We start from the raw sequence: 57,671 nt of genomic DNA on the forward strand, positions 1-57,671 counted from the left end.
GCGGGCCCCGGGGGGGGGGGGGTGGTGCGCGCTTTCGTTCGGGCTCTCCCGTTCGCCGGGGGGGGGGGGGGGGGGGGCGCCCCCCCGGCCGGGGCGGCGGCCGGCCGGCCGCCGCCGGTCACGCTAACCCGCGACGGTTCGGGCGAGGAAGGCCCTTCGACCGAAGAACTCCACCGCGCCCGAGCGGCCGTGCCGGGCGGCCGTGTCGGGCGCGGGGCGTCAGACGCGGAAGGCCGCGACGTAGCGGCGGGGGTCGCGGCGGAGGTCGGTTTCCCAGCGGGCCGTGCACTGCTCCGCGAAGGTCTGCCCGGTGCGCAGCACCTCGTCGAGCGGGTCGAGGTAGTCCAGCACCTTCGGCTGTTCCAGGCCGGCGCGGACCCGGGCCCGCAGGCCCGCCCGGGCGAGCCGGACGAGTTCCGCCGCGAGTTCGCGGACCCGCTCGCCGCCGAGCATGGTGTCCAGGCCGTCGGCGGGGAGCGCGGCCTTCGCCGCGCGGTGCTCCGCCACGCCGTGGTGGCGCAGCAGTTCCCAGGCCGCCGTCCGCGACGGGGGGTGGTAGGCGAGCCCCGCCCACAGCGCCGGCACGGCCGGGATGTGCGGGTACGGCGGGCCGTCCCCGGCCCGAAGTTCCAGGGTCCGGCGGACCCTGACGTCCGTCCAGATCTGCGACATGTGGGAGACCCAGTGGTCGAAGGTCGGCATGCTGCAGTCGTCGAAGCCCTGCCGGAGGATCTCGGCGAACGGCCGGTCGGGGGCGAGCCGGTACCGTCCGTCCGGGCCGCGGTAGTAGATCATCGGGATCCCCAGCGCCCAGTCGATGACGTCGTCGGCGTTCACGTCGGGCCGCAGCGCGGGCGGCAGGACGCCGCAGCGGCGCGGGTCCATCCGCAGCCAGTTCTGCGACCTGTGCGAGAGCAGCCCGTTCGACCGGCCGCCCTGCAGCGGCGAGTTGACGAGGAGTGCGGCGACCACCGGGGACGCGGCGGTCAGCATCCGCAGCTTCTGGGTGAAGTCCTCGTCGGACAGGTAGTCCAGGTGCACCTGGGTGGACAGCGACATCGACATGATCTTCGGGGCCCCGCTGCCGGCCTCGCCGATCCGGTCGAAGAAGTCGCGCATGACGGCGCCGCGGAGCATCGGCACCCAGGAGACGGTGTCGAGCCGGTCGAAGGGGAGGTTGCCGCCGGGCAGGAGGGCCAGGCCGAAGCGCCCGACGAGTTCCGCGAGGCGCTCCATCGTGGCCCGCATGTCGTCCACGGCCGTGGCCAGGTCGGCGGCCGGGGCGGAGGAGTACTCGACCTGGCCGCCGTGTTCGAGCGTGATCTGGGCGGTGTCCGCCAGGCCCACGCCGGTCAGTCGGCCGTTGTCGCGCCGGTCCGTGCCGCCCCATTCGGCGAGGACGGCCTCCAGGACGGCCCGGACGCCGTTCCTTCCCTCGTAGGGGGCGGCCCGCCCGGTCTCCGGGTCGACGATGCCGTTCTCGATCTCCAGCCCGATCCGCTCGGTCGCGGCCGCCGCCGGGGCGAGCAGCGGTCCGAGGTCGTCGCGGTGCAGCGCCGCCCCCGTCGCCGGGCCGCCGCTCTCCTCGCCGGTTCGGCGCCGGGGCGCCGGTGCCGCGCTCACCCGGTCCGCAGCCGGGCGGTGTCGTCGGCGTGCCGCCCCCGGTCGATCAGCCGGCCGACCACGGCCAGGGCCGACTGGGCGGCGCCCTGCATCCAGGCGTGCGCTCCGGACAGGTGCTCCCCGGCGAAGAAGATCCTCGGGTCGTCGGTCGGGTGCGGGGCGCCGAGCCCGGTCAGGTACCGGGTGTGCTCGCCGGGCGCGAGGTGGGCGAAGGCGCCGCCGCCCATGCCGACCTGGTCGTCCCAGTTCCAGTGCACGATGTCGTCCGCGTCGCGGAGGATGCCGGGGTGCAGCCGTTCCAGGCACTTCAGGACCAGCAGGTCGCGGTCGGCCGGCGGCAGGGTGGTGAGGCGGCGGGCGTTGGCCCCCCACAGGTAGGCGCCGACGAGCACCGCGGGCTCGTGGGAGCGCTGCGGGTCCCGGGCGGCCCAGCGCCGCCGGCCGACGGTGCTCCCGTTGGTCCGGCCGTCGACGGGCCGGGCGTTGTCCGACGGGTACCAGCACTGCTGGATCGGCATGTCGGTGAAGCTGCCGCCGCCGAAGATCCGGTCGTCCAGTTCCCAGCCGCGCCGCTTGGTGTGGACGAGCGTCTTCGTGCTGCTGGCGTAGCTGATGCCGCGGATCGCGTGGCGCTGGTGGTGGGGCAGGCCGGGCCGGAAGCTGATCTGGTCGAGGGCGGGGACGGGGACGCAGCAGACGACGAAGTCGACGTCCTCGGTGATCGTGCCGCCGAGGCGCCGCCCGTGCACCCGGACGCCCCGGCGGGTCAGCGAGAGTTCGTCGATCTGGGTGGACAGCTGGAGGGTCCTCGGCCGCAGCCGGCGCACGAACGCGTGCACCAGGCGGTCGGTGCCGTCGACCAGTTCCACCTGGCCCGCGTGGAACAGGCCGAAGTAGTCGACGAGGACCTCCAGCAGGGAGGACTGCTCGTAGTGGACCAGGCCGCTGGCGTGGCCGAGGAGGTCCCAGGCGTCCTGCGACAGGTGCTCGTGGACGTACTGCCACAGCGACACCGAGACGAGCCGGTCGAGCGCCGGGTCGTCCCAGTGGCCGTCCAGCACCCGCCGACGCTGGTCGGGGGTGAGCGTCTCCCAGGCGGCCGTCAGCAGCCGGTCCAGGATCCGTACCGGGTCCTGCTTCTCGGCGGCGCGCAGCGCGTACGCCGGGTGCAGCGCGTGCACCTCCTGGACGCGGGCGCGACGGCCGCGCAGGTGGTAGTAGGCGTCCGGGTTGAAGTTGACGAACGGCCTGGTCCGCAGGCCGAACTGGGACACGTAGTGGAGGACGCAGTGGTGGTTCCCGGGGATGCGCATGGCGCCCAGGTCGGCGTGCGTGCCGTCCCAGAAGCGGTGCGTGCGCACCCGTCCGCCGGGTTGGTTGGACCGCTCGTACAGGACGATGCCGAAGCCCCGGCGCTGGAGCTCGTAGGCGGCGACGAGGCCCGCCACCCCGGCCCCGATCACCGCGACGCGTCCGGTGGCACCGGTCACCGGGCGCAGCAGGCTGCTGGGAAAGGCGAAGCTCTCGTCGAACATGGGCACCTCGCGTCGTCGTAGCACTCAGCCTGGGGCAGCCCGCCGTCGCGAGCCACCAGACCGCGCCCATCCGAAGGCGGGTCCGCGGCTCCCGCGGGCTCCGGTGATCCGCTGCCCGCCGTCGGCCGTTCGGCGTAGCCTTCGTGCATGGCAGAGAGCAAGGTCCGGGCGGCGGCACCGAAGGCGAAGGCCGTGCCGGGGGTGAAGCCGGGGAAGCCGGAGTCGCACCTGGCGATGGTGCGGCGGGCGCGGCGGATCAACCGCGAGTTGACGGAGCTGTACCCGTACGCGCATCCGGAGTTGGACTTCGAGAACCCGTTCCAGCTGCTGGTGGCGACCGTGCTGTCGGCGCAGACGACGGACCTGCGGGTGAACCAGACGACGCCGGCGCTGTTCGCGAAGTACCCGACGCCGGAGGACATGGCGGCCGCGAACCCGGAGGAGCTGGAGGAGGTCATCCGCCCGACCGGGTTCTTCCGGAACAAGGCGAAGTCGCTGATCGGCCTCTCGATCGCCCTGCGCGACGACTTCGGCGGCGAGGTCCCGGGCCGCCTGGACGACCTGGTGACGCTGCCGGGCGTGGGCCGGAAGACCGCCAACGTGGTCCTCGGCAACGCCTTCGGGGTGCCCGGGATCACCGTGGACACGCATTTCGGGCGGCTGGCCCGGCGGTTCGGCTGGACGGCCGAGGAGGACCCGGTGAAGGTCGAGGCGGCCGTCGCCGAGATCTTCCCGAAGTCGGAGTGGACGATGCTGTCGCACCGGGTGGTCTTCCACGGCCGCCGGATCTGCCACTCCCGCAAGCCCGCCTGCGGCGCCTGCCCGGTCGCGCCGCTCTGCCCGTCGTACGGGGAGGGCGAGACCGACCCGGAGAAGGCGCGCAAGCTGCTCAAGTACGAGCTGGGCGGGCAGCCCGGGCAGCGGCTGAGGCCGCCGGGGGACTTCCCCGGGGAGGCCGCCGCCCGGGCCGACGCCGCCGAGCACCAGGGGCGGATCGCGGACCTGGCGGTGGGCGAGTGACCCGCGAGGCACGGCGGACGCCGGAGCCGTCGGCGGTGCGGGTGGTCGAGGCGGACGGCCTGCCGGCCTGGCTGGAGCCGGTGCGGGAGGCGGCCGAGCGGGTGCTGCCGGAGCAGCTGAGCCGCTTCCTGCCGCCGGTGGAGGGCGGCCGGGCGGCGGCGGTGCTGATGCTGTTCGGCGAGGGCCCGGACGGGCCGGACCTGCTGCTGATCGAGCGGGCCCGTTCGCTGCGCTCGCACGCCGGGCAGCCGTCCTTCCCGGGCGGCGCGCTGGATCCGGAGGACGGTGACCCGGACGGCCCGGGCCCGGTCGCGGCGGCGCTGCGCGAGGCCTGGGAGGAGACCGGGCTGGACCCGGCCGGGGTGCAGGTGTTCGCGGTGCTGCCGGCGCTGTACATCCCGGTCAGCCGGTTCGTGGTGACGCCGGTGCTGGGCTGGTGGCGCGAGGAGTCGCCGGTGCGGCCGGTGGACCAGGGCGAGACCGGCGCGGTGTTCCGGGTGCCGGTCGCCGATCTGGCCGACCCGGCGAACCGGGTGCGGCTGCGCCACCCGTCCGGGCACGTGGGGCCGGCCTTCGCGGTGGCCGGGCGGCTGGTCTGGGGGTTCACGGCCGGGGTGATCGACCGGGTGCTGCACCACGGCGGGCTGGAGCTGCCCTGGGACCCGTCCCGGATCGTCGACCTCTCGGACGAGGCGCTGGCCCTGGTGCAGGGCGATCTCGACCACTCCCGGACGCTGCCCGGCGGCGACGCCGGTCCCACGTGAGGGGCCGTCTGCACGGCCGGGCCGCGGGCCGTGGGAGGGTGTCCGGGTGAACGTCCTGGATGTGCTGCTGATCGCCGCTGCCGTGGCATTCGCCGTGTCGGGCTACCGGCAGGGCTTCGTCGTGGGTGTCCTGTCCCTGGTCGGCTTCCTGGGCGGCGGCCTGCTGGCCGTCCAACTGCTGCCGCTGCTGCTCGACCACCTCAGCCCGGGCACCACGGCCTCGGTGGTGGCCGTGGTGGTGGTGATCGTGTGCGCCGCGATCGGCCAGGCGGTCACCGCGCACTTCGGCTGGAAGCTCCGGGGCCACATCGGCCGCCGTCCGGCGCGGGTGCTGGACGCGACCGGCGGCGCGGCCGTGAACGTGGTCTCGATGCTGCTGGTGGCCTGGCTGATCGGCTCGGCGCTGGCCGGGGCGTCGCTGCCGACGGTGTCCAAGCAGGTCCGTTCCTCGGCGATCCTCGGCGGCGTGCAGAACGCGCTGCCCGACGACGCGCCGAACTGGTTCTCGGACTTCTCCAAGGTGCTGGCCCGCAACGGCTTCCCGCAGGTCTTCAACCCCTTCGAGCACGAGCCGATCACCCAGGTCGACACCCCCGACCCGGCGCTGGCCGGCAGCCCGGCGGTGGCGCGGGCCAAGCAGAGCCTGGTCAAGGTGGTCGGCACCGCCACCTCCTGCAGCAAGACCCTGGAGGGCAGCGGTTTCGTCTTCGCCCCGCACCGGGTGATGACCAACGCCCACGTGGTCGGCGGGGTCGACGAGCCGACCGTGCAGATCGGCGGGGTCGGCCAGCTGTACGACGCGACGGTGGTCCGCTACGACTGGCAGCGCGACATCGCCGTCCTGGACGTCCCCAAGCTGAACGCGCCCCCGTTGTCGTTCGCGGGCGAGGCGAGGACCAACGACAGCGCGATCGTGGCGGGCTTCCCGGAGAACGGGGCCTTCAACGTCCAGCCGGCCCGTATCCGCGGCCGGATCCAGGCCAACGGCCCGGACATCTACCACCGCGGCCAGGTGGTCCGCGACGTCTACTCGGTCCGCTCGCTGGTCCGCCAGGGCAACAGCGGCGGCCCGCTGCTCACCCCGGACGGCCAGGTCTACGGCGTGGTGTTCGCCAAGTCGCTGGACAGCGCCGACACCGGGTACGTGCTGACCGCGGCCGAGGTGCGGGAGGACGCGGAGAAGGGCGGCAGCGCGAGTGCCCGGGTGGACACCCAGGGCTGCGCGCTCTGACCGGGCCCCGGGGCGGTCCGACGCGCCGGATCCGACGATCCGATATCCGTCGCACCGTCAGTCCGCCCTGGTAGCCTCTGCCGCGCTCACCCGTTCGGCTCAACCGGGCGCCGTCCCGGAGTGAGTCTTACGGGAGGTCGTGGTAGTCCGATGATGGGTCACTCGCACGCGGTCAGTGGGGCGATGCTGTACGCCGCCTCCGCACCGTTCCTGCCCCCGCTGCTGCTGCACACCACGCTGCAGCCGGCGGACATACTGATGGGCACGGTGCTGTGCGCGGGGGCGGCCCTGCTGCCGGACCTCGACCACCACGACGGCTCGATCGCCAACTTCCTGGGGCCGATCTCCAAGGCGCTCTGCCGCTTCGTGGCCTGGGCCTCCGGCGGGCACCGGCACGCCACCCACTCGCTGCTGTTCGTCGCGCTGATGGGCGCCGGCACCTGGGCGGGCGTCACCTACCTGGGCCGCAACTTCACCCTGGTGCTGACGTTCTTCCTGATCGCGCTCGCGATCCGGGCGCTGCGGCTCTGCCCGCCGGGGGACGGCCCGGAGAGCTGGATCACCATCATCGGGCTGTCCGCGCTCGGCACCTTCGGGATGAACACCTGGATGCCGAACTCGCCGGGCTGGCTGCCGTACGCGGTGGCGCTGGGCACCCTGGCGCACCTGCTGGGCGACTGCCTGACCAAGAAGGGCGCGCCGCTGCTCTGGCCGCACAAGGAGCGCTACGAGGTGGTGCTGATCAAGCGCAGCGGCAACAACGTCGAGACCAAGGTGCTGGTGCCGATCATGTCGGTGGCGACCTTCGTCCTGCTCTGGTTCACCGCGGTGTCGCCGACACTCGTGAACTGACCGGCCGAACCGGCGCTCGTGAACTGACCGGCCGAACCGGCGGCCGGGGCCGGCCCGCCGGACCGGCCCGATGACGCGGCGCGAGGCCTCAGGTCTCGCGCCGCAGCCGTGCGCCGACCCAGCGGGCGCGCCGGCCGAGGATGCGGGGGATGCCGAGCTGCCGCTGCGCCGGGCGTGGACGGCGGTCGGGGCCGTCGTAGCCGAGGTCGTCCGCCCAGTCGGGGCGGTGGGCGGAGCGTTGGGAGCTGTTGTGGCGTCGGGCGCGCGGGGCGCCGCCGCGATCGGGCATCCAGGTCATACCGGAATGGATGCCCCTGGGCCGGTGGGGGTAACCACCGGGCACGCGTCGAAATTGGCCTATGCGGTTGTCATATGTGCGTCAGATCAAGGGAGTTGGGACCAAGGGCCCTTCCCGCCCGGCCCCTTCGCCGCTCCTGCGCCGTCACTCCTTGTGACGGCCGACCCAGTCCAGCAGCTCCGCGGTGAACTGCTCCGGGGCCTCCTCGTGCGGGAAGTGCCCGACCCCCGGCATCAGCCGCCAGCGGTACGGCGCCGCCACGTATTCGCCGCCGCCCAGCGCGGTGTGCGACAGCAGCACCGGGTCCGCCGCGCCCTGGACGTGCAGGGTCGGCGCCGTGATCGGCTTCTTCATCCGCCGGGCGAACTGGATGCCGTCCGGGCGCGCCATCGAGCGCAGCAGCCAGCGGTACGGCTCGATCGAGCAGTGCGCCGTGCTGGGGATCTGGATGGCCTGCCGGTACGCGTGCACCGCCTCCTCGTCCAGCCGGTTCGGACCGGCCCAGGCGTCCAGGTAGCGGCCGACCAGCGCGGCGTCGTCGGCCACCAGACGGCGTTCCGGTATCCACGGCCGCTGGAAGCCCAGCACGTGCTCGAAGGCGGCCGCCTGGCGGCGGTCGGTCAGCAGGGCCCGGCGCAGGTCCCGGGGGTGTGCGGCGGAGACCACGGTGAGGCTCTGGATCACCGACGGACGCATCACCGCCGCCACCCAGGCCAGCGTGCCGCCGGCGGCGTGCCCGACCAGGTGCGCCCGGCGTTCGCCAAGCGAGCGGATCACGCCGGTGATGTCCAGGGCGAGGTTGCCCGGGTCGTACCCGCGCGGGGTGCGGTCGCTGCCGCCGATGCCCCGCAGGTCGAGCGCCACCGCCCGGTAGCCGGCCTCGGCGAGCGCGGTCAGCTGGTGGCGCCAGGCCCACCAGTACTCGGGCCAGCCGTGCACCAGCAGCACCAGCGGGCCCGAGCCCAGCTCGGCGATGTGGAACCGGGCGCCGTTGGCCGCGAGGTCGCGGTGCGTCCACGGGCCGCTCTGCCGGACGCTCCAGGCCTCGGCGCCGCCGTCGGGGGCGGTGCCGGGGGTCTCCTCGGCGGGCTCCCCCCCGGGTGCCAGGTCGGGTCCGGAGTCGGCGGACGGCTGCGCGGGCACGGGCTTCTGGTCAAGCGGCATACCGAGAGCGTGTCACATCCGTGCGCCGGACGGCGCCCGGTACTCGCTCCGGGCGGGTCCGGGCGGGCGGCTGTGCACCGCCCCCGGAAGGACCGTTACGGGATGCGGCCCAGGGCCCGGTCGATCTCCTCCTTGGTGGCCGGGCGCGGCCGGGCGTTCTTCAGCACGTCGGCGGTCTTCTGGGCGCCCTCGATGGTGCGGTGCGGCTTCTCGATCCGCTTGAACGAGCGCCAGGCCATCAGCCCGAGCAGCACCGCGAGCAGCAGGTAGGCGCCGGCCACGATGAGGAACGACCAGCCGAGCGACAGGCCCAGCGCGTGGATGCCGAAGGCCGCCGCGGCGCTCAGCATCGGGACGGCGGCCAGCGCCACCACGGCGGCGACGCCCAGCGAGACGCCCCCGGAGACGCCGCGCTTGACGTCCGCCCGGATCTCGGCCTTGGCGAGCGCGATCTCGTCGTGGACCAGTGCGGACAGGTCGGCGGTGGCCGCCGCGAACAGCTGCCCCACCGAACGCTCGCCCTCGTAGGGCGCCCGGCCGTTGCTGGACGGGTCTGCGGCTCCTGCGGGCATCAGCGGTTCTCCTCTGCGGCTGTGCGGCGTGACGCCGCCGCGTGGTGCGGTTCGGGGGGCCGGAGGGGCCCGGAGGCGTCAGTGGACTGTCGACAGCTCAGAATCATGCCCCTACCGGTCAGTCGCACACCACTCCGGGGCCCCGCCGGGGGGACGTGTCCGGGCGCTGCCGGGCCGCCGGCGGGCCTCAGCGGGGCGTCTGAGGCCCCTCGCCGTCGGGTCGCGGGGCGAGCTCGGCGGCCCGGGCCCGCCAGGCCGGGTCGTCCTCCTGGTAGATGTCCGGGACGCCGTCGCCGTCCACGTCCCGGTCCTCCTCCTCGCACAGCGCGCGGTAGTGCCGGTTGCGGAGCTTGAGCAGCACGGTGGCCACCGTCGCGCAGAGCAGCGAGCCGACCAGGACGGCCGTCTTGGAGAGGTCGGCGAGGGCCAGGTCGTCGCGGAACGCCAGTTCGCTGATCAGCAGCGAGACGGTGAAGCCGATGCCCGCGAGCACCGAGACCGCGAACATGTCGGCCCACTTGAGCTTCGGGTTCAGTTCGGCCCGGGTGAACCGGGCGGCCAGCCAGGTGCCGCCGAATATGCCCACCGTCTTGCCGACCAGCAGGCCGATCACGATGCCGAGCGGCGTGGCCTGGGTGAACACCTCGCGCAGCGTCGGGCCGGAGATCGTCACCCCGGCGGCGAACAGCGCGAACACCGGGACGGCCAGACCGGCCGAGAGCGGACGGACCAGGTGCTCGATGTGCTCGCCGGGGGAGTGCTGCTCGTCGCCCTCCCGGTGGCAGCGCAGCATCAGGCCCATCGCGACGCCCGCGACCGTGGCGTGGATGCCGCTCTCGTGCATCAGCGCCCAGTTCACGACGGCCAGCGGCACGAACAGGTACCAGCCGTGCACCCCGCGCCGGTGCAGGAACCAGAACAGCACCAGGCCGGCGAAGGCCAGGCCGAGCGCCCAGAACTTGATGCCGGAGCTGTAGAAGACCGCGATGATCAGGATCGCGATCAGGTCGTCCACCACGGCGAGGGTGAGCAGGAAGGCGCGCAGGGCGGACGGCAGGTGGCTGCCGACCACGGCCAGCACGCCGAGTGCGAAGGCGATGTCGGTGGCGGTCGGGATGGCCCAACCGCTGGGGTGACCGCCGCTGCCCGAGTTGACGAGGGCGAACAGGATCGCCGGCAGCGCGACCCCGCAGACGGCGGCCACCACCGGGAGCACCGCGGCGCTCGGGGTGCGCAGCTCGCCCGCGACGAACTCGCGCTTGAGCTCGATCCCGGCCACGAAGAAGAAGATCGTCAGCAGGCCGTCCTTGGCCCAGTTGCCGAGGGTGAGGTCGAGGTGCAGCGGGGCGGACGGCCCGACGGTGTAGTCGAGGACGCTCTCGTACGCGTGCGGCCAGACGTTGGCCCAGACCAGTGCGACCACGGCGGCGAGCAGCAGCAGGACGCCGCCGACCGTCTCGGTGCGCAGGGCGTCGGTGATGAACGTCCGCTCGGGCAGGGACAGCCGGCCGAGCAGCTGCCGGCGGCGGGTCGTCGGCTCTTGGACGGGCGGCTGGTCGGTCACGTGGACCTCCTGAGGGGCTGGGAGCGGCAACGGATGCACGTGTGGTGCAGTTGCCGACCAGACTTCCCGGCGCGCCCTGTGACGCTCGGATTCCCGTTCAGGGATCTTGATGCGTCGTTAACAGTCTAGGGGATCGTTCGGGTGACATCCGGATTGTCCTATTCAAGGACTTAAGCCCTGCGGGTTGGTTCTGCACTCCGGAGGAGCAGTGGCACGGCACCCGAATGGCCTAGGCCGCTCGCAGACGGGTGAACGCGGCCCTGTCGTCCTTGGCGTCGGTCGCAGGCGCCGCCCGGCCCCGGCCGCCCCGCCGGCGCACCCAGGCGGCGCACCCCGCCGACACACCCCGGCGGCCGACCGGAAGCGGGCTTCGGACTCGCGGCATGGCTGTGCCCCGGGCGGTGACCACCGCCCGGGGCACGTTTCACCGTGTCGGTCGGCTCAGCCGTTGCCACCGGCCGGCGGCAGCTGGGCCTGGATCTGGCTCATCACCGTGCTGTCGGCGAGGGTGGTGGTGTCACCGACCTCGCGGCCCTCGGCGATGTCGCGCAGCAGACGGCGCATGATCTTGCCGGAGCGGGTCTTCGGCAGCTCGCCGACCACCTTGACCTGCTTCGGCTTGGCGATCGGGCCGAGCGTGCGGCCGACGTGCGCGCGCAGCTCCTCGACCAGCTCCGGGCTCTCGGTGGCGCCGCCGCGCAGGATCACGAAGGCGACGATGGCCTGGCCGGTGGTGGCGTCCGCGGCGCCGACCACGGCGGACTCGGCCACCGACGGGTGGCCGACCAGGGCCGACTCGACCTCGGTGGTGGAGATGTTGTGGCCCGAGACGAGCATGACGTCGTCGACCCGGCCGAGCAGCCAGATGTCGCCGTCCTCGTCCTTCTTGGCGCCGTCACCGGCGAAGTAGCGGCCCGCGAAGCGCGACCAGTAGGTGTCGATGTAGCGCTGGTCGTCGCCCCAGATGGTGCGCAGCATGGACGGCCACGGCTCGGTGAGCACCAGGTAGCCGCCGGAGCCGTTCGGGACCTCGTTGGCCTCGTCGTCGACCACGGTGGCCGCGATGCCCGGCAGGGCGCGCTGGGCCGAACCCGGCTTGGTCTCGGTGACGCCCGGCAGCGGGCTGATCATCATGGCGCCGGTCTCGGTCTGCCACCAGGTGTCCACGATCGGGGTCTTGCCGGCGCCGATGTGCTCGCGGTACCAGATCCAGGCCTCGGGGTTGATCGGCTCGCCGACGCTGCCCAGCACCCGCAGCGAGGACAGGTCGAACTTCGCGGGGATGTCGTCGCCCCACTTCATGAAGGTGCGGATCGCGGTCGGCGCGGTGTAGAGGATCGTCACGCCGTACTTCTGGACGATCTCCCAGAACCGGCCCTGGTGCGGGGTGTCCGGGGTGCCCTCGTAGATGACCTGGGTGGCGCCGTTGGAGAGCGGGCCGTAGACGATGTACGAGTGTCCGGTGACCCAGCCGATGTCGGCGGTGCACCAGTAGACGTCGGTCTCCGGCTTGAGGTCGAAGACCGCGTGGTGGGTGTAGCTGGCCTGGGTGAGGTAGCCGCCCGAGGTGTGCAGGATGCCCTTGGGCTTACCGGTGGTGCCCGAGGTGTAGAGGATGAACAGCGGGTGCTCGGCGTCGTGCGCCTCGGGGGCGTGCTCGGTGGACTGGCGCGCGGTGATCTCGTGCCACCAGACGTCACGGCCCTCGGTCCAGGAGATGTCCTGCCCGGTGCGGCGGATCACCAGGACGTGCTCGACGCCGTCGACCTTGGTGAGCGCCTCGTCGATGGCCGGCTTGAGCGCGGACGGCTTGCCGCGGCGGTAGCCGCCGTCGGCGGTGATGACGAGCTTGGCCTGGGCGTCCTCGATGCGGGAGGCGACGGCGTCGGCGGAGAAGCCGCCGAAGACCACCGAGTGGGTGGCGCCGATCCGGGCACAGGCGAGCATCGCGACGACCGCCTCGGCGATCATCGGCAGGTAGACCGCGACCCGGTCGCCCTTGCGGACTCCGAGCTCCAGCAGCGCGTTGGCGGCCTGCGAGACCTCGTCCTTGAGCTGGGCGTAGGTGATCGAGCGGCTGTCGCCGGGCTCGCCCTCGAAGTGGATCGCGACCCGGTCGCCGAGGCCGGCCTCGACGTGGCGGTCGACGCAGTTGTAGGCCACGTTGAGCTTGCCGTCGGCGAACCACTTGGCGAAGGGCGGGTTGGACCAGTCCAGGGTCTCGGTCGGCTCGACGGCCCAGCTGAGGCGGCGGGCCTGCTCGGCCCAGAAGCCCAGGCGGTCCTCGGAGGCCTGCGCGTACGCGGCCGCGGTGACGTTGGCGGCGGCGGCGAGCTCTGCCGGCGGGGCGAATCGACGCTCCTCCTTGAGCAGGTTGGCCAGGCTCTCGTTGCTCAACGCGCACTCCTCATCGAGTCATGATCGGAGACGATCCCGTGCGTGGGGATTGTCCCGTGTGTCCCAGCGCACAGCTCACCAGGCGAATGGGGCACTTGACAAGAGCCTCCGGGTAATTGGTGTAGACCTTTGACCGGCAGTCGAACGGACCATCGTACGGCGCACCGCTTCTGGGCGGTGTGCCGTACGACGGCCGGAGGGCCCGCGCCCCGGCCCGCCCGGCGGGGACACGGGCCCGGCTCTCAGGCGGCCAGCCAGGGGCCGTCCTCGGTGCCGTTGGCGGGAACCCGGCCATCCTCATTCACCCGTTCGGGCGTGTCGCCCGCCGGAGGCCCGGTCGGCGGCGCCTCCGGCGCGGCCCGGCCGGGCGTGGTTCCGGCCGCTGCCGTCCCGCTGCGCGCCTCGGTGTGCGCCTCGGTGTGCGCCTCGATCGGACTGAACGTCCCCGCGGCCCGGTCGAGCACGTAGGCCTGGGCGGTCGCGAAGTCGAAGTACATCCCGACCAGTCGCAGGGTGCCCGCCTCCACCCGGCGCTCCACGGCCGGGTTGGCCAGCAGCTGGTCCAACTGCTGGACCACGTTGGTGATGCAGAGCTGCTCCACCAGGTCCACCACCGGCCGCGCGTCGAACCCTGCGGGGACCCGGCGGAGCCGGTCCAGCGAGCCGCGGCCGTTGCGCAGCCAGCGGGCCAGCGGGGTGGGCGGCCCGGGGCGCTCGTGCACGCCGTCCAGCAGGGCCTTCATCGCGCCGCAGCCGGAGTGGCCGCAGACCGTGATCGAGCCGACCTCCAGCACCTCGACCGCGTACTGCACCGCGGCCGCCACCGAGTCGTCGGCCGCGCCGGGCTCGTACGGGGCCGGCACCAGATTGCCGACGTTGCGGACGGTGAACAGGTCCCCCGGGCCGCTGTTGGTGATCATGCTGGTGACCATCCGGGAGTCCGCGCAGGTCAGGAAGAGCTGGGAGGGCGTCTGCCCCTCCCGGGCCAGCCGGGCGAGTTCGGGCCGGATCAGCGGGGCGGTGTGCTGCTGGAACACCCGGACGCCGTCCAGCAGTCGGCCGTGCGGGTCCTCCTGCTGCTCGATGCAGTGGTGGCCGACCCAGGGCGTCCAGGCCCGGCAGCGGTGCGGACCGGGTGAACTGCCCGCCCGGACGGTGCCGTCGGGGTCGAGCACCTCGTCGTCCCTGCGGCGCGTCACCATCGAGACCCGGCCGCCCGCGGCCTGGTGGCCCGTCCGCCAACTGTGCAGCGTCTCGTACGCGGCGTGGTCCAGGAAGGAGCCGTCGTGGACCACGGTGACCTCGGCGCCGGAGGGGATCCCGGCCAGCGCCCGGCTCAGCCGGGGCACGGCGGTGAAGGTGAGCGGCCCGTGCGTCTGGACGGTGACCGCGCCGGCCGGGCCGGCCAGCACGTCCACGTGGGCGCGGGTCAGTCGGTAGAGCGCGAGCAGCACGGCGGTGCCGGCGCCCAGCGCGACGCCCCACAGCACGCCGAGCGCCACCACGGCGAGCACGGTGGTCAGGTAGACCGGGAACTCGCGGTGCCGGTGCACGTTGCGGATGTGCGCGAAGCTCACCATCTGCAGCCCGACCACCAGCACCAGCGCGGCCAGCGCGGCCAGCGGGATCCGGCGCAGCCCGCCGGTCAGCGCCAGTGCGGCGGCGAGCACCCAGACGCCGTGCAGCACCGAGGACCACCTGGTCTGGCCGCCGGCCCGCACGTTGGCGGTGCTGCGGACGGCGCCGCCGGCGACGGGCAGCCCGCCGACCAGCCCGCTGACGATGTTGGCCAGGCCCTGGCCGCGCAGTTCGCGGTCGAGGTCGCCGGTGCGGCGGGACATCCGGTCGATCGCGACGGCGGACAGCAGCGACTCCACGCTGGCGACGGCGGTGACGGTCAGGACGGCGGCCAGCACTCCGGCCGGCGGGCCGTGCGGCAGCGCGGGCACGAGGGAGTGCGGTTGCCAGGCGGGCAGCCCGATGTGGGCGAGCCGCAGGTCCAGGGCCAGGGCGAGCGCGGTCGCGGTGGCGACGGCGGCCAGCGGGCCCGGCACCTTGGCCAGCCTGGCGCCGAACTCGCCCGCGCGGCCGGGGAGTCGGCCGAGTCGGGGCCAGCCCAGCAGGACGGCGATGGTCACCGATCCGGCCAGCAGCGCGGGCGGGTGCGGCCCGGCCAACTGGCCCGGCAGCGCGAGGAGGTTGGCGATCGCGGAGCTCTGCGGGGAGCCGCCGAGGACGACGTGCAGCTGCGCGATGGCGATGGTGAGCCCGACGCCGGCCAGCATGCCGTGCACGATGGCGGGCGAGACGGCGAGCGCGGTCCGGGCCACCCGGCGCACGCCGAGCAGGAGTTGGAGCAGCCCGGCGGCCAGGGTGATGGCGCAGGTGGCCCGCCACCCGTACTGGACGATCAGTCCGGCGGTGATCACGGTCAGCGCGGCGGAGGGGCCGCTGACCTGGAGCGGGGTGCCGCCGAACAGTCCGACGACGATGCCCCCGACGGCCGCGGCGGCGAGGCCGGCGGTGAGCGGGGCGCCGGTGGCGAGCGCGATGCCGAGGGAGAACGGCACGGCGATCAGGAAGACCACCAGGGAGGCCGAGAGGTCCTGGGCCCAGCGGGCCTTGGTGCCGGGGCCCGGTGGCGCGTGGTCGGTGGTGTCGGAGGCGATGGGGGCGCTGGAGATGTCGAGGGTCATTGTCTTCCCGTCTGTCCGGGGGAACGAACGCAGTCAGGTCCGGCGGTGAGTCCGGGGTGGGGCTCCGGGGCGGATCGGCTGTCGTGGGTCGCGACGGTGTGGCGGGATGGCGTGGGCGCGGCGGGGAGTGCGGGTGTCACCGGCCGGACCTCGACCATCAGGGCCCGCCAGGGACCTGGGCGAGGTGCGGGACGTCTCGCCGAGGGCCGTCGGGACGGACCATCAAGACTCGGTAAACCGAGGGTAATGAAAGCTTTGCACAGCGTCATTCCGGGAGGGAAGGGGAAACCCCCCCGATTCACCCCATTGGGTGGTGTTCGAACCGCTGGGAATCTGCTGCCGGGGACGGGGACGGGGACGGAGCCGGGGGCGGCTGGGCGTTCGGTGGCGCCGGGTGGTCCGGACGTGCGGAACGGGCCGTGGCCCTCCCCGGGGAAGGGGGGAGGGCCACGGCCCGTTCGGGCGGGGCGGCGTCAGGCGCGCGCACCCGCCGGGGCGGGCCGCTCGCCGCCGACCCCGCCCAGTACGAAGGCCTCGTCCACCTGGGTCGCGAGGTCGACGCCGACCTTGGCGTTGGCCCAACTCTCCGCGTTGCGCACGTGGAAGAGCACGGCCTGCTCGGTGTAGCGGCGCACGTCCCGCTGCCCGTACGCGGCCTCGGCCTCGGCCCGCAGCTCCTCCAGGACGGCCCGGTTGGCCGGCTCCAGCGACTTCAGCGGAGGCTCGGCGCCCTGCTCCAGACGGCGCACCCAGTCCGAGTGCCCGAAGGTGGTGAGCAGGTCGTCGCCGACCTCCCGGCGCAGGAACGCCAGGTCGTCCGGGCCCTGCACCTTGTTGCCGATCACCCGCAGCCGGACGCCGAAGTCGCGGGCGTAGTCCTTGTACTGGCGGTAGACGGAGACGCCCTTGCGGGTCGGCTCGGCCACCAGGAAGGTCAGGTCGAAGCGGGTGAACAGGCCGGAGGCGAAGGAGTCCGAGCCCGCCGTCATGTCGGTGACCAGGTACTCGTCGGGGCCGTCCAGCAGGTGGTTGAGCAGCAGTTCCACCGCGCCGACCTTGGAGTGGTAGCAGGCCACCCCGAGGTCCTCCTCGGTGAAGGCGCCGGTCGCCAACAGCCGGACCGAGCCCTCGTCCAGGGCGATCGGGCGGGCGCAGGCGGCGTAGACCGGGTTCTCCTCGACGATCCGCAGCAGGCGCGAACCCCGGCCGGGCGGCGTGGTCTTGATCATCTCGTCGGCCGAGCGGATCAGCGGGTTGCTGCCGCGCAGGTACTCCTTGATCTCCGGCAGGTGCGCGCCGAGCGAGGGCAGCTCCGCGGCCTGGGCATCCGTCAGGCCAAGTGCCGGGCCCAGGTGTTGGTTGATGTCGGCGTCGACGGCGATGACCGGCCGGCCCGCGGCGGCCAGATGGCGGATGAACAGTGCGGACAGCGTGGTCTTCCCGCTGCCGCCCTTGCCGACGAAGGCGATCTTCATCTGGGACTCCGGCTCTCGCTCTGGGCCCGCGCTCGGGGCCACCTGCTCAGGGGCCGCACATGCCGAGGCGCCCTAAGTGGAAATAGTTATCGTCTCCGATAGTGGCCATGCTAGCCGGGGTTTGGGCCTCCTCGGCGGAGGGAAGTGAGGATTGCCTCTAACGGGTGATCCGGGGTTGCTGTTCCGGGAGGGGACGGCTGTTCATTACTCTCGGGTAGGTGAGCACTGGAACAGATCCCCTCGCCCCGCTGGCCCAGCTCCCCGGGGTGCCCGACGCCGTGGCCGAGGTCCGCAAGGCCGTCGACCGGCTCTACGGCCACCGGGTGATGCGCCGCCGCGCGGCCGAGGTCACCTCCGAGTCCGCGCTGCGCGGAGCCCGCGCGTCGGCGGCGCTGGCCGGGGCCGACTGGCCGCTGGAGGAGGTCCGGCGCCGCAGCGACTTCAGCGCCGACCCCGAGGCCCGGACGGTCGGCGCGGCCCTGCGGATCGCCGCCGAGGCCGGCCAGCTGCTCAGCATCTGGCGGCACTCGCCGCTCCAGGTGCTGGCCCGGCTGCACCTGCTCGCCGTCGGCGACGGCGAGCCGTCCGCCGGGCGGCCCCGCCGCGCGGGCGAAGGCGCCGAGGAGCTGTTCCCGCTGCGGCTCGAGCCGGTGGAGAGCGTCGAGGTCGTCCAGGTGGACGAGCCGCTGCCCGTGCTGCCGCCCGCCCCGGGGGTCGAGGAGGTCGCGGCCCGGCTCGACCAGCTCTCCCGGCTGCTGGTGGCGCGCGCCGAGGGCCAGGGCGTGGGGACGCCGGCCCTGGTGGTCGCCTCCGTGGTGCACGGCGAACTGCTCGCGCTGCGGCCGTTCGGTGCGCACAACGGCGTGATCGCGCGGGCCGCCCAGCGGATCGTGCTGCTCGCCGAGGGGCTCGACCCGAAGTCGATCTGCCCGGCCGAGGTCGGGCTGGCGGAACTCGGCACCGACGCCTACCGGCGGGCCCTGGCCGGCTACCTGGCGGGCACGTCCGAGGGGATGGCGGCCTGGATCGCGCACTGCGGGCGGGCGCTGCGGCTCGGGGTGCGGGAGAGCACGGCGGTCTGCGAGGCGATGCAGCGCGGGATGGTCTGAGCGGGCGGTGGCCGCGGGCGCGGCGGGGGCGCGGGCACTTCCGGCGCTTCCGACACGAAGATGCGGCGGCACCTGATCCTGCCTGGTGCCGCCGCTGGTGCAGATACCGGGTGACCATGCATGCACCGGAAGTGCTGATCAGACGGGGATCCTGCCCGTTCGTCTGGTCCAGCGGCCCGACAGCGGGTCGGCTGCATGTGGGTGCTCGGTTACCTGTACACGCGGTCCGTGGGGCCTTAACTGCGTTGTCGGTTTGACCTCTTCGGGTCCTGACCGGGTCTCGCGGGCCGTGCTTCATTTGTATCGCGTTTCGGGCGAAAGGGGAACCCGAAAAGTGAACTCTGTGCTGATTGTCTGATTTGCCTGCGTTGCGGGTCCTGTGGCGGGTGGCCCGTGGTCGCCCGCGTTGCGGGGCCTGCGGCGGGCGGTTCAGGCCTTCGGGCGGCGCCGGTGGGCCAGGTACCAGATGACCCCGGCGGTCACGGCCGCCGTCCCGATCGCCACGGCCGTCAGCACCGAGCCGCTCGGCGCGGAGAACTCCGGGAGCCGCCGCCGCAGTTCCACCGGCCGGTCGAAGACCAGCACCGGCCACTCCCGGGCCTGTGCCTCCTTCCGCAGCGCGCGGTCGGGGTTGACCGCCGACGGGTGGCCGACGGCCTCCAGCAGCGGAAGGTCGGTGGAGGAGTCGCTGTAGGCGTAGGACGCGGCCAGGTCGTAGCCCTCGGACTCGGCCAACTCCCGGATGGCGGCGGCCTTGTTCTCGGCGTAGGCGTAGTACTCGATCTCGCCGGTGTAGCAGCCGTCCTCGACCTTGAGCCGGGTGGCGATCACGTGGTCCGCGCCGAGCAGCGCGCCGATCGGCTCGACCACCTCGGAGCCCGAACTGCTGACGATCACCACGTCCCGACCGGCCGCGTGGTGCTGCTCGATCAGTGAGGCGGCCTCGTCGTAGATGATCGGGTCGATCAGGTTGTGCAGCGTCTCCGCGACGATCTCGCGGACCTGCTGGACGTTCCAGCCCCGGGTGAGCGAGGAGAGGTACTCGCGCATCTTCTCCATCTGGTCGTGGTCCGCGCCGCCGACCAGGAAGACGAACTGGGCGTACGCGCTGCGCAGTACGGCCCGACGGTTGATCAGACCGCCCTGGTAGAACGGGCGGCTGAAGGCCAGCGCGCTCGACTTGGCGATGATGGTCTTGTCCAGGTCGAAGAAGGCCGCCGTGCGCGGCCCGCCCGGCCCGGGGCGAACGGGTGAGCGGGTCTGCGCGGGCCCGGTGGCCTCGCCCGGGGACTCGTCGGCGTGGTCGTCGGCGTTCTCGGTGGTGTCCACGGGAACCGAGGATAGAGGGAGCCGCAAAACAGGCCGCCATTCGGTGTACCCGTGGGCGTGCGGGTTTGTGTTTCTGGCCGCTCGGGTACACCATGGAAGTCACGGATCGTTCGCGACCGTGCTAACCCGGTCCGGCTCCTCCCCCCCGAGTCGGGCTGTGGATAGACGACCCCCGCTCTCCCCCCCGGCGGGGGTCGTCGCACGTCCGGGGCCATTTTTAGGCCCTGAAGGCCCCTCGCGGAGAGCGCCGCGACCGCCCCGCCGACGGTGTACGGGGGGTGTCGACCCCCTGGTCCACTGACCACCTTTCGTCACTCTGTGTCGCTGTTTGCTCATGGCTGCCCGTGGCCCCTCGGCTGGTTCCGATCGGTGGGCAGGGCTGCCGCGGCGGGGTGCCCGAGGGGGCGGCCGGGAGGGTCCGTCGGGTGGCCGACGAGGGTGCGAGGGGCTTCCGGTTCACCTCCGTGATCCCCGATCGTCAATTCTTTGACGATTAATCCCTCGCCCGGGTGAACGTTTTCCTCCACAGCCCACGAGTTATCCACAGGTATTCGCATCGTGGATGACGGAATCCCGATCTCCCCCCACCGTGATGGTCGGCGGCGGTCGCCGGGCGGATCTCACCTCCCTCTCTCCCACGAGGTCTGCCGGGCGGCCGTTCGCCGGAACCGTCCGACGTGCGCCCCGGACCGCCCCTGGCGGCCGTCGGCGCAGAGGGGAGCCCGCCATGTCGACGCCTATCGCCGACCACGCCACCACCGAAGGGCCCGGGGCCAGCGGCCCGCTCGTCGTCACCGAGGACGAGGGCCTGGCCGAGCACCTGCTGCGGCTCTGCGCGGCCGCCGGCACCGAACCGAGGCTGATCCGGGGCGCACCACCGCCGCGCGAGCTCTGGGAGGGCGCCTCACTGGTGCTCATCGGGGACGACCAGGCCGCTCGGTGCGCCGGGCTCGGCCGGCGCGGCGGGGTGCTGCTGCTCGGGCTGGACCTCGACGACGCCGGGGTGTGGGTCAGAGCCGTCCAACTCGGCGCCGAGCACGTGCTGTTCCTCCCCGACGCCGAGGCCTGGCTGCTCGACCGGATCGCCGACGCGGCCGAGGGCGCCGGCTCCCCGGCGCTCACCGTCGCCGTGCTCGGCGGCCGGGGCGGGGCCGGGGCCTCGACCCTGGCCTGCGCCCTCGCGGTCACGGCCGCGCGAGCGGGGCGGCGGACGATGCTCATCGACGGAGATCCGCTGGGCGGCGGCCTCGACATCCTGCTCGGCGGCGAGGCGGCCCGCGGGCTGCGCTGGCCCGATCTGGCCGGCTCGCGCGGGCGGGTCAGCGGGGCCGAACTGGCCAGGGCGCTACCGGTGCTCAAACGGCTCTCCGCGCTCTCCTGCCTGTCCTGGGACCGCGGCGACACCCTGACCGTGCCGCCGGAGGCCATGCGCAGCGTGCTGGCCGCCTCGCGGCGGCGCGGCGGGCTGGTCGTCGTCGACGTGCCGCGCCATCTCGACGCGGCCGCCGGGCAGGCGCTGGAGCAGTCCGACCTGGCGCTGCTGGTGGTGCCGGCCGAACTGCGCGCGGTGGCCGCCGCCGACCGGGTCTCGGCGGCCGCCCGGATGCGGCTCGGGGACGTCCGGGCGGTGGTGCGGTCGCCGCGCACCTCCGGACTCCCGGCCCACCGGATCGCCCGCGGACTGCGGCTGGAGCTCGCGGGGGAGTTGGAGCCGGAACCCGGCCTGGCGGAGGACGTCGAGAAGGGCGTCCCGCCCGGAATCCGGGACGGCGGCCCGCTCGCGCGCTTCTGCGAGACCTTCCTGGACGAGGTACTGCCGCCGGTGCCGGCGGTCGGAGGAGGTGTGTACTGATGGTCCGTCTGCGCAGAACAGGCCCCACCGTGCGGGCGGGGGGCGGTCCGAAGAGCCGGGGCGAGAGTGCGGGGGAGCACCGGCCGCTCAGGAGCGTGCCGCCGCCCGGCGGCCCGCCCGAAGTGCCGCGCCACCCCTGCCCGTACGGGCGCACCGCCAGGGAGGAGCGGACGGCGGAGCTGGTGGACGCGGTCCGGCTGCGGCTGGCGGAGTCGGGTGCCGCCCCGACGGCGGGGTCGGTCGCGGCGGTGCTGCGGGCCACCCGGCCGCCGCTCGGCGGGGACGAAGTCCTGGACACCGTGCGCTCGTTGCGCGCCGAACTGGTGGGTGCGGGCCCGCTGGAGCGGCTGTTGGCGGCGCCCGATGTCACGGACGTCCTGGTGAACGGTCCGGACGAGGTGTGGGTCGACCGTGGCGGCGGTCTGCACCGGGCCACCGGAATCCGGTTCGCCGACGCCGAGGCGGTACGGCGGCTGGCCCACCGGCTGGCCACCGCGGCCGGGCGGCGGCTGGACGACGCGCGGCCCTGGGTGGACGCCCGGCTGCCGGACGGCACCCGCCTGCACGCCGTGCTGCCGCCGATCGCGGCCGGCTGCACGCACATCTCGCTGCGGGTCTGCCGGCCCCAGCCGTTCACGCTCGACGAACTGGTGGCGGGCGGGGCGCTGCCGCCGGAGGGCGCCGGCCTGCTGGCCGGCATCCTGCGGGCCAGGCTGTCGCTGCTGGTGTCCGGCGGGACGGGCACGGGCAAGACCACGCTGCTCGCGGCCCTGCTCGGCCTGGTCGGGCCGGAGGAGCGGATCGTCATCGCGGAGGACTCCGCCGAACTGCGGCCGGCCCATCCGCACGTGGTCCGGTTGCAGAGCAGACCGCCCAACCAGGAGGGGCTGGGTGAGCTCACGCTGCGGGACCTCGTCCGGCAGGCGCTGCGGATGCGCCCGGACCGGCTGGTGATCGGAGAGGTCCGCGGGGCCGAGGTGTCGGACCTGCTGGCCGCGCTGAACACCGGGCACGAAGGCGGTTGCGGCACGGTGCACGCCAACACGGCGGCGGACGTGCCGGTCCGGCTGGAGGCGCTGGGCTCGCTCGCCGGGCTCGACCGGCCCGCGCTGCACAGTCAACTCCGGGCTGCGCTCGACCTGGTGGTGCACCTGGTGAGGGAGCCGGGCTCGGGGCGCCGCCGGGTGGCGGAGATCCACACGCTGGCCGCCGGCCCTGACGGGCTGGCCGTCACCACCCCGGCGGTGGAGTTCCCGGTGGCGGGCGGTCTGGTCCCCGGGGCGGGCTGGGAGCGACTGGTCGGGCTGCTGGCGGTGCGCGGGGTGTCGCTCGTGGCGGGGCCGACGTGACGGCGGCGGTGGCCGGGTTGGTGGGAGCGGCCGGGTTGGCGGGTGCGGGTGCATGGGCGGTGGAACTCGCGTTCGTCCTGCTGCTGGGCGGGTGTGCGGCGGGCGCCCTGACGCTGCTCGGGGTGTGGAGCAGGAAAGACCGGCGACCGGGAGGGTCCTGACATGATGGATGATCAGAGTTCGTTCTGTTGGGCATTGGTGCTGTGCCTGCTGGCCGTCGCCGCGTGGCGTGCGGTGCAGGAGCAGCTGCCGGGCGGGCGGCGGTACAGGCTGGTGCTGGCCGGCAGCGGGCCCCCGCCTGTTCCGGTGCCGGGCCCGCCGACGGCGACCGCGGGACGTGCTCGGCTGCGACCGTCCGACTGGCGGGTGCCCGAACTGCTGCTCCTGCCCGTGGGGTTGGCCGCCGCGCAGGCGACGTCCTCGCCGCTGCCGGTGCTCGCCGCCGGGCTGGCCGCACTGCCGCTGCGGCGGTGGCGGCTGCGGCGGCGCGCGGCGGTGGAGACCGGGCGGCGGGCGGCCGCCATGGTGGAACTCTGCGCAGGGCTGGCAGGGGAGTTGCGCAGCGGGGCGACGCCGGAGCAGGCGTTGCACCTGGTCACGGCCCGCCTCGCGGCCGACCCGGACGGGCTGCGCAGGCTCGGCGAGGAGCCGGTGGCGCGGCTCGCGGCGGGCCGGTACGGCGGGGACGTGCCCGCCGCGCTGCACCTGCTCGCCGAACTGCCCGGCGGGAGCGGGGCTTCGGCGATCGCGGCCTGCTGGCAGGTCGCGTCCGACGGCGGGTCGGGGCTGGCCGTCGCGCTGGACCGGGTGGCGGAGGCGCTGCGCGGCGAGCGGGCGCTGGCGGAGGAGATCGCCGGGGAACTGGCGGGGCCGCGGACCACGATCGCCGTCCTGGCCGCCCTGCCGGCCGCCGGGCTGCTGCTGGGGGCGGCGCTCGGGGCCCGGCCGGTGGGCGTCCTGCTGCACACGCCCGCCGGGCTGGGGTGCCTCGCTGCGGGGGCGGCACTGGAGGGTCTGGGCGTGCTCTGGACGGCGCGCATCGTCCGGGCGGCGGCTCAGGGCGCTCAGGGTGCCTTGGAGACGCCCCGGCGGGCTGGCGGGGTGCGGGGCACTGACGGCGGCGGGAGCTGCGGGCTCTCGCGGGTACGGGCGCGGGTGCGGATGCGGACGGAGGTGGTGTCGGGGTGATCCGGGGAGTCGGGTGGGTGATCGTCGGGGGGCCGGTGGTGGTGGCCGGTGCGGTGCTGGTGCGCGGGTGGGTGCGACAACGGCGGGCGTTCGGCCGGATGTTGGCGCGGGTGTCGCCGGGGGCGGGGGTGGGGGCAGAGGCGTCGGCTTCTGGTGGCGGTGGTGGTGGCGGTGGTGTCGGCGGGCGATGGCGGCCCGTGGCCCTGGCGGTGGGCGCCGGGGCCGGCGCGGCGGTGCTGCTCGGCGGTGCCGTCGGGGTGGTCGTCGGGGCGTTGCTGGCGGCGGGTGTGCACCGGTGGTCGGCCCGGGTGCGGTCCCCGACGGAGCGGCGGGCGGCCCTGGAGGAGGAGCTGCTGACCAGTCAACTCCCGCTGAGTGCCGAGCTGTTGGCGGCCTGCCTCGGTTCGGCGGCCTCACCCTCGGCAGCGGTGTCGGCGGTCGGCCGGAGTGTGGGGGCACCGATGGGGCCCCGGCTGGTCGCCATCGGCGCCGAACTGGCCCTGGGCGCACCGCCGGAACTGTGCTGGAGCCGTCTGGGCGAGCAGCACCCGTCGCTGGCCCCGCTGGCGCGCTGCCTGGTCCGGACGAGCCTCGGCGGGGCTCCGGCGGCCGGGCCCTTGATCGGGCTCGCGCAGGGGCGGCGGACGGCGGCAGCCCGGGCGGCCCACGTCCGGGTCCGCCGGGCGGGGGTGCTCGCCACCGCTCCGCTCGGGCTCTGCTTCCTCCCGGCCTTCGTCCTGATCGGCGTGGTGCCGGTCGTCATCGGCCTCACCAGCCGCTTCGCCCAGGGCGGGTGAACGAGGGGCCGTGCCAAGCGGATCGACGGCGGAGCCGTGGGCAGCGGCGGCGGCGGCATCGGTATTTCGTATCTCGGAGACAGGAGAGGTTCATGACCGCAGTGATCGCAACGAGGCCCGGTAGCGGGCTCGCGCCCCGGCAAGCGCCTGGGGTGTGGCGGCGCAGGAGCCGCTGGGTGGCCCGCCGGATGCGCGGGATGGCCCGGAACCGGGGCCGGTCGGACGCCGGGATGACCACGGCGGAATACGCCGTCGGGACCTTGGCCGCGTGTGCCCTCGCGGCCGGGCTGTACAAGGTGGTGACCAGCGCGACCATCATGGGGGCGCTGACCGATTCACTGGAACGGGCGCTTCATGCGACCTAGCGACCGTCCGCGAACTCCCGCCTGTGCGGCGGCTTTGGGGAGCGCGTCTCGTCGCGTTGCCGGGGGCCGCCCGGCGGCCCCCACCGCGTCCTGCCCCTCCGCCGCTATTCGGTGCGCGCACCTCGGCGCCGCCGCGCACCGCCCCCGCTCGGCGACGGCACGCGGTGGCGGGCGGGCTTGGTCGCTGCGGCCGGGCAGGCGCGGCGATGCGGGCTTCGTCACGGCGGAGACCGCGGTGGCCCTGCCGGCGCTCGTCCTGCTCGCGGCGATGTTGATCTGGGGCGTGCTGGCGGCGGCCGCGCAGATCCGCTGTGTGGACGCGGCCCGGGTCGGGGCCAGGGCGGCCGCACGCGGGGAGGCGGACGCCGCCGAACTCGCCCGCGCGGCCGCGCCGCCGGGGGCTCAGGTGCGGGTGGCGATGGCGGCGGAGGTGGTGCGGGTGGAGGTGGACGCGTCGTGCGGGGCGCCGGGCCGGCTCGGCGGGTTGCTCGCGGTGCGGCTGGGCGCGACCGCGGTGGCGGCGCGGGAGGACACCCTCGTGGGGGTCACGGGAGGTGCGGGAACCGCGGGAGGTGGTGGTTCATGGCCGGCTTGACCGGGGTGCGGTCGGGGGTGCGGCGGTGGGCGAGGGCACGTACCGCCCGGGCGGCCGCCGTCGGCGGGCGCGGGCCGGACGCCGGTTCGGCGACGGTCTGGCTGCTCGCCCTGGCGATGCTCGGTACGGCGGTCTTCGCCGGGACGATCGCGGTCGGAGCGGTGGTCGCCGCGCGGCACCGGGCCGAGTCGGCCGCCGACCTGGCGGCGCTCGCGGCCGCGGATCGGCTGCTGCTGGACCCGGACGGCGGGTGCGGGCGGGCCGAGGGGATCGCCGTCGCGCAGGGCGCCGGCCTGGTGTCCTGCACGGTGGACCGGACGGGGGACGCCGTCGAGGTGGTGGCCGAGGTGGCGGTCGGTGGGCTGCCGGCGCGTCTGCCGCTCGGCCCGGCGCGGGCGAGGGCGCGGGCGGGGCCGGTGCGGGCTGCGGTCACCGCCGCCGAGGACGGCCCCGGCGGGCCGACCGGCGGGTCGGCGGCGGGCTCATGAGCCGGTCGGCGGCCCACCGTCCGCGCCCGGCTCGGGCTTCGCCCCGGAGTTCGTCCCGTGGTCCGCTTCGGAGCTCGCTGAGGAGTCCACTGAGGGGCCTGCTGAGGGGCTTGCCGCCCCGGAGCCTGCTGCCCCGGAGCCCGCCGTCCGGGGGGCGCCGGCCAGCAGGACGTCCAGCAGTTGGACGGCGGCGGCCTTGTCCAGCGGTTCGTTCCCGTTGCCGCACTTGGGCGACTGGACGCAGGACGGGCAGCCGTGCTCGCACTCGCAGGAGGCGATCGCCTCGCGCGTGGCCGTCAGCCACTCGACGGCTCGCTGGAAGCCGCGTTCGGCGAAGCCGGCCCCGCCCGGGTGGCCGTCGTAGACGAACACGGTGGGCAGTTCGGTGTCGGGGTGCAGCGGGACGGAGACCCCGCCGATGTCCCAGCGGTCGCAGGTGGCGAACAGCGGCAGCAGGCCGATCGAGGCGTGTTCGGCGGCGTGGGCGGCGCCGGGCAACTGGTCGAGCGGAAGGTCCGCGTCCAGCAACTGGTCCTCGGTGACGGACCACCAGACCGCGCGGGTGCGCAGCGTGCGGGGCGGCAGGTCGAGCTTGCTCTCGCCCATGATCTCCCCGGTGGAGATCCGCTTCCGGAGGTAGCCGACCACCTGGTTGACCACCTCCACCGAACCGAAGCTGAGCCGGCCCTCGCCCCAGGCGACGGTGGTGTCGGTGTCGAGCACGGAGATGGAGGTGATGTCGCGGGCGGCCGTGGTGTACGGCGGGTCGGCCGGATCGACCAGGGCGACCGAGTTCTCCAGGTCGAGTTCCCGGACCAGGAAGGTGCGGCCCTGGTGCAGGTGGACGGCCCCGGTGTGGACGGTGGTGTGGGCGGCCGCGGCGTCCACCGTGCCGAGCAGGCGGCCGGTGTCGGCCTCGACGATCTGGACCGGGCTGCCGCCGCTGCCGCGCAGGTCGACGGCGTCGGCCGCGCGTTCGCGGCGGGTCCAGTACCAGGAGCCGTCGCTGCGCCGGCGCAGCAGGCCGCGTCGTTCCAGGACGGGCAGCAGTGGTGCGGTGGAGGGGCCGAACAGCTCCAGGTCGGCGTCGGTGAGCGGGAGTTCGGCGGCTGCCGCGCACAGGTGCGGTGCGAGCACGTGGGGGTTGTCCGGGTCGAGCACGGTGGCTTCGACGGGCGCCGCGAACAACGCCTCGGGGTGGTGCACCAGGTAGGTGTCCAGCGGGTCGTCCCGGGCGATCAGGACGGCCAGCGCGCCCTGGGCCTCGCGGCCCGCCCGCCCGGCCTGCTGCCAGAGCGAGGCCCGGGTGCCGGGGTAGCCGGCCATCAGGACGGCGTCGAGGCCGGAGACGTCGACGCCGAGTTCGAGGGCGGAGGTGGAGGCGAGTCCGAGCAGTCGGCCGGTGTGCAGCGCGCGTTCCAGGGCCCGGCGTTCGTCGGCGAGGTAGCCGCCGCGGTAGGCGGCCACCCGGTCGGCGAGCGGTCGGCCCAGCTGGTCCTGGGTCTGGAGGGCGACGAGTTCGGCGGCCCGGCGGGAGCGGACGAAGACGACGGTGCGGGTCTGGCGTTCGACCAGGTCGGTCAGCAGGTGCGCGGCCTCGGCGGTGGCAGTGCGGCGGACGGGCGCGCCGTGTTCGCCGACGTTCTCGGTCAGCGGCGGCTCCCAGAGGCCGAAGACCATCGGTCCGCGCGGCGAGGCGTCCTCGGTGACCGCCCGGGCGGGCAGACCGGTCAGGCGCTCGGCGGTGGCGGCCGGGTCGGCGGTGGTGGCGGAGGCGAGCAGGAAGGTGGGTGACGAACCGTATCGGGCGCAGACGCGGCGCAGCCGCCGGAGCACCTGGGCGACGTGCGAGCCGAACACGCCCCGGTAGCTGTGGCACTCGTCGACGACGACGTAGCGCAGCACCTTGAGGAAGGAGGCCCAGCGGGCGTGGGCGGGCAGGATGCCGCGGTGCAGCATGTCCGGGTTGGTGAGCACGTACGAGGCGTACTGGCGGACCCACTCGCGTTCCTCGGGCGGGGTGTCGCCGTCGTAGAGGGCGGGCCGGACCCGGGGCGGGGCGAGCTCGGCGGCCCGTCGGCGCTGGTCGGCGGCGAGCGCCTTGGTCGGGGCGAGGTAGAGCGCGGTGGCGCCGCGGCCGTTGCGGGCCTCGGTGCCGTCCAGCAGGTCGCTGAGGACCGGGGCCAGGTAGCCGAGCGACTTGCCCGAGGCGGTGCCTGTGGCGATCACCACAGTCTGACCGCTTTTGGCCAGTTTCATCGCTTCTGCCTGGTGCGCCCAGGGCTGCTCCACGCCGACGGCGAGCGCGGCGTCCACGATCTCGGGCCGGATCGACTCGGGCCACGGCGCATAACGCGCAGGTCGGGCGGGAAGGTGCTCCGTATGGGTGAGCCGGTCGGACCGCCCCCGGCTGGTGGACAGGGTCGTGAGCAGTGCCTCGGGCAGGCTGTGTCGGGGCGGCATGAGGACCCAGTGTGTCACCGGCGTGACGGAGAATCGTCGTAAGCCATCGTGCGGGCATGGTCGCAGGTGGTTGAATGTGGCCGTGACGGCCGGATGGCCGTGGGTCGCAGCGCCGAGGCTTGCCACGTGTGGCTGGGTGCGCCCGGGCTCGCGACCATGCGGTGGCGGCCGGCCGGCCGAGGATCGCACATGACGTAGCAAGGCAAGGTGCTGGAGGTTCCGTGGACCTGTCCCTGTCGACCCGTTCAGTCGGCGATCGTACGGTCGTCGAGGTTGGCGGCGAGATCGATGTGTACACCGCCCCGAAGCTGCGGGAGCAGCTGGTCGAGCTCGTCAACGACGGCAAGTACCACCTCGTCGTCGACATGGAAGGCGTTGACTTCCTCGACTCGACCGGCCTCGGTGTGCTGGTGGGCGGTCTGAAGCGGGTGCGTGCCCACGAGGGCTCGCTGCGCCTGGTCTGCAACCAGGAGCGCATCCTGAAGATTTTCCGCATCACCGGCCTGACCAAGGTCTTCCCGATCCACACCTCGGTGGACGACGCGGTCAACGCGACCGACTGACGCGGCCGGGCCGGCCCGTGCTTGTGGAGGCCGGCCCGTTCGTTCCACGCGTCCGGGGTGCCGGGGCCTGCGGGCCCCGGTGTTTCCCGGCCGTCCCGGGGCCGGTTCCGCCGGCCCGCAGGGGCCGCATCGTCGGCCCCGGTCGGAGCACCCCGAAGGGGAGAGATGGCAACCGTCGAACTTCGATTCAGCGCGCTTCCGGAGCACGTGCGAACGGCCCGGCTGGTCGCCGCGGCCGTCGCGAGACGGGCCGGGGTCGACGAGTCGGTGCTCGACGAGGTACGGCTCGCGGTCGGTGAGGCCTGCTCCCGCGCGGTCGGCCTGCACCAGCGCGGCGGCATCGGCGGCACGGTCCGGGTCGCGTTGACCGACCAGGAGAAGCGTTTCCTCATCGAGGTCGAGGACGAGGCCGGCCCCGCCGCCGTCCCGGCCCCCGGCGCCGCCGAGGAGGCGGACCCGGACGAGGACACCCTCGGCCTCGCGGTGATCACCGGCCTGGTCGAGGACCTGGAGGTCACCAACGGCACGGACGGTGGCCTGATCCGGATGAGCTGGCCGGTTTCGGTCGAGTCCGTGGCGGTCTGAGGGCCCGACCTCCGGCGTGCCTCGTGCGCCCCGGGTGGTCCAGGGGTGGTCCGGCGTCGGGCCAGTCCTCCGGGACCCGTTGACACGTTGGTGAACCTGGCGGTTCGTTGCTTCCGGCACGGCCGGATCCGATCGGTGATCGGACCCGTCGTGGCAAGGAAGGCGTTCCGGGCCTCCGGGCCGAGCTGCCGATGAGTTCCTCGGTGAGCACCTGGGGCGACGAGGCCTGCTTCGGCACGCCGGTCGGCGTGCCGCGTGTCGTGCGTCGTGCGGCCCGGCCCGGCCCGGTCCGGCGATCCGATCCGCCCGAACCGCCCGGTCCGCGTCGAGCGCGCCCGAGCGGGGCCGGGCACCCGGTGGGGGCAACGCGAGGTCCGGGAACCGGGCGCCGGGCGGCGGACATCGGCCGTGTAGGTTCGACGACCGAAGACGACCGAAACCGAAAGGCTCCTCCCGGTGAACAAGCGACTGCTGGCCGCACCCGTCCTCGGCGCGCTGCTCGCGTTCGGTGCCGTCGGCTGCGGCGGCGACGACAACGGCAAGCAGCTGGAGTCCTGGGCGTCGAACGTCTGCGGCTCGGCCAAGGACCCGATCGTCCAGGCACAGGCCGCGCTCGCCGACACCGCCCAGGTGAAGACCGGCGAGACCCCGACCGAGCTGCAGAAGCGGCTCTCGGCGGACATCGGGCGGCTGGCCAAGACCAACCAGGACATCGCGGCGGCCATCACCGCGGCCGGGGTGCCCAAGGTGAAGGACGGCGAGAACCTGCAGAAGGACGCCGTCGCCGAGTTGACCAAGGCGGCCGACGGCTATCAGGACATCCAGAAGAAGCTGGACGCCGTGACCAACACCGACCAGTCGAAGTTCGCGGACGGCCTGCGCAGCATCTCGGACCAGATCCAGCAGCTGGCCTCGCTGTCCACGCAGGCGCAGGGCAAGCTGCAGCGCGGCGACCTCGGCGCGGCCATGGCCAAGCAGGACGGCTGCAAGCCCGCTGCCGCGGCCCCGGGCGGCGCGTCCGCCACCCCGAGCGCCGGGGCGCCCGGCGGGACGCCCACGCCCGGCGCGACGGACGGCGCGAGCCCGTCGACCACCCCCTCCGCGGGCACCGACACCACCCCGGCGAGCCCGCCCGCCGCCCCGCCGACCACCCCGACCACCCCCGTGCCCAGCGCGAGCTGAGCCAGGGGCCCGTCGGGCCGGCCGCTCCGGCGCCGGTCCGGAGGGTCCCGACCCCGCCCTGACCCACCCCCGCCCCACCTCCGATCCGCTTCCGACCCGCCCCGGACCCGGCGGCCGCCCGGTCCGGGGCGGGGGACAATGGCGGGGTGATCAGTAGCCCCGTTCTCGACCAGACCCGCCTCGCCAAGTTGCGTGAGGCGCTGCTCGCCGCCTCGTTCACCGCCGATGGCTGCCTCGACCTGCTCGGGCCCACCGGCTATGCGGCGTTGGCCCGTAGCGAGGCCGTGCCGGCGCTGCGGGCGACCAGGGGCGGCAGCCCGCTGGAGACGCTGGTCCGGCTGTTCCTGCTCCAGCAGCCGGTGCCGTACCGGGCGGCCGCGGCCGCGCTGCCGGTCGAGGACTGCCTGGCCGACGGCTGGCTGCGCTCCGACGGCGAGCTGGTGCGGGCGACGGTGGACGTCCGGCCGTATGCCAACGAAGTGGCCGGGATGGACAGTTCGGACGCCTGGGTGGTGTCCGACCTGGGCTGCGCGGTGGGTGGCGCGGGCGGCATCGGATCCGGCGAGACCGCGCACGGGGTGGCCCGCAAGGACCTGGTGCTCGGGGTCGGCGGCGCGTCGACGACGCTGGCCAACATCACCGTGCGACGTCCGGTCCGGTCCGCGCTGGACCTCGGTTCGGGGTCCGGCGTGCAGGCGCTGCACGCGGCCCGGCACGCCGGGCAGGTGACCGCCACCGACCTGAACCCGCGCGCGCTGCGCTTCTCCGAGCTGACCCTGGCGCTGTCCGGTTTCGAGCGGCGGGAGGCGCTCACCGGCAGCCTCTTCGAGCCGGTCGGGGAGCGCCGGTTCGACCTGATCGTCTCCAACCCGCCGTTCGTGATCTCGCCGGCCGGCCGGTTCACCTACCGCGACGGCGGCATGGCCGGCGACGACCTGTGCCGCAACCTGGTCCGCTCGGCCGCCGACCACCTGGAGCCGGGCGGCTACTGCCAGTTGCTCGCCAACTGGCAGCACGTCAAGGGCGAGGACTGGCACGAGCGGCTGGCCGGCTGGGTGGCGGGCACCGGGCTGGACGCCTGGATCGTCCAGCGGGAGGTCCAGGACGTCGCCCAGTACGCCGAGTTGTGGCTGCGGGACGGCGGCGATCACCGCGGTCCTGGCGGTGACTACCAGGCCCGGTACGGCGAGTGGCTGGACGCCTTCGAGGCGGGCCGGGTCGAGGGCATCGGCATGGGCTGGATCACCCTGCGGGCGAGCGGCGCGGAGCGCCCGACCGTCCGGGTGGAGGAGTGGCCGCACCCGGTGGAGCAGCCGCTGGGCCCGCACATCGAGGAGTGGTTCGACCGGCAGGACTTCCTGCGTTCGCACGACGACGCGGGCCTGCTCGCGACCCGTTACGTGCTGGCCGACGAGGTGGTCCAGGAGCAGGTCGGCGAGCCGGGCGCGGAGGACCCGGAGCACGTGATCCTGCGTCACAACCGGGGCATGCGGCGGGCCACCAAGGTGGACACGGTGGGTGCCGGTTTCGTCGGGGTCTGTGACGGTTCGCTGTCGGCGGGCGAGATCGTGGACGCCATCGCGCAGCTGCTCGGCGAGGACCGGGTGGTCCTGCGGGACCGGGTGCCCGAGTCGTTGCGGCTGCTGACCGAGCAGGGGTTCATCCGCCCGGCGGGCTGACCCGGCGCACCTGACCCGGCGCACCTGACCCGGCACACCCGGCGCGGCGCCCCTGGCGGGGGCGGTCGGCGCCGGTTCACCTTCCCGTACTCCCCGGTTCGTCCGGCGGTCTCCGGTCGGCCGCCGCGTGTTGGCCCCCTGCTGTGAGGCTCTGTCCACAGGCTGTGGACAGAGCTGGGGAGCCGGGGGCCAGGGGTGGACACGACGACGGCGACGGTGGGCGGGCTGGTGCTCGCCCTCTTCGGTGGCGTGCTGTTGCTCTGGTGCGCCGCCGAGGTGCGCCTGCGCCACCGGATCCGCCGCTCGGGGGCGTCGGCGGTGGCCACGGTCGTGGCCGAGGACGAGGCGCACGGCCAGCTCGACAGCGCCCCGCTGCTCTCCTTCTCCGTCCTGCCCCCGGTCGAAGGAGCCGGGGCGGGCCGGATCGCCGAACTGGTGCTCACCCGTCCGCGCGGACACACCCCGCTGCGCCGTCCGGACCGCTTCACTCCGGGCGCTCCGGTGCGGATCTGCTACGACCCGCGCCGCCCGAGCCGGGTGGTGCTGGCGGCGGGGGAGGTCCGCCGGCCCGCCGTCGCCGACCTGCTGTGGAGCGTGCTCGGCATGGGTTGTCTGGCGGCGGGCGCCGGGCTGCTCGCGGCGGTCAACGGCTGAATCCGGGGCGTACGCCCGACCCCGGTCGGGCTCGCCGGGAACCGGTGGCGGGCGCTTTGCGGAGGCCCCGCCGCGGTCCTCCGCGGGGTCGTCGATATTCCGTTGACAGATTTTGAAATCCGTCATTCCATCCTCCGGAACCCGCCGAAGCCCCCCTCCACGGGGCGCGAACCTCCGTCATCGGGTTACCGTTCGAGTGGCGTCGGTGAACCCGGCAAAGTGAAAACGCGGGATCCTTCCGTTTGACAAGGGTGGCCGGGGTACGGTCACACTCCGCTGGTGGGGTCGTCGTACAGCGGCAGCCCCGGGACGGTGGAGGGGTCGGGCGGAGCGCAGCCCGTGCTGCCGGCGCCGACCAGCCCACATAAGGACCGGGAGAGAAGAGCGAAGGTGTCCCCGAGCAGCGAGACCGCGCACGGACAGCGACTCGTCATTGTCGAGTCGCCGGCCAAGGCGAAGACGATCAAGGGCTACCTGGGCCCCGGCTACATCGTCGAGGCGAGCGTCGGGCACATCCGCGACCTCCCCAGCACCGCGGCGGAGGTCCCGGATAAGTACACCGGCGAGGTGCGCCGCCTCGGGGTGGACGTCGACCACGACTTCGCCCCCATCTACGTGGTCAACGCGGACAAGAAGTCCCAGGTCAGCAAGTTGAAGTCGCTGCTCGCGGAGTCCGACGAGCTCTTCCTCGCCACCGATGAGGACCGCGAGGGCGAGGCCATCGCGTGGCACCTCCAGCAGGTGCTCAAGCCCAAGGTGCCGGTGCACCGGATGGTCTTCCACGAGATCACCAAGACGGCGATCCAGGAGGCGGTGGCCAACCCGCGCGAGCTCAACCAGCGCCTGGTCGACGCCCAGGAGACCCGCCGCATCCTCGACCGCCTCTACGGCTTCGAGGTCTCGCCGGTGCTGTGGAAGAAGGTCATGCCGAAGCTCTCGGCGGGCCGGGTGCAGTCCGTCGCGACCCGGCTGGTGGTCGAGCGCGAGCGCGAGCGGATCGCCTTCCGCACCGCCTCGTACTGGGACCTGGTCGGCACCTTCGGCACCGGCCGCACCCCGGCCGACGCGGCCAACCCGGAGACCCTCGGCGCCCGCCTCTCCTCGGTGGACGGCAAGCGGATCGCCACCGGCCGCGACTTCGGCTCGGACGGCCGGCTGAAGGCCGGCAGCGCCAACACGCTGCACCTGGACGAGCAGGCCGCCCGGCAGCTGGCCGCCGCCCTGGAGCAGACCGCGTTCAGCGTCCGCAGCGTCGAGTCCAAGCCCTACCGCCGCTCGCCGTACGCGCCGTTCCGCACCACCACGCTCCAGCAGGAGGCCAGCCGCAAGCTGGGCTTCGGCGCCAAGCGGACCATGCAGGTGGCCCAGAAGCTGTACGAGAACGGCTTCATCACCTATATGCGTACCGACTCCACCACGCTGTCGGAGACCGCGATCTCCGCCGCCCGCGCGCAGGTCACCCAGCTGTACGGCGCCGACTACCTGCCGGACGCCCCGCGCACCTACGCCAGCAAGGTCAAGAACGCGCAGGAGGCGCACGAGGCCGTCCGCCCCTCCGGCGACCGCTTCCGCACCCCCGCCGAGACCGGTCTGACCGGCGACGACTTCCGGCTCTACGAGCTGATCTGGATGCGCACCGTCGCCTCCCAGATGAAGGACGCGGTCGGCCAGTCGGTGACCGTCAAGGTCGGCGGCGCGTCCGCGGACGGCCGTGACGTCGAGTTCTCCGCCTCCGGCAAGATCATCACCTTCCACGGCTTCCTCAAGGCCTACGTCGAGGGCGCGGACGACCCGAACGCCGAGCTGGACGACCGCGAGCGCCGGCTGCCGCAGGTCGTCGAGGGCGACCCGCTGGCCGCCGAGCAGCTCACCCCCGAGGGCCACGCCACCAAGCCGCCGGCCCGCTACACCGAGGCCTCGCTGGTCAAGGAGCTGGAGGACCGGGAGATCGGTCGCCCCTCCACCTACGCGTCGATCATCGACACGATCATCCAGCGCCGGTACGTGTTCAAGAAGGGGACGGCGCTCGTCCCGTCCTTCCTCTCCTTCGCCGTGGTCAACCTCCTGGAGAAGCACTTCGGCCGGCTGGTCGACTACGACTTCACCGCCAAGATGGAGGACGACCTCGACCGGATCGCGGCCGGCGAGGCCAAGTCCGTGCCGTGGCTGAAGCGCTTCTACTTCGGCGAGGGCGACGGCCACGCGACCGGCGGCGCCGCCGAGGCCGGCAACGGCGACGGCGACCACCTGGGCGGCCTGAAGGAACTGGTCACCGACCTCGGCGCGATCGACGCCCGGGAGATCAGCTCGTTCCGGATCAGCGACGGCATCACCCTGCGGGTCGGCCGCTACGGCCCGTACGTCGAGCGCGCCTCCGAGGTCGAGGGCGAGCCCGGCCAGCGCGCCGACATCCCCGACGACCTGCCGCCGGACGAGCTCACCGTCGAGCTGGCCGAGGAACTGCTGGCCAAGCCCAGCGGCGACTTCGAGCTCGGCCCGGACCCGGTCAGCGGCAACATGCTGGTCGCCAAGGACGGCCGCTACGGCCCCTACGTGACCGAGATCCTGCCCGAGGGCACGCCCAAGACCGGCAAGAACGCGGTCAAGCCGCGCACCGCCTCGCTGCTGAAGACGATGTCGCTGGACGCCGTCACCCTGGAGGACGCGCTGCGGCTGCTCTCGCTGCCGCGCGTGGTCGGCGCCGACGCCGAGGGCGTGGAGATCACCGCGCAGAACGGCCGCTACGGCCCGTACCTCAAGCGCGGCACCGACTCCCGCTCGCTCACCAGCGAGGAGCAGATGTTCACGGTCACCCTGGAGGAGGCCCTGGCCATCTACGCCCAGCCCAAGCAGCGCGGCCGGGCCGCCGCGGCCCCGCCGCTCAAGGAGCTGGGCACCGACCCGGTCAGCGAGCGTCCCGTCGTGGTCAAGGACGGCCGCTTCGGACCGTACGTGACCGACGGCGAGACCAACGCCACGCTCCGCAAGGACGACGAGGTCGAGACCATCACGCCGGAGCGCGGCTACGAGCTGCTCGCCGAGAAGCGGGCGCGCGGGCCGGTGAAGAAGACGGCGAAGAAGGCCCCGGCCAAGAAGGCGACCGCCAAGAAGGCGACGGCGACCAAGACCACGGCCACCAAGACCGCGGCCGCGAAGAAGACCGCCGCCAAGAAGACCGCGACGAAGGCGACGACGACGAAGGCGACCGCGGCGAAGAAGACGGCGGCGAAGAAGACCGCCGTCGGGAAGGCCGCGGCCACCGACGAGGGCTGATCTCCTCCGGATCTCCTCCGGATCCTCCGGCAGGGGCTCCGTCGGTGCCGCTGCCGGCGCCTTCGCCGGCGTCTGCGCCAGCGCCCCGCCAGTGCTCACGGGCCCGCGACCCCACCCCGGGGACGCGGGCCCGAGGCCGGTCGGACGGTGTGCGCGGAACGTCACAACCCGGTGATGAGCGGGATCCGGAACCCCGTTCATCTCATTCCGGTCAACCCCAGCCCGCTACGCTGACCGTATGACGAGCGAGGAGCAGCCCACCCCCAGCGCCGCCCCGGCCGCCCGCGACGCCACGTCCGGGCTGCCCGAGGTCGCGCCAGCCGGGACCCCGGTCGATCGGGCTCGCGCGCTGCTGCGGACGCGCCCCTACCGGCGCCTGTGGACCACCCAGCTGATCGGCGGTACCGCCGACCGGCTCGGCCTGTCGGTGCTGCTCGCCCTCACCGTGATCGCCGTCGCCCTCGGCGGCCGGTTCGGCGACCTGCCGCGCAGCCTCGCCTTCGCCGTCACGGCGGTCCTCGCCGTCCGGCTGGCGGCCACCGGGCTGGTCGGCGTCGCGCTGCTCGGGCCGGTGCACCGGCTGGTCGCCGGCCGGCTGGACCGGCGCTGGACGCTGTTCGGCGCCGACGCGCTGTGCGCCCTGCTGATCGGCCTCGCCCCCTGGTGGACCGTCTGGCTGGGCTCCGGCCCGAAGCCCTCGGGCGGCGCCGCCTACGTCCTGCTCGCCACCGTGTTCGTCACCGGTGCCGCCGAGCGGGTCCGGGCGATCGCCAAGGACGCCGCCGTCCCGGGCCTGCTGCCGCCCGCCGATCCGTACGCCCCCGCCGCCGAGCAGCGGCCCGCCGCCGCCCACCTGGACACCGTCCGGAGCATCGACCGCTTCACCGGCTGGGCCACCCTGCCGCTCGCGGCCGCCGGCCTGGTCGCCCTCACCCTGCTGAACAACATCGGCGCGGCGCTCGGCTCGGACTGGCTCCGGGCCCACCAGCTGACCTTCGCCGCGCTCGGCGCGGCCGGCCTGTTCGCCGCCTCGGCCGCCCGCGACTACCTCCAGCAGCTGCCCGTCGGCCCGGTGGCCGTCGCCCCGCACTCGCCGCTGCAGGGCCTGCGCGCTCCCACCGACGCCACCCCCGGCCCCGCGCTGAGCAAGGGCCGCACCGGCAGCGCCCCGTACTTCACCTTCGCCGTCGCCGCCGGGTACGCCTCGATGGCCGGCGTCGCCGCGCTCGCGCTGCTCACCGCCGCCGAGCACCGGGCCGGGCCGATCGGCTACGGCCTGCTGGTGCTCGCCGCCACCGCGGCGCCCGCCCTCGGCTCCCGGCTCACCCGGGCCACGCTGCCCGCGCTCTCGCGCCGCCGCCTGCTCGCGCTGGCGCTGCTCACCGAGGGCGTGGCGCTGATCCTGGCCGGGCTGGTGCTGGACTTCGTCCTCGTCCTGGCCCTCACCGTGCTGGCCGGCCTCACCGCCGGGATCGTCGTCTCCGCCGGGCGCACCCTGCTCGGCCAGGAGGTCGAGGAGGCCCGGCTGCCGAAGGTCACCGAGCACCTGTACGCGGTGCTGCGGGTCGTGGTCGGCGCCGCGCTGGTCGTCGTCCCGCTGATCGCCGCGGCGTACGGGGACGTCGAGTACGGCACGGTCGAGCCCGGCTCGTTCACCTTCATCCACGGCGGCGCGGCCCTCGCCGTCGCCACCTCGGGGCTGCTCACGCTCGTCCTCGCCGCCGTCGTCCTGCTGCGGACCGACGACCGGCGCGGCACCGCGCCCTTCGGCCGGGACCTGGTCGACGCGGTGCGCGGCGCCGTCGGACCGGCCCCGCGCCAGGGCGCCGGCACCGGCTTCTTCATCGCCCTGGAGGGCGGCGACGGCGCCGGCAAGTCCACCCAGGCCCAGGCGCTCGCCGAGTGGATCCGCGGCAAGGGGCACGAGGTCGTGCTCACCCGCGAGCCCGGCGGCAGCCCGGTCGGCCAGCGGCTGCGCGGCCTCGTCCTGGACGTCGGCAACACCGGCCTGTCGCACCGCGCCGAGGCGCTGATCTACGCCGCCGACCGGGCCGAGCACGTCGAGAACGTCATCCGGCCGGCCCTCGCCCGCGGCGCCGTGGTGATCACCGACCGGTACATGGACTCCTCCATCGCCTACCAGGGCGCCGGGCGCGACCTGGCCGCCACCGAGGTCGCCAGGATCTCCCGCTGGGCGACCGGCGGGCTGCTGCCCGACCTGACCGTCGTCCTGGACGTCGACCCGACCAGGGCCCGGGAGCGCTTCACCGAGGCGCTCGACCGGCTGGAGTCCGAGCCCACCGAGTTCCACCAGCGGGTCCGGGCCGGCTTCCTCGCCCTCGCGGCCGCCGACCCGGCGCGCTACCTGGTCGTCGACGGCAGCCAGGCCCCCGGCTTCGTCACCACCGCGATCCGGCACCGGCTCGACCGCGAGCTGCCGCTCTCCGAGCAGGAGAAGGCCGCCCGCGCCGAGCAGGAGCGGCTCGCCCGCGAAGAGGCCGAGCGCCGCGCCGCCGAGGAGGCCCGCAAGAAGGCCGAGGCCGAGGCCGCCGAGCGCAAACGGCAGGAAGTGCTGGCGCAGCTGCGGGCCGAACAGGCCGAGCAGGAGCGGCTGGCCAAGGAGGAGGCCGAGCGGGCCGCCGCCGAGGCCCGGCGCAAGGCCGAGGAGGAGGCCCGCCGCCGGGCGGAGGAGGAAGCCCGCCGCCGCGCCGAGGAGGAGGCCGAGCGGAAGGCCGAGGAGGACGCCCGGCTGGCGGCGGAGGCCGCCGAGCGCAAGCGGCTCGCCGACGAGGCGGCCGCCCAGGCGGAGCTCCAGCGGCAGCGCGAACTCCAGCGCGAGGAGCAGCGCCGCCGGGCGGAGGAGGCGCTGCAGCGGGCCGAGGAGGCCCGGCTGGCGCAGGCCGCCGCGCTCGCGGCCGCGGCTGCGGCGGCGCAGGCTGCGGCGGATCGGGCGGCGGCGGGTGCGGCCGGCCTGGCGGGTTCGGCGGGTTCGGCCTCGGGCTCGGCTGCTGGTCAGACTGCCGGTCCGGCCGCTGGTTCGGTTCCCGGGGATGCCGTGACCACCGAGCTGCGGGCCGTCCGGGACGTCCCGGGGGCTGGGCTCGTGGGCACTCCCGGGCCCGGTGGGTCCGACGAGGCGACGCGGGAGCTGTCGCTGCGGGACAGCCGGGCGGCCGTCCGGGCGGCGGAGGCCGCCGACGAGACCGCCCAGCTGCCGGTCGTGCCGCCGACCGCCGTGGACGAGACGGCCGTGCTGCCGAAGATCACGGAGGAGGCGGACCGGACCGCCGTGCTGCCGCGGATCGAGCCGGGGCGTCCGGCTCCGGAGCGTCCTGTGGCGGGGCGTCCTGCCCCGGAGCGTCCGGCACCGGGCCGGGTGGAGCCGGGCCGTGCGGGGGGAGGCCGTACCGAGGACCGGGTGCCGCCGGGGCTGTGGCGCGAGGAGCCGGTGGACAGCACCCGCGAGCTGCCGGTGGTCGGCGACGAGCCGCAGCCCGCCGACGAGTCGCAGGCCACCGCCGAGCGACCCCGGCCGGAGTGGGCCGAGGAGACGCCGATGGACGACCTGCCGAGCCTCACCGACACCCTGCTCGGCTCGCGTGACGAGTGGGCGCGCTGGAACCACGGCGGCCCGGCCCCGCAGGACCCGCGTGCCGGCCAGGACCGGCCCGCCCCCGGGGGCGACCAGGGCGACGGCGGCGGCAAGGGCAAGGGCCGTCGCTGGGGCCGTCGGGGCTGACCCCGGGCTGCGGCGATACGGACGACAGCAGGACAGCGGGCCAGGACAGCGGTACGGACGACGGGCGGCGTCGTCGGGGTGGAGAGCCCCGGCGGCGCCGCCCGTCGCCCTCGGCGTCGGGGGCGCCCCTTCGGCGGCGGGCGCCCCGGAGGACGCCGTGGCTGTCGGAGCGGACACGTATGCTCGACGGCGGGGAAGAGGCGCCGGGAGCGCTGCCGTACGGAGCTTGGGAGCAGCAGTGGCCGTCTGGGACGACCTGGTGGGCCAGGAGCGGGTGGTCGAGCAGCTGACCGCCGCCGCCCGGTCGGCCGGGGCGACGATCGCGGCCGGCCGCGGAGCCGGCCCGCAGCCGGGCGGGAACGCCTCCCTGATGACGCACGCCTGGCTGTTCACCGGCCCGCCCGGGGCCGGGCAGGTCACCGCCGCGCGCGCGTTCGCCGCGGCCCTCCAGTGCACCAGCCCGGACCTCGCGCTCGGCGGTACGCCCGGTTGCGGGTTCTGCGACGGCTGCCACACCGTGCTGGCCGGCAGCCACGCCGACGTCAAGTACGTCCGGACCGACGGCCTGTCCATCGGCGTCGGCGACATGCGCGAGCTCGTGCTGCGCGCCTCCAGCTACCCGACCGGCGGCCGCTGGTCGGTGATCCTGGTCGACGCCGCCCACCGGCTCACCGAGGCCGCCGCGAACGCGCTGCTCAAGGGCGTGGAGGAGCCCTCCCCGCGCACCGTCTGGCTGCTCTGCGCCCCCTCCGTCCAGGACGTGCTGCCGACCATCCGTTCGCGCTGCCGCCTGCTCGTCCTGCGTACGCCCGCCGCCGAGGCCGTCGCCGACATGCTGGTCCGCCGCGACGGCGTCGACCCGGAGACGGCCCGGCTGGCCGCGCTCGCCGGGCAGGGCGACGTCGACCGCGCGCGCCGCCTGGCCGTCGACGACCAGGCCCGCACCCGCCGCGCCGAGGTGCTGCGGATCCCGCTGGAGGTCGGCGACATCGGCGGCTGCCTGGCCGCCGCCCAGCGCCTCGTCGACACCGCCAAGGCCGACGCCGAGGCGCTCGCCGAGACCCAGGACGCCAAGGAGACCGACGACCTGAAGGCCGCCTATGGCGCCGCCGAGGGCAGCAAGGCCCCGCGCGGCATGGCCGGGGCGGTCAAGGAACTGGAGAAGCGGCAGAAGAGCCGGGCCACCCGCACCCGCCGGGAGACCCTCGGCGTCGCGCTGCTCGACCTGCTCGGCTTCTACCGGGACGTGCTCGCGCTGCAGCTCGGCTCCAGCGGCACCCTCGCCAACGAGGACCAGCGGCAGGCCCTGAACCGGGTCGCGCAGGACGGCCCGCCGGAGGGCACGCTGCGCCGGATCGAGGCGGTGCTCGCCTGCCGGAAGGCGCTGGACCGCAACGTGGACCCGCTGCTCGCCGTCGAGGCGATGACGGTGGCGCTGCGCGCGGGCTGAGCCGAACCGCGCTGCCGGGCTGCCTGAGCCGAACCGCGCTGTCGGCCGGGCTGCCGCGCTGCCCGAACGCGCGGCGGAGGCCCGGTGGAGGCCCGGCGTAGGCCTCCCGGAGCCGTCCCGTTGTCCCACCTTCGAGTGAATGATCGATACGCGCCGGGCACACCCGCGTGTGACCGTCCGCCCGTTGTGCACGCTGGGGGCCGACTGTGCCCCGGTGCCGGGGCCGTCGCCCCCCGTACGGCACCGGGTCCCGTCCGGCGCCGGCCCTCCTCCCGAGGCGGTGCGTCCCATGGTTCGTTCGCTCCTCGTCATCCCTCTGCTGATGGCCGCGCTGGGCGGGATCTGGCTGGCCCGCGGCGCGCTCCAGCGCTGGCGCGACCTGCGCGCCGCCGCGACCTACGAACTGGCCGGCGAACGCTGGCCGATGCTGGTGCGGGCGGCCGGAGCGATGATCTGCGGGGTCTGCGTCACCGCGTTGACACTGCTCACGGCGCTCGGGGCGTTCGGCGGCCTGACCCCCCGGGGCCAGGAATCGGACCGGGCCGAGCCGGTGGTCGACGCGGCGGGTACGGGCCAGGGCGGGGTACCGGCGGGCCGGCAGCAGCCGGTGCCGCCCGTCGTGGCGGAGCCGGCCGGGGCCTCCGCCGCCCCGGCGGCCGCCGTGAGCCACTTCGACGGTGTCGGCCAGCCGGGCGGCGGCGAGCTGCTGCAGTCCGCCGTGCCGGGCCCGGACGGGCAGCCGCGCACCGTCCGGGTCTGGCTGCCGCCGCAGTACGCCAAGGAGCCGAACGCGCGCTTCCCGGTCGTCGTGATGCAGGCGGCCACCCCGCGCAAGACCGCCGACGCCGAGGTCCCGGACGTCTTCGAGGGCCTCACCGCGGCCCTGCAGACCGGCCGCGCCCGCCCCTTCATCCTGGTCGCCCCCGAGGCGCCGAACGGCACCGCGCACCCCTGCGACCTGGTCGCCGCCGCGCCGGCCGCCGTCGCCGACGACGAGACGCTGCGCGCCGCCATCGCCGCCTCGTTCCGCATCCTGGCGCCCGGCCCGGCCTCCTGGGGCACCCTCGGCGTCGAGGGCGGTGCGCCGTGCGCGGCCGCCGCCGGGCTCTCCCGCCCCGACCTGTACGGCGCCGCCGCCGCGGTGTCCGGCCGCTACGACGCCGCCGCGCTCACCCAGGCCGGCGCCGAGGCCCCGGCCGGCAGCGCGGCGAAGCTCCTGCTGGCCGCCGCGAAGGGCGACACGGCCGGGCTGGACGCGGCCCGCAAGCTCCAGGCCGCGCTCCAGGCCGGGGCCGGGCCGGCGGCCAAGGCCGAGGTGAAGATCTCCGACAACGTGCAGGACTACACCCCCGAGCGGGAGCGGATGCGGCTCGTCCGGCAGGCGGCGCAGTACCTGGCCGACGCGCTGGCCAAGGCGTCCTGAGCCGCCGCCCCGGAGGGGGCGTCGCCGCCCGGTGCCCTTGGCGGGTGCCGGGCGGCGTGCTGTGGTGCAATGCGATTCGGGTCGCCGGGCGACGACCCCGGGTGACGATCGAGAGGGCTCGGATGATCACGAGGGGTCGGATGAGGGCCACCGGGCGGGTGCTGGCGGCGGCGCTCGCCGTCGGGCTGCTGGCGGGCGGGTGCGGTGCGGGTTCGTCTGGTTCCTTGGGTTCGTCTGGTTCGACGAGCTCGTCGGGTTCCTCGGGTTCGGGTCCAGCGGGCTCAGAGGGCTCAGCGGGTTCGTCCACCCCGGCCGCGCCCGGGGTCACGCCGCTGGAGCCGCTGCCCGCCGCCGTCCCGGCCGGGCTGGCCCCGTACTACGCGCAGCGGCTCGACTGGCAGCCGTGCGACGGCGGGTTCGAGTGCACCGCCTTCCGGGTGCCGCTGGACTACGACCGCCCCGGCGACGGCGACCTCACCCTGGTGGCGGCCCGCGCCACCGCCGTCCCGGCGGGCCCGGGTTCGGGTTCGGGCTCCGAGGAGGGGGCCGGGGGAGGCCGGCTCGGCTCGCTGCTGCTCAACCCCGGCGGGCCCGGCGGCTCGGCGGTCGAGTACCTGGAGGCCACCGCCCGGACGTACGACAGCGGCGTGCGCGCCCGGTACGACCTGGTCGGCCTCGACCCGCGCGGGGTCGGCCGCAGCAACCCGGTCACCTGCCTGAGCGGCGACCGGATGGACGCCTACACCGCCGTCGACCTCACCCCCGGCGACCAGCACGGAATCGACGCGTTGATCGCCGCCGACAAGGAGTTCGCCGAGGGCTGCCGCCAGCGCGCCGGGGCGGCGCTCGGCCACCTCGGCACCGTCGAGGCCGCCCGTGACATGGACGTGCTGCGCGCCCTGCTCGGCGACGAGCGGCTGAACTACGTCGGCAAGTCCTACGGCACCTTCCTCGGCGCCACCTACGCCGGGCTCTTCCCCGGCCGGGTCGGGCGGCTGGTGCTGGACGGCGCGGTGGACCCGTCGCTCGACTCGGTCACCGGCAACCGCACCCAGGCCGGCGGCTTCGAGACCGCCTGGGCCGCCTTCGCCAAGGACTGCGCCAAGCACGAGGACTGCCCGCTCGGCCGCACCGAACAGCAGATCGGCGAGCAGCTCACCGCCCTGCTCGCCACCGTCCAGGCCGACCCGCTGCCCAGCACCGACCACGGCCGGCGACTCACCGGGGCCCAGGCGACCACCGGCGTCATCCAGGCCATGTACGCCGACTTTCTCTGGCCCAAGCTGCGCACCGCGCTCACCGATGCCAAGGCCGGCGACGGCACCAGCCTGCTGAGGCTCTCCGACTCCTACTACGGGCGCGAGGCGGACGGCTCGTACCCCAACCTGATGTTCGCCAACACGGCGGTGAACTGCCTCGACCTGCCCGCCCCGTTCGCCGGGCCGGAGGACGTCCAGCGCGCCGTGCCGGACTTCGAACAGGCCTCGCCGCACTTCGGCCGCGACATGGCGTGGATGGCGCTGGCCTGCACCTACTGGCCGGTCCGGGCCACCGGCACGGCGCACACCATCCGGGCCGCCGGCGCCGCCCCCATCGTCGTCGTCGGCACCACCCGCGACCCGGCCACGCCGTACGCGTGGGCCCAGGCGCTGGCCGGGCAGCTGGAGTCCGGACGCCTGCTCACCTACGACGGGGACGGCCACACCGCGTACGGGCACCACGACGCCTGCGTGGACGGCGTGGTCAACCGCTACCTGCTGGCGGGCGAGGCACCGGAGCCGGGCGCGCGCTGCACCCGGTAGGCGGGATGGTTTCCGCTTCAACCGACCGCCGGTGCGACGTTACGATGAGCGCTCCCCGACCTCATCCTCTCCCCTCCCCGGAGCGCACCGTGCTCGGAGTCAACGACCTGGCGACGTACGTCCTCGGCGCCCTCGTCATCGTCCTACTGCCCGGCCCCAACTCCCTGTACGTGCTGTCCGTCGCCGCCCGCAAGGGCATCCGGACCGGCTACCAGGCCGCCGCCGGCGTCTTCGTCGGCGACCTCACCCTGATCAGCCTCACCTCGCTGGGCGCCGCCTCCCTCCTCAAGGCCAACCCGGCCGTCTTCGCCGTGGTCAAGCTCGGCGGCGCCGCCTACCTGCTCTGGATCGGCTACGGCATGCTCCGCGCCGCCCGCCAGCTCTGGCGCGAACGCCGGACCGCCGACAACTCCGACAACCCCGCGGCCACCGCCGAACCGGCCGCCGAACCCGTCGAGCGCCCGTTCCGCCGCGCCCTGGTGATCAGCCTGCTGAACCCGAAGGCGATCCTCTTCCTGCTCTCCTTCTTCACCCAGTTCGTCGACCCGGCCTACGGCCAGCCGGTCCTCTCCTTCGGCCTGCTCGGCGGCATCCTGCAGACCTTCAGCGTGCTCTACCTCTCCCTGCTGATCTTCGCCGGCACCACCCTCGCCTCCGCCTTCCGCCGCCGCCGTCGCCTCTCCGCCACCCTCACCAGCGGCGTCGCCGTCCTCTTCGCCGGCTTCGCCGCCAAACTCGCCGTCTCCTCCGCCTGACCCCCACCCCCCGCCAACCGGGTGTGGATCACCCGCGAAACCTGTGTAGACTGGCCCGCGTTGCCACCACGCGTGACAACGGCGCCGCCTTAGCTCAGCTGGCCAGAGCAACGCACTCGTAATGCGTAGGTCGCGGGTTCGAATCCCGCAGGCGGCTCTGTAGAAGCCCCAGGACTCACTCGCCGTGACCTGGGGCTTTTGCGTGCGCGGGGTGGGGTGGGGGTCAGGCGGGGGCGGGGGCGGGCCAGTCGGGCCAGGTGGCGGAGGTCATGGTGACCAGGACGGTGCGGTCGCCCTGGTAGGGGGCTCGGCCGTGGCTGGCGAGGATGTTGTCGACGACCATGACGTCGCCCTGTGTCCAGTCGGGGGCGAGGGTGGTGCGGTCGAAGGCGGCGTGGATCTCGGCCAGGGTGTCGGCGTCGATGGGGCTGCCGTCGCCGAAGTAGGCGTTGCGCGGCAGGTTCTGCTCGGGGAAGACGGCGAGGAGGGCCTCGGTGGTCCGCGCGGGCAGCGAGCCGATGTGGAAGAGGTGGGCCTGGTTGAACCAGACGGTCTCGCCGGTCACCGGGTGCCGGGTGAGCGCCGGGCGGACCTGGCTGGTGCGCAGCAGGTCGCCCTCCCACTCCCAGGCGATGCCGTTGTCGCGGCAGTAGGACTCGATGTGCCCGCGGTCCTCGGTCTGGAAGGCCTCCTGCCAGGAGAGGCCGATGCCGTCGTGGTAGGCGCGGGTGTAGCGGACGCCGAGGGCGGAGAACTTCTCGACCAGTTCGGCCGGGAGCCGGGCGAGGACGGCGCGGCTGTCCGCGACCGGGGTCTGGCCGCCGGTGTGCGGGGTGCGGGTGGCGAGGAAGAAGAGGTGGTCCGGCCAGCGCGAGGAGTAGGAGCTCTCGTTGTGCTGGGGGATGCGCTGGTCGGCCGGGTACTCGGTGGAGGTGTAGACGCTGCCGGCGACCCGCGAGCGCGGGGTGGAGCGCTCGGTGTACTCCAGGGCGCCGCCGCCGAGGGCGGCGGCCACCCCGGCCAGCTCGTCGGTGGAGGCGACCGCGGCGCCGACGAGCCTCAGCGAGCCGTGGCGCAGGGTCAGTCGGCGTAGTTCGGGGCGGTGGGCGAGCAGCCAGTCGGCGCGCTCCGCCCGGTCGGGAACGGTGGCGACGGGCTGCACCGTCCCGCTCTCTTCGAGGAAGGACACTTCAAGGTCCGTACGCGATCTCGTCACGGCGGCTTCACCTCGTCTGTGCGGTGGTGGCGGGGATCGGGAACGCTGTCATCTTCGCCGCGTGGCCGCCGCCGGGGACAGGCGATTAAGAGAGGCCCGAAAACGTCTGGCGAGGGCGGGGCCGGGGCCGCGGTGGGGCCGCGGCCCCGGCGGTGGGCCGAGGGCTACCGGCCGGCCAGGACGGACCGGCCGTGGGGTGCGCTCCGGTGCGGCGCCGTGCCCGGGGGGTGGGCCAGGAGACGGGTGCCGCCGTTCAGCAGGGAACGGCCCAGGGGCGTCACGGTGTGCAGGACGAGGTTGCGGGTGCGACGGGTGGCGATCAGGCCGGCCGCCCGCAGGACCGAGGTGTGCTGGCTGACGGCGGCGTTGGACACGCCGACGCGGTCGGCGAGTTCGCCGTTGGTGCTGCCGTTGAGCAGGGCCTCCAGCAGGGCGGCCCGGGTCTTGCCGACGAGGCTGGCGAGGGCCTCGCCCTGGGCGGGGTCGAGCGGCCGCTCGGCCTCGCGGGCGCCGAGCACGGCGTCCCCGCGGGAGTCCGGGCGGATCGGGAAGACCAGGGCCGGGGCCGGTTCGGCCTTGACCACGGTGGCGTGCGGCGGGACCAGGGCGGGCGCGGTCAGGAACAGCGACGGCGTGATGAGCAGGCCGCGGCCGTTGAGCTCGATGGTCTCGTCCCGGTCGTCCTCGACCTCCAGGACCGGTGCCCGCCAGTGGACGCGCGGGTGCAGGGCCTGGAGCAGCGTCTCCACTCCGGAGGCGCTCATGATCTGCCGGTAGGCGTCGGTGTCGCGGACCAGCCGGGCGTGGATGGCCTGCCAGTACGGGAGGACGGCGATCGTGCCGAACTCCTGGACCAGGCCGTCCGGTCCGGAGGAGAGGTCCTCACCGGTGGTTCGTGTCGGAAGCCGCGGTAACGGGTCGGACGGATCGTCCACCTGTGGCGGCGGAGTGCGGAGCAGATCCCAGATCGTCCGTCCGGAAAGGTCGAAGCGGTGTATCAGACGCTGGAGCTCTTCTCGGCTCCGGACGCTGTTGGTGACGGCCTGATGCCATCTTCGGAAGTAACCGCCCGAGTTCCTCGACCAGTTGTCCAAGGCGAACGCCGCCTCGGCCTCGGCTGTCGGTGGTCCGGCGACCCGGACGCGGACGAGATCCTCCATGGAAAAGACGATGCGGCTCACGAATGTGTTCCCCTTCCCCCGAAGAGAACTTGGCCATGCGGACGTTCGGCCGAAGTTCCCCCTCATTCGACTGGGGGCTATCATCGCCGTTCGCCGGCGCGCCGGGGTATCCCCCGTTCGGGAGATCCGCGGTATCGGGCCAGGGGGTCGCACTCGGTGACAGGAAGGGTGGGATCGGTGGAGGTGCGGCGAACAGGGGGTGTTCCCCCTGGGTGTCGGCCCTATCCCTCACTCCGCTGCATGGTGCCGCCCTCCCAGGCCCAGGCGGCGATCTCGACCCGGTTGCGCACCTTCAACTTCGTCTGGACGCTGGCCAGATGGGACTTGACGGTGGAGAGGGAGATGGCCAGCGCCTCGCCGATCTCCTGGTTGGTGCGGCCGCGGGCGACCAGCCGTGCCACGTCCAGTTCCCGGTCGGTCAGGACGGTCGGGGAGAGCGTCGTCGCGGCGGCCTGGGCCGCCCCGGGCCCGGCGGCGGAGAGCCGCTTGAGCAGCCGCACGGTGACGGCGGGGGAGACCATCGCGTCGCCGGCGGCGACCGCGCGGACCGCCTCGATCAGCAGGGTCGATCCGCTGTCCTTGAGCAGGAAGCCCTGGGCGCCGCCGCGCAGCGCGCCGTAGACGTACTCGTCCAGGTCGAAGGTGGTGACCACGACCACCCGCAGCGGGTCGCTCACCCCGGGGCCGGCCAGCAGCCGGGTGACCTGAAGGCCGTTCAGCCGGGGCATGCTGATGTCGACCAGACAGACGTCGGGCCTCAGCCGGCGGGCGAGTTCGACGCAGGTGGCGCCGTCGGCGGCCTCGCCGAGCACCTCGATGTCGGGCTGGCTGTCGAGGATCAGCCGGAAGCCGGTGCGGACCATGTCCTGGTCGTCCGCGATGAGCACCTTGATGGTCATGCCGGCATCCTCCGAGCGCTGGGGTCCGTGTTCCTCACGGGGAGCAGGGCCGTCAGTTCCCATCCTCCCGCATCGTCCGGGCGCTCGGTGAGCGTTCCTCCGACCGCCCGGACGCGCTCCTGGAGCCCGAGGAGGCCGAGGTCCTGCTGTCCGAGGTGGGGGACACGCAGACCCTTGCGGACCGTTCCCCCGCGTGGCGGTCCGTTGCGCACGGTGGCCTCCAGGGTGGACGGGCCGAGGCCTATCCGCACGGTGATCCCGGTGGCGTCCGGGGCGTTCCGGCGCACGTTGCTCAGGCCCTCGGTGATCACCCGGTGCGCGGTGGTGACGATCTCGGGGGCGAGCCGGGCGGTGAGCGCGGCCTCGTCCAGTTGCAGGTCCACCGAGGCGCCGCCCTGGCGGAAGGACTCCACCATGACGGGTATGTGCGCGATGCCCTGCCCCGAGAGCGGCGAGGCGGCGGCCAGGTCGGTGCCCTCGCGCAGCATGGCGACCAACTGCCGCATCGACTCCAGGGATTCGCTGCCGGCCTGCTCGATGTCGTCGAAGATCGGGACGACTTCCTGCGGCGCGGTCTGCCAGATCGCCCGGCCGGCCTGGGCCAGCACGATGATGCCGGTGACGTGGTGGGCGACGAAGTCGTTGAGGTCGTTGGCGAGGTCGATCAGTTCGTCGCGGCGGACCTGTTCCACGGCCCGGAGCCGGCGGGTGTCGGCCGCGCGCAGGTAGCAGCCGAGGGCGATCGCGACGCCGGCGACGACGGCCAGCAGCGCGACGGTCAGCACCGTCCCGGAGGTGCTGCGGGAGACCCGTGCGGCCAGCCCCAGCAGGGCGGCCACCAGGGCGGTGCAGGTGCCGAGGACGGCGGCGCGGGCGCGGATGTGCCGGGCGGTGGTGATCAGCAGGAGGCTGAGCGCGAGCAGTTCCATCAGCCCGGGGGAGTCCTGCCCGCCGCCGCGGACGAAGCCCACGGCGGACCAGGCCAGCGACCAGAGCGCGGCCGCCCCGGCGCGCAGCCCGGGCCGGCCGCGCGGGCCGAACAGCACCAGGGCGGCCGGGACCAGCCCGGCGAGCGGCAGCAGCGGTCCGGCGGTGTCCAGACTCATGGCCAGGTCCAGCAGCCACAGCACGCCGAACCCGACCGCCAGGGCGGCCCGGGCGGCGCGCGGCAGGGTGGACACCGGTGTCGCCGGTGTCGCCGGGGACGCCTGGTCCGGGGCCGGTTGGGCGAGGAGGTCTCGGAGGCTGGGGAGCCGCACGGGCCGGCCTTTCGGGTCGGTGGAGTCGGACGGTCGATCGGGGTCGAGCGGGGTCGATCGGGGAACGGGCGGCCGGGCGGCCGCGGGGGAGCGGGCAGGTCGGGCGGTCGGTGCCGTCGGCCGGACGGGGACGGTCGGAGCGGCGCCCGGACGGGGTGCCGGGCGCCGCTCGGGCCTGGCGCCGATCCCGGCCGGGCCTGCCCCGGAGGGCGGTGGTTCAGCGGTTGGCGCGCCGTACGGAGTCCACGCCGAGGGCCAGCGCGGCCAGGAGCACCGCGGCGGCGGCCACCGCGGCCGTGCCCGGGCCCTTGCCCTCCGCCACACCGAGGAAGTCGACCTCGGGGATGCGGTTGAACATCGCGTACCAGAGCAGCGGGTAGAGCGCCTGGAACAGCCGGGGACCGCGGCTGACGATCCCGCAGAGCATCGCCAGGGCGGGCACCACCAGGGCGCCGACCAGGGCGGCGACCGCCGCGCCGGTGTCGCCGGAGGCGATCAGCCGGACGATCGGCACCGCGGTGACGGCCAGCGCCACGGCGATCCCGGCGAGCAGCCCTGCCAACAGCCGGCGGCCCGCGGCCGGGCAGGCGGCGAGCAGGTCGTCGATGCTCCCGGCGCCGGCGTGGTTGCCCATCCGGGACCAGATGAGCACCGGCCAGAGCACGGTGAGCGGCAGCACCGGGTGGAGGACGTTCCCGCTCGGGACGAACGCGGCGAGCACGGCCAGGGCCAGCGTGCCCAGCCACCACCAGCGCATGCCCTGGAGCAGGACGCGCACCTCGCCGACCAGGGTGGGCAGGAAGGACGAGCCCATCCGGGGCGGCGTCAACAGGGACGGGTCGAGGCCGAAGGAGGTGCCCGCGCCGGTGGCGGGCTCCTCGGCGTGGTGGGCGTGGTCGGCGTGCTCGGCACCGGTCCGGTCGGCCGCGCCCTTGGCTCCCGGGAGCAGCGCGCCGACCGCGCCGATGGCGGCGGACGGGTCGAAGCGGCGGAACCAGAGCACCGCCAGCAGCGCGGCCACCAGCGAACCGGCCGCCAGCAGCGCGGCGTTGGCCAGCAGGCCGCCGCCCAGGTCGCCGAGACCGAGGCCCTGCCAGTCGAAGGTGACCGGGGTCTTGTCGTCGGAGGTGAGGCCGACGCCGAAGCGCACCGCCTCGGCCGGGTGCCCGGCCGCCGAGATCGCCCGGCGCATCGACTCGCTGATCCGTTCCATGCTCAGCAGGTCGTACGCGCCGGAGGCCTGGGAGGCCATGATGCCGACCAGCCAGACCACGAACCAGATCAGCGCGCCGACGCCGCCGCGCAGGCCCGGCAGGGTGTCGAAGAGCACCGCGCAGGCCGCGACGAGGGCCAGCAGCGGGAGGGTGATCAGGACGAAGGGCAGCAGCAGGCGCACGACGTCGACGTGGTACGACTCGCCCTTGACCAGCTGCACGCCGAACGCGGTCACCGCGAGGGCGGACAGCATCGAGCCGAGCACCAGCAGGTTGCTGCAGAACTTGCCGAACAGGTACGAGGGCCGGGTCATCGGCGTGGCCGCGAGGATCTGGCCGACGCCGTTGCGCTCGTCCTTGGGGACGGTGCCGCGGGTGATGTTGAAGCCGGCCAGCGCCAACCAGACGGCGCCGCCGAGCGCGGTGACGGTGCCGACGTAGCCGCTGGTGTACAGACCCCGGTAGCCGCTGATCTGGAAGACCTGCCAGGTCGAGGAGCCGACCGGGGCGGCCAGCAGGCCCAGGGCGAGCGTGCCGAGCAGGACCACCAGGTAGGCGGGGCGGCGTCGGCGCTCCCGGAAGTCGGCGAGGGCGAGCGCGGTGACGGTGCCCGCCATCAGCGCACCACCGTCTGCGGGACGGCGGGAGCCGGGGCGGAGGTCAGCAGCAGGTAGGCGTCGTCGAGCCCCGGCGGGACCGGCTCGGCGTGCTGGGCGGGCGCGTGCGGGGAGATCACCCGGGCGCGGACGCCCTGCGGGGTGCGGGTGGTGCCGCCGAGGACGAACCGCGAGCGCAGGGCCGGGATCTGGTCGGAGGCCACGGTGAGCTCCCAGACCGAGCCCTCGGCGAGCCGCAGGAGCTCCTCCGGGGTGCCGTGGTGGATCAGCCGGCCCTTGCCCATGATGGCGATCCGGTCGGCGGTGGCCGCCACGTCGGAGACGATGTGGGTGGAGAGGATCACGATCCGCTCGGAGCCGAGGCCGGTGAGCAGGTTGCTGAACCGCATCCGCTCCTCCGGGTCGAGGCCGACGGTCGGCTCGTCGACGATCAGCAGCTGGGGGTCGTTGAGCAGCGCCTGGGCGATGCCGACCCGCTGGCGCATGCCGCCGGACATCGAGCCGAGCCGCTGCTTGGCGGCTCCGGAGAGGTTGACCAGGTCGAGCAGCTCGGTGATCCGGGCGTTCGCGGAACGGCCTTGCAGCCCCTTGGCCGAGGCCAGGTAGGAGAGGAACTCGCGGGCGGTCAGCTGCGGGTAGACGCCGAAGTCCTGCGGCAGGTAGCCGATGGTGCGGCGCAGCGGGCCGGGGTTCTCGGCGATGTCGGTGCCGTTCCAGAACACCTGGCCGGAGGTCGGCTTGGTGACGGTGGCCAGGATCCGCATCAGGCTGGACTTGCCGGCGCCGTTGGAGCCGAGCAGGCCGAGCACGCCGGGGCGCAGGGTCAACGAGAAGGAGTCCACCGCGCGCTTGCCGCCGCGGTACTCCTTGGTCAGATCGGTGATCTGGAGTTCCATCGCTCAGTCTTTCGTGTTGACGCGGACGACGCCGACCTTGGAGGCGACGGTGATGGCGTGGGCGGAGTTCGGGTCCTCGTCGACCTCCACGTGGGGGTTGGACGAGCCGGCCTTGGCCTCGACGTGGTAGCGGGTGCCGTCCTCCGGGACCCGCACGGTGATGCTGCCGGTGTCGGACGCGGCCTTGACCTTGTCGGGCGCCTTGACGAAGGTCAGCTTCACGCTGCCGTTCTCGTTGGCGACGTCCACGTCGGCGGAGGAGAGGCCGCTCGCGTCGACCTTGCCCTTGTCGGTGCGGACGGTGAGCGGCGCGACGAGGCCGTCGAGGTCCACCGAGCCCTGCTCGGTCTTCACGTCGAGCTTGCCGTCGACGCCCTTGGCGGTGACGCCCGCCGATCCGCTGCCCTGGACGGTCACGGCCACGCCCTTGGGGACGTGCACGGTGTACTGGGCCTTGCAGTTGAGGACGATGCCGCTGCACTTGCCGGACAGCTTGAGGGTCTCGCCCTCCAGCGTCCAGGCGGCGTTGCCGTCCTTCGCGGCCTGGCCGGCGAGCCTGCGGTCGGCCCTCAGGGTGGTGCCGTCGGCGGGCACCAGGGTCACATCCTTGTCGGTGTCCACGGTGAGGTGCGTGCCCTGGAAGCCGAAGTCCTTGGAATCGTTGCGGGGTTGGGCGTCCAGGTCGTCGCTCACACCGCAGCCCGTGAGCGCGATGGCCAGTGCGGAGATCGGGGCCACCCAGGCCAGCTTGGCGGTCGACATTTTCATACCCGTCATGCTCCCGGCGGGGCAGGGGCCGCAACATCCGCCTTTCGGGAGAGATCGGCGAGGCGTCTCGTTCCTTTGGCCGAGGACGTGCTCTCGTTCTTTCGGCCGGGGCGGTGCGGATGAACGGACAGGGGTGGACCGGGGGTTCACTATACGAATTCCCCGGGGAAAGAGCGCCCGCCCGGTACGGGCCGGTGAAGGCCGTGCCGGGCGGGCGGGGAAGGGGCGTTCGGAAGCGGTTGTCGCGGGCCGTCGGCTCCGGCCTCAGATCAGCACGGTCCGCTTTCCGGTGACGGCGCTGATTCGCCGGGCGTCGCGGGTGAGATTGACCCGCTTGAGCCAGCGGTCGGTGCCGTCGAAGCGGCAGCGGAAGGACTCCCGGCCGTGCACCACCCGGAAGTTGTCGACGAAGACCAGGTCGCCGGGGGCGAGCGAGATCCGCTCCACGTGCTCGCCGAGGACGGCCTGGACGGTCTCCACGGCTTCGGCGGCCGCGGCGTCGCCGGGCAGCGGGCGCATGAAGTCGATGTCGAAGCGCAGGTAGGGGGCGTCCGGGGGGCCGAACAGCACGGCGCCGGGCTGCGAGCCGTCGCCGGCGCTGTCGGGCAGCGAGCCGAGGTTGTGGGAGTCGTCCGGGAGGAACAGGAAGCGCTCCTGGAACAGCACCTCGCGGACGTCCTGAGGCAGGTCGAGCGCCTCGGCGCGGACGTAGGTGGTGCCCACCCGGGTGGGGTTGCGCAGGCACAGCAGGGCCACGTAGTCGCTGCGGCAGGGGTGGAAGACGTCCTCGGTGTGGAAGTTGAGCTCCCTGGTGCTGCTGGCGCTGGTCAGCGAGTTGTCGTCCTCGGGGGTGGGGCAGACGTCGTGGACCAGCCGGCCGGCCTGCTGGCTGGTCCAGCCGAACGGCTCGGCGAGTCCGGCGCCGACCAGGGCCAGCACGCCCTCCTCGTGCCAGCCCGCGCCGAGCTTGGCGGCCGGCTCCCAGCCGAGCGGGGTGGGCTCCAGATCGGCCCGGACCGGAAGGTTGGAGACCACGGTGATGGCCTCCCCGCCGGTGCGGGTCGCGGCGAGGAAGGTCCGCAGCCGCTCCGGCAGCCGCTGGGCGGCGCCGGTGGCGGCCGCGGACATCCGCGAGGGGTCCTGGTCGCCGTTCAGGGACTCCAGGAATTCATCGGCGAGAACCGCGATCTCGTCGCGCTCTTCATCGTGCAACCGCAGCGTGGACACCGCTTTCCTTTCTTTCGCGTCGGTGCGCCCTGGGGATTTCCGGTCAGGACGCGATGGGGCGTGGACGGAGGTCGTTCCAGTTGTTCTCGATGTAATGCAGGCAGTCCTCCCTGGAGTCCGGTCCGTACGTCGACGACCAACCGTCTGGAACGTCGAGGAAGTCCGGCCAGAGGCTGTGCTGGTTCGCCTGGTTGACCAAAACCCGGAAGGTGCCGTCGGCATTCTCGAACGGGTTGCCCATTCGTCTCTCCCTGAACTGGTGTGGAGCTGGCAGTGGCACTGGCACCGCTCATGCTGGGAAGCGGTTCGACGTGCTGACAAGCTCGTTAAGCCAGGCCTTAAATCGGAAAACGGACCCTTCGACTTCGCTTCTCCGAATGCCCGTGAAGGGTCGCTAAATCGCGCTGACCTGCGGTTATCGTGCCCTGCTTAAGGAGCTGGAGCCTGCCGTTGGTTCCGGTCGAAACTGATGTCACCAGCCGGAAACCGAACAGGAGGCATCCATGTCGATCACTGAAGTGGCGATACCCGGGGCAAAACTGACATCGGCCGACATCTACAACTCGGCGGTGGCATCCTGGGCAATTGCCGCAGCCTGGGAGGTGGGCGCGCTCGACGAGCTGAACGGCGCCGCCTCTCTGGATGCGGAGGAACTGGCGGAAAAGCTCGGGCTGGACCCGGTCGCGTCCCGCGGGATGTTCCAGGCGCTCGCCTCGGTCGGGGTCGTCACCCGCGACGGCGGCACGATCAGCCCCGGCCCGCTCTTCGACGAGGTGAACACCTACCGGTCGTACTTCCACTGGCTCAGCCGGGGCTGCTCCGGCCTTTACACCGAAATGCCCTCGGTGCTCCGAAAAGAGAACCGGGTCGGCTCCTTCCACCACCGCGACGGCGCGGCCATCGGCTACGCCTGCCGCGAGCTGTCCTCGTTCTCGTTCGACCCGGCGTTCTGGGCCGCGATGGACCGGCTGCCGTTCGACTTCAAGGTCGCCGCCGACCTCGGCTGCGGCAGCGGCGAGCGGCTCATCCAGCTCGCCAACCGCTACCCGGGCACCCGCGGCCTCGGCCTCGACATCGGCCTCCCGGCCGTCGAGATGACCACCCGTGAGGTGGCCAGGGCCGGCCTGTCCGACCGCATCACCGCCCTCCAGGCGGACGCCCGCGACCTGGCCCCGCACTCCGTCTTCGCGGAGGTCGAGCTGCTCACCTGCTTCATGATGGGCCACGACTTCTGGCCCCGCGAGAACGCCGTCAAGTCGATGCGCACCCTGCGCGAGCGGTTCCCCAACGTGCGCCGCTTCCTGCTGGGCGACACCACCCGCACGGTCGGCTACCCGGACCGCGAGATCCCGCTGTTCAACCTCGGCTTCGAGTCCGCCCACGACCTGATGGGCGTGTACGTGCCCACCGTGGACGAGTGGTACGGGGTGTTCGAGGAGACCGGCTGGAAGCTGGCCGGCGAGCAGCGGATCGAGTCGCCCGCCGCCTCCGTCGTCTTCGAGCTGGAGTGACCCCGACACCATGACGACCACCTCGGCACCCCCCACCAGGAGCGTCGACCCGGCCAGTGCCGGCGGGCTCGGCCGGCTGCTGCACCGACTGATCCGCCGGCACACCGTCCCCGGAGCCCAACTCGCCCTCCTGCACCGGGGCGTGACCTCGGTCGTGGCGGCCGGGGAGGAGCGCTACGACAGCGGCCGGCCGGTCACCGCGGAGTCCCGGTTCCCGGTCGGCTCGCTCACCAAGCCGTTCACCGCCGCGCTGCTGACGACCCTGGCGGACGAGGGCGAGGCGGACCCGGACGCCCCGCTCGGCGGGCAGTTCCGCGAGTTCGCGGCGCTGCCCGGGGCGCTCGGGAGCGAACTGACGCTGCGGCACCTGCTCACCCACACCGGCGGACTGCCCGGGAGCCACCCCGCCGAGCAGCCGCCGGCCGACCGCGACCAGTACCTCAGGGAGGCCGCGGCGGCCGTGGTCTGCCCGCCGGGCACGGCCTTCTCCTACTCCAACGTCGGGCTGGTGGCGGCCGGGAGGGTCGCCGAACTGGCCCTCGGCATGCCGTGGGAGGAGGCCGTCACCTCGGTCCTGCTGCGTCCGCTCGGCATCCGCGCGGCCTTCGTCACCGGCCCGGGCGCCGCCGCCGGGCACGTCCCCGGGCACGCCGCGCAGCCGGCGTACGGCACCGCCCGCCCGGTGGCCCAGCTGCTGCCGCCGGTGGAGGCGCCGGCCGGAGCGCTCGCGCTCGCCGCCGCGGACCTGCTGCGGTTCGGCACCCTGCTCGCGGACGAACCGGTGCGCCCGCGAGGGCCGCTGCTGCCGCCGCCCCGGGTCACCGAGGCGATGCGCCGGATCGAGCCGAACACCGACGCGTTCGGCCTGGCCGACGCCTGGGGCCTCGGCCTCGCGCACTACCTGGCCCCGGACGGCCGGACCTGGGTCGGTCACGACGGCACCGGCGACGGTACCTCCTGCCACCTGCGGGTCGACCCGCAGGAGGGCACGGTCGTCGCGCTGACCACCAACGCGGGCACCGGACTCGCGCTCTGGGACGACCTGCTGGCCG

Annotated in this window: 45 protein-coding genes and 1 tRNA gene (1 of these 46 cut by a window edge); 26 read left to right on the plus strand and 20 right to left on the minus strand. The window is 74.1% G+C overall.

Annotation, left to right across the window (positions count from 1 at the left end; all coding sequences use genetic code 11):
* Nucleotides 1–219: 219 nt before the first annotated feature.
* The gene (locus tag ACFVTF_RS02320; protein WP_387807917.1) at nucleotides 220–1,623 is read right to left on the minus strand and encodes a glutamate-cysteine ligase family protein; all 1,404 of its coding nucleotides are present in this window, start codon (nucleotides 1,621–1,623) and stop codon (nucleotides 220–222) included.
* Complete coding sequence (locus ACFVTF_RS02325) at nucleotides 1,620–3,158, minus strand: flavin monoamine oxidase family protein (RefSeq protein ID WP_387807919.1); 1,539 nt, start codon at nucleotides 3,156–3,158, stop codon at nucleotides 1,620–1,622. The genes ACFVTF_RS02320 and ACFVTF_RS02325 overlap by 4 nt, the downstream gene beginning before the upstream one ends.
* Before the next feature lie 147 nt (nucleotides 3,159–3,305).
* Here ACFVTF_RS02325 and nth point away from each other — a divergent pair, with 147 nt between their 5' ends.
* From nth to ACFVTF_RS02345, 4 genes are all read left to right on the plus strand, one after another.
* Entirely contained in the window at nucleotides 3,306–4,178 is an 873-nt protein-coding gene (nth, locus tag ACFVTF_RS02330) for an endonuclease III (RefSeq protein ID WP_350881979.1), read from the plus strand.
* Nucleotides 4,175–4,942 carry an NUDIX hydrolase gene (locus tag ACFVTF_RS02335; RefSeq protein ID WP_387807923.1) on the plus strand — a complete coding sequence of 256 codons (768 nt, stop codon included), beginning with the start codon at nucleotides 4,175–4,177 and terminating at the stop codon, nucleotides 4,940–4,942. Before nth ends, ACFVTF_RS02335 begins: the two co-directional genes overlap by 4 nt.
* A 46-nt stretch (nucleotides 4,943–4,988) precedes the next feature.
* Nucleotides 4,989–6,173, plus strand: a complete 1,185-nt coding sequence (locus ACFVTF_RS02340; protein WP_371518073.1) for a MarP family serine protease — start codon at nucleotides 4,989–4,991, stop codon at nucleotides 6,171–6,173.
* 150 nt (nucleotides 6,174–6,323) lie between these two features.
* Complete coding sequence (locus tag ACFVTF_RS02345) at nucleotides 6,324–7,025, plus strand: metal-dependent hydrolase (RefSeq protein WP_371518075.1); 702 nt, start codon at nucleotides 6,324–6,326, stop codon at nucleotides 7,023–7,025.
* Nucleotides 7,026–7,113: 88 nt separating this feature from the next.
* On the opposite strand, the gene ACFVTF_RS02350 is transcribed toward ACFVTF_RS02345, so the two are convergent.
* The 7 genes from ACFVTF_RS02350 to ACFVTF_RS02380 form a co-directional block, all read right to left on the minus strand.
* On the minus strand, nucleotides 7,114–7,323 hold the full coding sequence (locus ACFVTF_RS02350) for a hypothetical protein (protein ID WP_063348672.1): 210 nt from the start codon (nucleotides 7,321–7,323) through the stop codon (nucleotides 7,114–7,116).
* A gap of 144 nt (nucleotides 7,324–7,467) precedes the next feature.
* Nucleotides 7,468–8,487, minus strand: a complete 1,020-nt coding sequence (locus ACFVTF_RS02355; protein WP_371518078.1) for an alpha/beta fold hydrolase — start codon at nucleotides 8,485–8,487, stop codon at nucleotides 7,468–7,470.
* 95 nt (nucleotides 8,488–8,582) lie between these two features.
* A complete protein-coding gene (locus ACFVTF_RS02360) occupies nucleotides 8,583–9,059 on the minus strand; it encodes a phage holin family protein (protein WP_063348673.1) in 477 nt (158 codons plus the stop codon).
* A 187-nt stretch (nucleotides 9,060–9,246) separates the two neighbouring features.
* On the minus strand, nucleotides 9,247–10,623 hold the full coding sequence (nhaA, locus tag ACFVTF_RS02365) for a Na+/H+ antiporter NhaA (protein WP_387807929.1): 1,377 nt from the start codon (nucleotides 10,621–10,623) through the stop codon (nucleotides 9,247–9,249).
* Between the two features lie 441 nt (nucleotides 10,624–11,064).
* Nucleotides 11,065–13,020 carry an acetate--CoA ligase gene (gene acs, locus ACFVTF_RS02370; protein WP_371518084.1) on the minus strand — a complete coding sequence of 652 codons (1,956 nt, stop codon included), beginning with the start codon at nucleotides 13,018–13,020 and terminating at the stop codon, nucleotides 11,065–11,067.
* Nucleotides 13,021–13,262: 242 nt separating this feature from the next.
* Entirely contained in the window at nucleotides 13,263–15,716 is a 2,454-nt protein-coding gene (locus ACFVTF_RS02375) for a SulP family inorganic anion transporter (RefSeq protein WP_387807932.1), read from the minus strand.
* A 473-nt stretch (nucleotides 15,717–16,189) separates the two neighbouring features.
* On the minus strand, nucleotides 16,190–17,191 hold the full coding sequence (locus ACFVTF_RS02380; RefSeq protein ID WP_387807935.1) for an ATP-binding protein: 1,002 nt from the start codon (nucleotides 17,189–17,191) through the stop codon (nucleotides 16,190–16,192).
* Nucleotides 17,192–17,409: 218 nt separating this feature from the next.
* Between ACFVTF_RS02380 and ACFVTF_RS02385 the strand changes: the two genes are divergently transcribed.
* Complete coding sequence (locus ACFVTF_RS02385; RefSeq protein ID WP_387807938.1) at nucleotides 17,410–18,300, plus strand: oxidoreductase; 891 nt, start codon at nucleotides 17,410–17,412, stop codon at nucleotides 18,298–18,300.
* Between the two features lie 429 nt (nucleotides 18,301–18,729).
* Here the strand turns inward: ACFVTF_RS02385 and ACFVTF_RS02390 are convergent, their stop codons facing one another.
* A complete protein-coding gene (locus ACFVTF_RS02390) occupies nucleotides 18,730–19,629 on the minus strand; it encodes an HAD family hydrolase (protein ID WP_387807941.1) in 900 nt (299 codons plus the stop codon).
* 727 nt (nucleotides 19,630–20,356) lie between these two features.
* Here ACFVTF_RS02390 and ssd point away from each other — a divergent pair.
* The 7 genes from ssd (at nucleotide 20,357) to ACFVTF_RS02425 (ending at nucleotide 26,263) form a co-directional block, all read left to right on the plus strand.
* Nucleotides 20,357–21,481 carry a septum site-determining protein Ssd gene (ssd, locus tag ACFVTF_RS02395; RefSeq protein WP_387807944.1) on the plus strand — a complete coding sequence of 375 codons (1,125 nt, stop codon included), beginning with the start codon at nucleotides 20,357–20,359 and terminating at the stop codon, nucleotides 21,479–21,481.
* Nucleotides 21,481–22,830, plus strand: coding sequence for a TadA family conjugal transfer-associated ATPase (locus ACFVTF_RS02400; protein WP_387807947.1), 1,350 nt, complete (start codon nucleotides 21,481–21,483; stop codon nucleotides 22,828–22,830). The genes ssd and ACFVTF_RS02400 overlap by 1 nt, the downstream gene beginning before the upstream one ends.
* A gap of 162 nt (nucleotides 22,831–22,992) precedes the next feature.
* The gene (locus tag ACFVTF_RS02405) at nucleotides 22,993–24,018 is read left to right on the plus strand and encodes a type II secretion system F family protein (protein ID WP_387807950.1); all 1,026 of its coding nucleotides are present in this window, start codon (nucleotides 22,993–22,995) and stop codon (nucleotides 24,016–24,018) included.
* Between the two features lie 197 nt (nucleotides 24,019–24,215).
* On the plus strand, nucleotides 24,216–24,815 hold the full coding sequence (locus ACFVTF_RS02410; protein ID WP_387807953.1) for a type II secretion system F family protein: 600 nt from the start codon (nucleotides 24,216–24,218) through the stop codon (nucleotides 24,813–24,815).
* A 92-nt stretch (nucleotides 24,816–24,907) separates the two neighbouring features.
* Nucleotides 24,908–25,180: a DUF4244 domain-containing protein gene (locus ACFVTF_RS02415; RefSeq protein WP_387807956.1), complete on the plus strand. Its 273-nt coding sequence runs from the start codon at nucleotides 24,908–24,910 to the stop codon at nucleotides 25,178–25,180.
* Nucleotides 25,181–25,415: 235 nt separating this feature from the next.
* Complete coding sequence (locus ACFVTF_RS02420; protein ID WP_387807959.1) at nucleotides 25,416–25,775, plus strand: TadE family type IV pilus minor pilin; 360 nt, start codon at nucleotides 25,416–25,418, stop codon at nucleotides 25,773–25,775.
* Complete coding sequence (locus tag ACFVTF_RS02425; protein WP_387807962.1) at nucleotides 25,763–26,263, plus strand: Rv3654c family TadE-like protein; 501 nt, start codon at nucleotides 25,763–25,765, stop codon at nucleotides 26,261–26,263. The genes ACFVTF_RS02420 and ACFVTF_RS02425 overlap by 13 nt, the downstream gene beginning before the upstream one ends.
* Here ACFVTF_RS02425 and ACFVTF_RS02430 read toward each other — a convergent pair.
* Complete coding sequence (locus ACFVTF_RS02430) at nucleotides 26,258–28,726, minus strand: DEAD/DEAH box helicase (RefSeq protein ID WP_387807965.1); 2,469 nt, start codon at nucleotides 28,724–28,726, stop codon at nucleotides 26,258–26,260. The two genes, ACFVTF_RS02425 and ACFVTF_RS02430, sit on opposite strands and share 6 nt — an antisense overlap.
* 221 nt (nucleotides 28,727–28,947) lie before the next feature.
* Here ACFVTF_RS02430 and bldG point away from each other — a divergent pair, with 221 nt between their 5' ends.
* The 12 genes from bldG (at nucleotide 28,948) to ACFVTF_RS02490 (ending at nucleotide 45,988) form a co-directional block, all read left to right on the plus strand.
* Nucleotides 28,948–29,289 carry an anti-sigma factor antagonist BldG gene (bldG, locus tag ACFVTF_RS02435; protein WP_049659132.1) on the plus strand — a complete coding sequence of 114 codons (342 nt, stop codon included), beginning with the start codon at nucleotides 28,948–28,950 and terminating at the stop codon, nucleotides 29,287–29,289.
* A gap of 165 nt (nucleotides 29,290–29,454) precedes the next feature.
* Entirely contained in the window at nucleotides 29,455–29,874 is a 420-nt protein-coding gene (locus ACFVTF_RS02440) for an ATP-binding protein (RefSeq protein WP_371518100.1), read from the plus strand.
* A 456-nt stretch (nucleotides 29,875–30,330) separates the two neighbouring features.
* Nucleotides 30,331–31,056 carry a hypothetical protein gene (locus tag ACFVTF_RS02445; RefSeq protein ID WP_371518102.1) on the plus strand — a complete coding sequence of 242 codons (726 nt, stop codon included), beginning with the start codon at nucleotides 30,331–30,333 and terminating at the stop codon, nucleotides 31,054–31,056.
* Between the two features lie 146 nt (nucleotides 31,057–31,202).
* Nucleotides 31,203–32,735: a methyltransferase gene (locus ACFVTF_RS02450; protein ID WP_387807969.1), complete on the plus strand. Its 1,533-nt coding sequence runs from the start codon at nucleotides 31,203–31,205 to the stop codon at nucleotides 32,733–32,735.
* Nucleotides 32,736–32,930: 195 nt separating this feature from the next.
* Entirely contained in the window at nucleotides 32,931–33,389 is a 459-nt protein-coding gene (locus ACFVTF_RS02455) for a DUF3592 domain-containing protein (protein WP_387807972.1), read from the plus strand.
* 390 nt (nucleotides 33,390–33,779) lie between these two features.
* Complete coding sequence (topA, locus tag ACFVTF_RS02460) at nucleotides 33,780–36,662, plus strand: type I DNA topoisomerase (protein WP_387807974.1); 2,883 nt, start codon at nucleotides 33,780–33,782, stop codon at nucleotides 36,660–36,662.
* A 238-nt stretch (nucleotides 36,663–36,900) separates the two neighbouring features.
* Nucleotides 36,901–40,401, plus strand: a complete 3,501-nt coding sequence (tmk, locus tag ACFVTF_RS02465; RefSeq protein ID WP_387807977.1) for a dTMP kinase — start codon at nucleotides 36,901–36,903, stop codon at nucleotides 40,399–40,401.
* A 238-nt stretch (nucleotides 40,402–40,639) separates the two neighbouring features.
* Nucleotides 40,640–41,851, plus strand: coding sequence for a DNA polymerase III subunit delta' (locus ACFVTF_RS02470; RefSeq protein WP_371522754.1), 1,212 nt, complete (start codon nucleotides 40,640–40,642; stop codon nucleotides 41,849–41,851).
* A 289-nt stretch (nucleotides 41,852–42,140) separates the two neighbouring features.
* Nucleotides 42,141–43,274: a hypothetical protein gene (locus tag ACFVTF_RS02475; protein WP_387807980.1), complete on the plus strand. Its 1,134-nt coding sequence runs from the start codon at nucleotides 42,141–42,143 to the stop codon at nucleotides 43,272–43,274.
* Between the two features lie 140 nt (nucleotides 43,275–43,414).
* Nucleotides 43,415–45,076, plus strand: a complete 1,662-nt coding sequence (locus tag ACFVTF_RS02480; protein WP_387807983.1) for an alpha/beta hydrolase — start codon at nucleotides 43,415–43,417, stop codon at nucleotides 45,074–45,076.
* 89 nt (nucleotides 45,077–45,165) lie between these two features.
* Nucleotides 45,166–45,831, plus strand: coding sequence for a leucine efflux protein LeuE (gene leuE, locus ACFVTF_RS02485; protein WP_387807985.1), 666 nt, complete (start codon nucleotides 45,166–45,168; stop codon nucleotides 45,829–45,831).
* A gap of 83 nt (nucleotides 45,832–45,914) precedes the next feature.
* Nucleotides 45,915–45,988: transfer RNA gene (locus ACFVTF_RS02490), tRNA-Thr, on the plus strand.
* 66 nt (nucleotides 45,989–46,054) lie between these two features.
* On the opposite strand, the gene ACFVTF_RS02495 is transcribed toward ACFVTF_RS02490, so the two are convergent.
* The 9 genes from ACFVTF_RS02495 to ACFVTF_RS02535 all read right to left on the minus strand — a co-directional run bounded on the left by ACFVTF_RS02495 (nucleotide 46,055) and on the right by ACFVTF_RS02535 (nucleotide 55,349).
* Complete coding sequence (locus ACFVTF_RS02495) at nucleotides 46,055–47,020, minus strand: TauD/TfdA family dioxygenase (protein WP_387807987.1); 966 nt, start codon at nucleotides 47,018–47,020, stop codon at nucleotides 46,055–46,057.
* A 191-nt stretch (nucleotides 47,021–47,211) separates the two neighbouring features.
* On the minus strand, nucleotides 47,212–47,982 hold the full coding sequence (locus tag ACFVTF_RS02500; RefSeq protein ID WP_387807990.1) for an ArsR/SmtB family transcription factor: 771 nt from the start codon (nucleotides 47,980–47,982) through the stop codon (nucleotides 47,212–47,214).
* Nucleotides 47,983–48,449: 467 nt separating this feature from the next.
* Nucleotides 48,450–49,127, minus strand: a complete 678-nt coding sequence (locus ACFVTF_RS02505) for a response regulator (protein WP_387807993.1) — start codon at nucleotides 49,125–49,127, stop codon at nucleotides 48,450–48,452.
* Nucleotides 49,124–50,308 (minus strand): sensor histidine kinase, encoded by a 1,185-nt coding sequence (locus ACFVTF_RS02510; RefSeq protein WP_387807995.1) that lies wholly within the window; start codon nucleotides 50,306–50,308, stop codon nucleotides 49,124–49,126. Before ACFVTF_RS02510 ends, ACFVTF_RS02505 begins: the two co-directional genes overlap by 4 nt.
* Nucleotides 50,309–50,603: 295 nt before the next feature.
* The gene (locus tag ACFVTF_RS02515; RefSeq protein WP_387807998.1) at nucleotides 50,604–52,217 is read right to left on the minus strand and encodes a hypothetical protein; all 1,614 of its coding nucleotides are present in this window, start codon (nucleotides 52,215–52,217) and stop codon (nucleotides 50,604–50,606) included.
* Nucleotides 52,217–53,113 carry an ABC transporter ATP-binding protein gene (locus tag ACFVTF_RS02520; RefSeq protein ID WP_371518120.1) on the minus strand — a complete coding sequence of 299 codons (897 nt, stop codon included), beginning with the start codon at nucleotides 53,111–53,113 and terminating at the stop codon, nucleotides 52,217–52,219. The genes ACFVTF_RS02515 and ACFVTF_RS02520 overlap by 1 nt, the downstream gene beginning before the upstream one ends.
* Nucleotides 53,114–53,116: 3 nt before the next feature.
* Nucleotides 53,117–53,881: a DUF4097 family beta strand repeat-containing protein gene (locus tag ACFVTF_RS02525; RefSeq protein WP_371518122.1), complete on the minus strand. Its 765-nt coding sequence runs from the start codon at nucleotides 53,879–53,881 to the stop codon at nucleotides 53,117–53,119.
* 264 nt (nucleotides 53,882–54,145) lie between these two features.
* Nucleotides 54,146–55,108: a TauD/TfdA family dioxygenase gene (locus ACFVTF_RS02530; protein ID WP_387808002.1), complete on the minus strand. Its 963-nt coding sequence runs from the start codon at nucleotides 55,106–55,108 to the stop codon at nucleotides 54,146–54,148.
* Between the two features lie 43 nt (nucleotides 55,109–55,151).
* Nucleotides 55,152–55,349 (minus strand): MbtH family protein, encoded by a 198-nt coding sequence (locus ACFVTF_RS02535; protein ID WP_387808005.1) that lies wholly within the window; start codon nucleotides 55,347–55,349, stop codon nucleotides 55,152–55,154.
* Nucleotides 55,350–55,611: 262 nt separating this feature from the next.
* Between ACFVTF_RS02535 and ACFVTF_RS02540 the strand changes: the two genes are divergently transcribed.
* Nucleotides 55,612–56,619, plus strand: a complete 1,008-nt coding sequence (locus tag ACFVTF_RS02540; protein WP_371518126.1) for a cyclopropane-fatty-acyl-phospholipid synthase family protein — start codon at nucleotides 55,612–55,614, stop codon at nucleotides 56,617–56,619.
* Nucleotides 56,620–56,629: 10 nt separating this feature from the next.
* Nucleotides 56,630–57,671: the 5' portion of a serine hydrolase domain-containing protein gene (locus ACFVTF_RS02545; RefSeq protein ID WP_387808008.1), read on the plus strand. 332 nt of this gene lie beyond the right edge of the window; 1,042 of the gene's 1,374 nt are visible here — the first part of the coding sequence; the start codon lies at nucleotides 56,630–56,632; its stop codon lies off the right edge, out of view.

Source organism: Kitasatospora sp. NPDC057940 (assembly GCF_042887425.1).
GTDB lineage: Bacteria > Actinomycetota > Actinomycetes > Streptomycetales > Streptomycetaceae > Kitasatospora.

What these genes read in the sequence shown, in the direction of transcription:
- ACFVTF_RS02540 (WP_371518126.1), top strand. Translation starts at nt 55,612, where the DNA reads ATGTCGATCACTGAAGTGGCGATACCCGGGGCAAAACTGACATCGGCC.
- ACFVTF_RS02515 (WP_387807998.1), bottom strand. Translation starts at nt 52,217, where the DNA reads ATGGCGGGCACCGTCACCGCGCTCGCCCTCGCCGACTTCCGGGAGCGC.
- ACFVTF_RS02400 (WP_387807947.1), top strand. Translation starts at nt 21,481, where the DNA reads ATGGTCCGTCTGCGCAGAACAGGCCCCACCGTGCGGGCGGGGGGCGGT.
- ACFVTF_RS02520 (WP_371518120.1), bottom strand. Translation starts at nt 53,113, where the DNA reads ATGGAACTCCAGATCACCGATCTGACCAAGGAGTACCGCGGCGGCAAG.
- ACFVTF_RS02415 (WP_387807956.1), top strand. Translation starts at nt 24,908, where the DNA reads ATGACCGCAGTGATCGCAACGAGGCCCGGTAGCGGGCTCGCGCCCCGG.
- ACFVTF_RS02480 (WP_387807983.1), top strand. Translation starts at nt 43,415, where the DNA reads ATGAGGGCCACCGGGCGGGTGCTGGCGGCGGCGCTCGCCGTCGGGCTG.
- ACFVTF_RS02425 (WP_387807962.1), top strand. Translation starts at nt 25,763, where the DNA reads ATGGCCGGCTTGACCGGGGTGCGGTCGGGGGTGCGGCGGTGGGCGAGG.
- ACFVTF_RS02360 (WP_063348673.1), bottom strand. Translation starts at nt 9,059, where the DNA reads ATGCCCGCAGGAGCCGCAGACCCGTCCAGCAACGGCCGGGCGCCCTAC.
- ACFVTF_RS02355 (WP_371518078.1), bottom strand. Translation starts at nt 8,487, where the DNA reads ATGCCGCTTGACCAGAAGCCCGTGCCCGCGCAGCCGTCCGCCGACTCC.
- ACFVTF_RS02440 (WP_371518100.1), top strand. Translation starts at nt 29,455, where the DNA reads ATGGCAACCGTCGAACTTCGATTCAGCGCGCTTCCGGAGCACGTGCGA.
- ACFVTF_RS02475 (WP_387807980.1), top strand. Translation starts at nt 42,141, where the DNA reads ATGGTTCGTTCGCTCCTCGTCATCCCTCTGCTGATGGCCGCGCTGGGC.
- ACFVTF_RS02505 (WP_387807993.1), bottom strand. Translation starts at nt 49,127, where the DNA reads ATGACCATCAAGGTGCTCATCGCGGACGACCAGGACATGGTCCGCACC.
- ACFVTF_RS02405 (WP_387807950.1), top strand. Translation starts at nt 22,993, where the DNA reads ATGATGGATGATCAGAGTTCGTTCTGTTGGGCATTGGTGCTGTGCCTG.
- ssd (WP_387807944.1), top strand. Translation starts at nt 20,357, where the DNA reads ATGTCGACGCCTATCGCCGACCACGCCACCACCGAAGGGCCCGGGGCC.
- ACFVTF_RS02350 (WP_063348672.1), bottom strand. Translation starts at nt 7,323, where the DNA reads ATGACCTGGATGCCCGATCGCGGCGGCGCCCCGCGCGCCCGACGCCAC.
- ACFVTF_RS02380 (WP_387807935.1), bottom strand. Translation starts at nt 17,191, where the DNA reads ATGAAGATCGCCTTCGTCGGCAAGGGCGGCAGCGGGAAGACCACGCTG.
- ACFVTF_RS02375 (WP_387807932.1), bottom strand. Translation starts at nt 15,716, where the DNA reads ATGACCCTCGACATCTCCAGCGCCCCCATCGCCTCCGACACCACCGAC.
- ACFVTF_RS02535 (WP_387808005.1), bottom strand. Translation starts at nt 55,349, where the DNA reads ATGGGCAACCCGTTCGAGAATGCCGACGGCACCTTCCGGGTTTTGGTC.
- ACFVTF_RS02525 (WP_371518122.1), bottom strand. Translation starts at nt 53,881, where the DNA reads ATGAAAATGTCGACCGCCAAGCTGGCCTGGGTGGCCCCGATCTCCGCA.
- ACFVTF_RS02325 (WP_387807919.1), bottom strand. Translation starts at nt 3,158, where the DNA reads ATGTTCGACGAGAGCTTCGCCTTTCCCAGCAGCCTGCTGCGCCCGGTG.
- tmk (WP_387807977.1), top strand. Translation starts at nt 36,901, where the DNA reads ATGACGAGCGAGGAGCAGCCCACCCCCAGCGCCGCCCCGGCCGCCCGC.
- nth (WP_350881979.1), top strand. Translation starts at nt 3,306, where the DNA reads ATGGCAGAGAGCAAGGTCCGGGCGGCGGCACCGAAGGCGAAGGCCGTG.
- ACFVTF_RS02430 (WP_387807965.1), bottom strand. Translation starts at nt 28,726, where the DNA reads ATGCCGCCCCGACACAGCCTGCCCGAGGCACTGCTCACGACCCTGTCC.
- ACFVTF_RS02345 (WP_371518075.1), top strand. Translation starts at nt 6,324, where the DNA reads ATGATGGGTCACTCGCACGCGGTCAGTGGGGCGATGCTGTACGCCGCC.